49 protein-coding genes and 2 tRNA genes (1 of these 51 cut by a window edge) are annotated in these 57671 nt (G+C 71.3%); 35 read left to right on the top strand and 16 right to left on the bottom strand.

All coding sequences use genetic code 11. The features are described 5' to 3' along the window. The 8 genes from ACZ48Z_RS30525 to moeZ form a co-directional block, all read left to right on the top strand. Positions 1-22: the 3' portion of an ABC transporter permease gene (locus ACZ48Z_RS30525; RefSeq protein WP_468739103.1), read on the top strand. Its footprint begins 1022 nt before the window's first position; the window shows 22 of its 1044 coding nt (coding positions 1023-1044); the start codon falls outside the window, past its left edge; its stop codon occupies positions 20-22. Beyond that, positions 19-1017, top strand: a complete 999-nt coding sequence (locus tag ACZ48Z_RS30520) for an ABC transporter permease (RefSeq protein ID WP_468739102.1) — start codon at positions 19-21, stop codon at positions 1015-1017. Before ACZ48Z_RS30525 ends, ACZ48Z_RS30520 begins: the two co-directional genes overlap by 4 nt. Further along, positions 1014-2606 (top strand): dipeptide ABC transporter ATP-binding protein, encoded by a 1593-nt coding sequence (locus ACZ48Z_RS30515; protein ID WP_468739101.1) that lies wholly within the window; start codon positions 1014-1016, stop codon positions 2604-2606. Before ACZ48Z_RS30520 ends, ACZ48Z_RS30515 begins: the two co-directional genes overlap by 4 nt. A 190-nt stretch (positions 2607-2796) precedes the next feature. Further along, complete coding sequence (locus ACZ48Z_RS30510) at positions 2797-4503, top strand: DUF3492 domain-containing protein (RefSeq protein ID WP_468739100.1); 1707 nt, start codon at positions 2797-2799, stop codon at positions 4501-4503. After that, positions 4500-5975 carry a hypothetical protein gene (locus ACZ48Z_RS30505; protein WP_468739099.1) on the top strand — a complete coding sequence of 492 codons (1476 nt, stop codon included), beginning with the start codon at positions 4500-4502 and terminating at the stop codon, positions 5973-5975. Before ACZ48Z_RS30510 ends, ACZ48Z_RS30505 begins: the two co-directional genes overlap by 4 nt. Positions 5976-6251: 276 nt before the next feature. Then, positions 6252-7211 carry an NAD-dependent epimerase/dehydratase family protein gene (locus ACZ48Z_RS30500; RefSeq protein ID WP_468739098.1) on the top strand — a complete coding sequence of 320 codons (960 nt, stop codon included), beginning with the start codon at positions 6252-6254 and terminating at the stop codon, positions 7209-7211. Beyond that, positions 7199-7948, top strand: a complete 750-nt coding sequence (locus ACZ48Z_RS30495) for a spherulation-specific family 4 protein (protein ID WP_468739097.1) — start codon at positions 7199-7201, stop codon at positions 7946-7948. The genes ACZ48Z_RS30500 and ACZ48Z_RS30495 overlap by 13 nt, the downstream gene beginning before the upstream one ends. Before the next feature lie 63 nt (positions 7949-8011). Then, positions 8012-9190 carry an adenylyltransferase/sulfurtransferase MoeZ gene (gene moeZ / locus ACZ48Z_RS30490; protein WP_468739096.1) on the top strand — a complete coding sequence of 393 codons (1179 nt, stop codon included), beginning with the start codon at positions 8012-8014 and terminating at the stop codon, positions 9188-9190. A gap of 77 nt (positions 9191-9267) precedes the next feature. Here the strand turns inward: moeZ and ACZ48Z_RS30485 are convergent, their stop codons facing one another. The 3 genes from ACZ48Z_RS30485 to ACZ48Z_RS30475 form a co-directional block, all read right to left on the bottom strand. Continuing rightward, the gene (locus ACZ48Z_RS30485; protein ID WP_468739095.1) at positions 9268-10809 is read right to left on the bottom strand and encodes an alpha/beta hydrolase; all 1542 of its coding nucleotides are present in this window, start codon (positions 10807-10809) and stop codon (positions 9268-9270) included. 135 nt (positions 10810-10944) lie between these two features. Further along, entirely contained in the window at positions 10945-12489 is a 1545-nt protein-coding gene (locus ACZ48Z_RS30480; RefSeq protein WP_468739094.1) for an alpha/beta hydrolase, read from the bottom strand. Positions 12490-12593: 104 nt separating this feature from the next. Next, positions 12594-15302: a lysylphosphatidylglycerol synthase transmembrane domain-containing protein gene (locus tag ACZ48Z_RS30475; RefSeq protein WP_468739093.1), complete on the bottom strand. Its 2709-nt coding sequence runs from the start codon at positions 15300-15302 to the stop codon at positions 12594-12596. Between the two features lie 186 nt (positions 15303-15488). Between ACZ48Z_RS30475 and ACZ48Z_RS30470 the strand changes: the two genes are divergently transcribed. From ACZ48Z_RS30470 to ACZ48Z_RS30445, 6 genes are all read left to right on the top strand, one after another. Then, complete coding sequence (locus ACZ48Z_RS30470) at positions 15489-15875, top strand: MGMT family protein (protein ID WP_468739092.1); 387 nt, start codon at positions 15489-15491, stop codon at positions 15873-15875. Between the two features lie 275 nt (positions 15876-16150). After that, on the top strand, positions 16151-19585 hold the full coding sequence (locus ACZ48Z_RS30465; RefSeq protein WP_468739091.1) for an ATP-dependent helicase: 3435 nt from the start codon (positions 16151-16153) through the stop codon (positions 19583-19585). A 110-nt stretch (positions 19586-19695) separates the two neighbouring features. Continuing rightward, entirely contained in the window at positions 19696-23367 is a 3672-nt protein-coding gene (locus tag ACZ48Z_RS30460) for a UvrD-helicase domain-containing protein (protein ID WP_468739090.1), read from the top strand. Positions 23368-23371: 4 nt separating this feature from the next. Beyond that, positions 23372-24790 (top strand): dipeptidase, encoded by a 1419-nt coding sequence (locus tag ACZ48Z_RS30455; protein ID WP_468739089.1) that lies wholly within the window; start codon positions 23372-23374, stop codon positions 24788-24790. Between the two features lie 155 nt (positions 24791-24945). Next, the gene (gene nudC, locus ACZ48Z_RS30450) at positions 24946-25890 is read left to right on the top strand and encodes an NAD(+) diphosphatase (RefSeq protein WP_468739088.1); all 945 of its coding nucleotides are present in this window, start codon (positions 24946-24948) and stop codon (positions 25888-25890) included. Between the two features lie 14 nt (positions 25891-25904). Beyond that, positions 25905-26516: a class I SAM-dependent methyltransferase gene (locus tag ACZ48Z_RS30445; protein WP_468739087.1), complete on the top strand. Its 612-nt coding sequence runs from the start codon at positions 25905-25907 to the stop codon at positions 26514-26516. Positions 26517-26549: 33 nt separating this feature from the next. Here the strand turns inward: ACZ48Z_RS30445 and ACZ48Z_RS30440 are convergent, their stop codons facing one another. Next, on the bottom strand, positions 26550-26792 hold the full coding sequence (locus ACZ48Z_RS30440) for a mycoredoxin (RefSeq protein ID WP_468739086.1): 243 nt from the start codon (positions 26790-26792) through the stop codon (positions 26550-26552). A 54-nt stretch (positions 26793-26846) separates the two neighbouring features. Here ACZ48Z_RS30440 and ACZ48Z_RS30435 point away from each other — a divergent pair, with 54 nt between their 5' ends. From ACZ48Z_RS30435 to ACZ48Z_RS30410, 6 genes are all read left to right on the top strand, one after another. Further along, a complete protein-coding gene (locus tag ACZ48Z_RS30435) occupies positions 26847-29171 on the top strand; it encodes an ATP-dependent DNA helicase UvrD2 (protein ID WP_468739085.1) in 2325 nt (774 codons plus the stop codon). Positions 29172-29340: 169 nt separating this feature from the next. Then, positions 29341-29664 (top strand): hypothetical protein, encoded by a 324-nt coding sequence (locus tag ACZ48Z_RS30430; protein WP_468739084.1) that lies wholly within the window; start codon positions 29341-29343, stop codon positions 29662-29664. A gap of 174 nt (positions 29665-29838) precedes the next feature. After that, positions 29839-30207, top strand: a complete 369-nt coding sequence (locus ACZ48Z_RS30425; protein WP_328750368.1) for a WhiB family transcriptional regulator — start codon at positions 29839-29841, stop codon at positions 30205-30207. Further along, positions 30204-30527: a hypothetical protein gene (locus ACZ48Z_RS30420; protein ID WP_468739083.1), complete on the top strand. Its 324-nt coding sequence runs from the start codon at positions 30204-30206 to the stop codon at positions 30525-30527. Before ACZ48Z_RS30425 ends, ACZ48Z_RS30420 begins: the two co-directional genes overlap by 4 nt. 167 nt (positions 30528-30694) lie before the next feature. Beyond that, the gene (locus tag ACZ48Z_RS30415) at positions 30695-30904 is read left to right on the top strand and encodes a hypothetical protein (RefSeq protein ID WP_468739082.1); all 210 of its coding nucleotides are present in this window, start codon (positions 30695-30697) and stop codon (positions 30902-30904) included. A 19-nt stretch (positions 30905-30923) separates the two neighbouring features. After that, a complete protein-coding gene (locus ACZ48Z_RS30410) occupies positions 30924-31136 on the top strand; it encodes a hypothetical protein (RefSeq protein WP_468739081.1) in 213 nt (70 codons plus the stop codon). A gap of 10 nt (positions 31137-31146) precedes the next feature. Here ACZ48Z_RS30410 and ACZ48Z_RS30405 read toward each other — a convergent pair whose 3' ends face one another. Both ACZ48Z_RS30405 and ACZ48Z_RS30400 read right to left on the bottom strand, forming a co-directional pair. Beyond that, complete coding sequence (locus tag ACZ48Z_RS30405) at positions 31147-32517, bottom strand: ABC1 kinase family protein (RefSeq protein ID WP_468739080.1); 1371 nt, start codon at positions 32515-32517, stop codon at positions 31147-31149. Further along, positions 32510-33727 carry a TOMM precursor leader peptide-binding protein gene (locus ACZ48Z_RS30400; protein WP_468739176.1) on the bottom strand — a complete coding sequence of 406 codons (1218 nt, stop codon included), beginning with the start codon at positions 33725-33727 and terminating at the stop codon, positions 32510-32512. Before ACZ48Z_RS30400 ends, ACZ48Z_RS30405 begins: the two co-directional genes overlap by 8 nt. 260 nt (positions 33728-33987) lie before the next feature. On the opposite strand from ACZ48Z_RS30400, the gene ACZ48Z_RS30395 reads away from it, so the two are divergent. The 4 genes from ACZ48Z_RS30395 (at position 33988) to ACZ48Z_RS30380 (ending at position 37698) form a co-directional block, all read left to right on the top strand. After that, positions 33988-34584, top strand: coding sequence for a M48 metallopeptidase family protein (locus ACZ48Z_RS30395; protein WP_468739079.1), 597 nt, complete (start codon positions 33988-33990; stop codon positions 34582-34584). A 115-nt stretch (positions 34585-34699) separates the two neighbouring features. Next, the gene (locus tag ACZ48Z_RS30390; RefSeq protein ID WP_468739078.1) at positions 34700-36259 is read left to right on the top strand and encodes a TerD family protein; all 1560 of its coding nucleotides are present in this window, start codon (positions 34700-34702) and stop codon (positions 36257-36259) included. A gap of 4 nt (positions 36260-36263) precedes the next feature. Further along, positions 36264-36941: an AIM24 family protein gene (locus ACZ48Z_RS30385; protein ID WP_468739077.1), complete on the top strand. Its 678-nt coding sequence runs from the start codon at positions 36264-36266 to the stop codon at positions 36939-36941. Positions 36942-36960: 19 nt separating this feature from the next. After that, positions 36961-37698: an AIM24 family protein gene (locus ACZ48Z_RS30380; protein ID WP_468739076.1), complete on the top strand. Its 738-nt coding sequence runs from the start codon at positions 36961-36963 to the stop codon at positions 37696-37698. Positions 37699-37768: 70 nt separating this feature from the next. Here ACZ48Z_RS30380 and ACZ48Z_RS30375 read toward each other — a convergent pair whose 3' ends face one another. Together ACZ48Z_RS30375 and ACZ48Z_RS30370 are read right to left on the bottom strand one after the other, a co-directional pair. Then, positions 37769-38290, bottom strand: a complete 522-nt coding sequence (locus tag ACZ48Z_RS30375; RefSeq protein WP_468739075.1) for an NUDIX hydrolase — start codon at positions 38288-38290, stop codon at positions 37769-37771. Further along, complete coding sequence (locus ACZ48Z_RS30370) at positions 38287-39711, bottom strand: zinc-dependent metalloprotease (protein ID WP_468739074.1); 1425 nt, start codon at positions 39709-39711, stop codon at positions 38287-38289. Before ACZ48Z_RS30370 ends, ACZ48Z_RS30375 begins: the two co-directional genes overlap by 4 nt. Before the next feature lie 192 nt (positions 39712-39903). On the opposite strand from ACZ48Z_RS30370, the gene ACZ48Z_RS30365 reads away from it, so the two are divergent. The 4 genes from ACZ48Z_RS30365 to ACZ48Z_RS30350 all read left to right on the top strand — a co-directional run bounded on the left by ACZ48Z_RS30365 (position 39904) and on the right by ACZ48Z_RS30350 (position 43181). Further along, positions 39904-41019, top strand: a complete 1116-nt coding sequence (locus ACZ48Z_RS30365) for an SDR family oxidoreductase (RefSeq protein WP_468739073.1) — start codon at positions 39904-39906, stop codon at positions 41017-41019. A gap of 239 nt (positions 41020-41258) precedes the next feature. Then, on the top strand, positions 41259-41720 hold the full coding sequence (locus ACZ48Z_RS30360) for a molybdenum cofactor biosynthesis protein MoaE (RefSeq protein WP_468739072.1): 462 nt from the start codon (positions 41259-41261) through the stop codon (positions 41718-41720). Between the two features lie 123 nt (positions 41721-41843). Continuing rightward, on the top strand, positions 41844-42008 hold the full coding sequence (locus ACZ48Z_RS30355; protein ID WP_468739071.1) for a hypothetical protein: 165 nt from the start codon (positions 41844-41846) through the stop codon (positions 42006-42008). Between the two features lie 75 nt (positions 42009-42083). Then, positions 42084-43181 (top strand): YlbL family protein, encoded by a 1098-nt coding sequence (locus ACZ48Z_RS30350; protein ID WP_468739070.1) that lies wholly within the window; start codon positions 42084-42086, stop codon positions 43179-43181. A 99-nt stretch (positions 43182-43280) separates the two neighbouring features. Here ACZ48Z_RS30350 and ACZ48Z_RS30345 read toward each other — a convergent pair whose 3' ends face one another. Next, positions 43281-43823 (bottom strand): PPA1309 family protein, encoded by a 543-nt coding sequence (locus ACZ48Z_RS30345; protein ID WP_468739069.1) that lies wholly within the window; start codon positions 43821-43823, stop codon positions 43281-43283. A gap of 200 nt (positions 43824-44023) precedes the next feature. On the opposite strand from ACZ48Z_RS30345, the gene ACZ48Z_RS30340 reads away from it, so the two are divergent. The 4 genes from ACZ48Z_RS30340 (at position 44024) to ACZ48Z_RS30325 (ending at position 49322) form a co-directional block, all read left to right on the top strand. Beyond that, the gene (locus ACZ48Z_RS30340; RefSeq protein WP_468739068.1) at positions 44024-46945 is read left to right on the top strand and encodes a UPF0182 family membrane protein; all 2922 of its coding nucleotides are present in this window, start codon (positions 44024-44026) and stop codon (positions 46943-46945) included. 43 nt (positions 46946-46988) lie between these two features. After that, positions 46989-47062 (top strand) — tRNA-Met (locus ACZ48Z_RS30335). 206 nt (positions 47063-47268) lie between these two features. Beyond that, a complete protein-coding gene (locus ACZ48Z_RS30330; protein ID WP_468739067.1) occupies positions 47269-49101 on the top strand; it encodes a tetratricopeptide repeat protein in 1833 nt (610 codons plus the stop codon). Between the two features lie 147 nt (positions 49102-49248). Continuing rightward, a tRNA-Met gene (locus tag ACZ48Z_RS30325) sits at positions 49249-49322 on the top strand. A gap of 310 nt (positions 49323-49632) precedes the next feature. Here ACZ48Z_RS30325 and ACZ48Z_RS30320 read toward each other — a convergent pair. From ACZ48Z_RS30320 to hisN, 3 genes are all read right to left on the bottom strand, one after another. Further along, positions 49633-50049, bottom strand: coding sequence for a Fur family transcriptional regulator (locus ACZ48Z_RS30320; protein ID WP_389095494.1), 417 nt, complete (start codon positions 50047-50049; stop codon positions 49633-49635). Positions 50050-50129: 80 nt separating this feature from the next. After that, entirely contained in the window at positions 50130-50528 is a 399-nt protein-coding gene (locus ACZ48Z_RS30315; RefSeq protein ID WP_468739066.1) for a CBS domain-containing protein, read from the bottom strand. Positions 50529-50717: 189 nt separating this feature from the next. Next, positions 50718-51518, bottom strand: a complete 801-nt coding sequence (gene hisN, locus ACZ48Z_RS30310; RefSeq protein WP_468739065.1) for a histidinol-phosphatase — start codon at positions 51516-51518, stop codon at positions 50718-50720. 256 nt (positions 51519-51774) lie between these two features. On the opposite strand from hisN, the gene ACZ48Z_RS30305 reads away from it, so the two are divergent. Continuing rightward, complete coding sequence (locus ACZ48Z_RS30305) at positions 51775-52380, top strand: TetR/AcrR family transcriptional regulator (protein ID WP_468739064.1); 606 nt, start codon at positions 51775-51777, stop codon at positions 52378-52380. 30 nt (positions 52381-52410) lie between these two features. Here the strand turns inward: ACZ48Z_RS30305 and ACZ48Z_RS30300 are convergent, their stop codons facing one another. The 4 genes from ACZ48Z_RS30300 to ACZ48Z_RS30285 all read right to left on the bottom strand — a co-directional run bounded on the left by ACZ48Z_RS30300 (position 52411) and on the right by ACZ48Z_RS30285 (position 56044). Next, on the bottom strand, positions 52411-52734 hold the full coding sequence (locus ACZ48Z_RS30300; RefSeq protein WP_389095489.1) for a DMT family transporter: 324 nt from the start codon (positions 52732-52734) through the stop codon (positions 52411-52413). Positions 52735-52859: 125 nt separating this feature from the next. Beyond that, positions 52860-53870: a ribosome small subunit-dependent GTPase A gene (rsgA, locus tag ACZ48Z_RS30295; RefSeq protein WP_468739063.1), complete on the bottom strand. Its 1011-nt coding sequence runs from the start codon at positions 53868-53870 to the stop codon at positions 52860-52862. A 12-nt stretch (positions 53871-53882) separates the two neighbouring features. Beyond that, positions 53883-55208, bottom strand: coding sequence for a 3-phosphoshikimate 1-carboxyvinyltransferase (gene aroA / locus ACZ48Z_RS30290; protein WP_468739062.1), 1326 nt, complete (start codon positions 55206-55208; stop codon positions 53883-53885). A gap of 122 nt (positions 55209-55330) precedes the next feature. After that, positions 55331-56044 (bottom strand): M50 family metallopeptidase, encoded by a 714-nt coding sequence (locus ACZ48Z_RS30285; RefSeq protein WP_468739061.1) that lies wholly within the window; start codon positions 56042-56044, stop codon positions 55331-55333. A 50-nt stretch (positions 56045-56094) separates the two neighbouring features. On the opposite strand from ACZ48Z_RS30285, the gene ACZ48Z_RS30280 reads away from it, so the two are divergent. Next, positions 56095-56910 (top strand): SOS response-associated peptidase, encoded by an 816-nt coding sequence (locus ACZ48Z_RS30280; protein ID WP_468739060.1) that lies wholly within the window; start codon positions 56095-56097, stop codon positions 56908-56910. 24 nt (positions 56911-56934) lie between these two features. Next, a complete protein-coding gene (locus ACZ48Z_RS30275) occupies positions 56935-57564 on the top strand; it encodes an alpha/beta hydrolase family protein (protein WP_468739059.1) in 630 nt (209 codons plus the stop codon). The last annotated feature ends 107 nt before the right edge of the window (positions 57565-57671 follow it).

The raw sequence follows: 57671 nt of genomic DNA, 5'->3' as shown, positions 1-57671 counted from the left end.
AGGCCGGGAGGGTGCCTCATGAGCGGCTTCACGGGGTTCGCCCTGCGCCGGACCGTGAGTGCCGTACTCACGCTCCTGGCCCTCTCGGTCATCATCTACGTCGTCTTCTACGCCACCCCCGGCAACGTCGCCCAGATCACCTGCGGCCCGCGCTGCTCCCCGGAACAGGTGCACCAGGTCGCCCAGCAGCTCAGGCTCGACGATCCGCTGTACCTGCGCTACTGGCACTTCCTCCAGGGCATCGTCGTGGGCCACGACTACTCCACCGGCACGTCCGTCGAGCACTGCCCGGCGCCCTGCCTCGGGCTGTCGTACCAGAGCGACCAGCAGGTCACGCAGATCATCCTGAACAAGCTGCCCGTCAGCCTGTCGCTGGTGCTCGGCGGCATGGTCCTCTGGCTGCTCCTCGGCGTCGGCACCGGCGTGCTGTCCGCCTGGCGGCGCGGCCGGTTCACCGAGCGCGCGCTGACCGGCCTCACCCTCGCGGGGGTCGCCACGCCCGTCTTCGTCATCGGCCTCGTCCTGATGATCGTGGTCTGCGGACAGCTGGAACTGCTGCCCTTCCCGGAGTACGTCTCCTTCTCCGACGACCCCGAACAGTGGATGTGGGGCCTGCTGCTGCCATGGGTCACACTCGCCCTCGGCGAGGCGGCCTACTTCGCGCGGCTCACCCGGGCATCGATGCTGGAGACGCTCGCCGAGGACCACATCCGGACCTTCCGCGCGTACGGCGTCAGTGAGCGGTCGATCGTCGGCCGGCACGCCCTGCGCGGCGCCCTGGCGCCGATCATCGCCCTGAACGCCAACGACTTCGGCAGCGCCATGGGCGGGGCCGTCCTCGTCGAGTCGCTGTTCGGCCTCCCCGGCATCGGCCAGGAACTGGTCCACGCCGTCACCGTCGTCGACCTTCCGGTCGTCGTCGGCATGGTCCTGGTCATCGGCTTCTTCGTGGTTCTCGCCAACGCCCTCGCGGACGTTCTGTACGCGGTGGCCGACCGACGGGTGGTGCTCGCGTGAGTCTCGTCCACGTCACTGACCTGACCGTCGAGTTCGGCGACCTGCGCGCCGTCGACGGCCTCTCCTTCCGCCTGGAGCAGGGCGCCGCCCTCGCCCTGGTCGGCGAGTCCGGCTCCGGCAAGTCCACCGTCGCCTCGGCCCTGCTCGGGCTGCACCGCGGCACGGGCGCGCGCGTGGGAGGCTCGGTCGAGGTCGCCGCGGTGGACGTGCAGAGGGCGTCCGACGACGAACTGCGGCGGCTGCGGGGTGCCAGGGCCGCGATGGTCTTCCAGGACCCGCTGTCGTCCCTGGACCCGTACTACGCGATCGGCGACCAGATCGCCGAGGTGTACCGCGTGCACACGCGTGTGTCGCGACGAGCGGCACGCGTGCGTGCGGTGGAGGTGCTCGACCGGGTGGGAATTCCGGACGCCGTACGGCGATCCCGGTCCCGTCCCCACGAGTTCAGCGGCGGCATGCGCCAGCGCGCCCTCATCGCGATGGCGCTGGCCTGCGAGCCGGACCTGCTGATCGCCGACGAGCCGACGACCGCGCTCGACGTCACCGTCCAGGCCCAGATCCTCGACCTGCTGCACACGCTGCGCCAGGAGACCGGCATGGGCCTGCTGCTCGTCACCCACGACGTGGGCGTCGCCGCCGAGAGCGTCGACGACGTACTGGTCATGCGCCACGGAAAGGCCGTCGAGCACGGGCCGGTGGGCTCGGTGCTCGGGGCACCCGCGAAGGCGTACACGCGCGAACTGCTCGCCGCGGTCCCGCGCGTGGACGCGCCCAGGGCTCTCTCCCAGGCGTCCGGCGAGGTGGTCCTGGAGGCGAAGGGCCTCCGGCGCGAGTTCGGGCGCGGCAAGAGGGCCTTCGCCGCCGTGGACGGTGTCTCGCTGACCGTCCGCCGGGGCGAGACCCTCGGGGTCGTCGGCGAGAGCGGCAGCGGTAAGACGACCCTGGGACGGATGCTGGTCGGGCTGCTGGAGCCGACCACGGGAGAGGTCCGTCACGAGGGCCACACGCGTGTGGGGGTGAATCCGGCCGTGCAGATGGTCTTCCAGGACCCGGTCTCCTCCCTCAACCCCCGCCGCAGCGTGGGCGAGTCCATCGCCGACCCGCTCCGCGCGAGGGGGGAACAGGACGAGAAGCGGATCAGGGGGCGCGTACGGGAACTCCTGGAGCGCGTGGGGCTCGAAGACGCGCACTACGACCGCTACCCGCACGAGTTCAGCGGCGGCCAACGCCAGCGCGTGGGCATAGCGCGGGCACTCGCGGCCGACCCGCGCGTCATCGTCTGCGACGAACCCGTCTCCGCACTCGACGTCACCACCCAGGCCCAGGTGGTCGCCCTGCTCGGCGAGTTGCAGCGGGAGCTCGGACTCGCACTGGTCTTCGTCGCGCACGACCTCGCCGTCGTACGGCAGGTCAGTGACCGGGTCGCCGTGATGCGGCGCGGCAGGATCGTCGAACAGGGCCCGGCCGACGAGGTCTACGACAACCCCCAGGACCCGTACACCAAGCAGCTCCTGGCCGCCGTACCGGCGCTCGATCCCCGGATCGCGGCCCGGCGCAGGGCGGAACGCCGGGAAGTGGCCGTGACCTGACGGTCCGTATCCGAATGATCTCTTAGCGCGACCGAACGCGACCCGCACGGGAAAGTTACGACCGTTCACCCCTTCTGGTGGTGCGATGGACAACCGTCCATCGCACCACCGCCTTGTCCGCATACGTTCGTCCCGCTGCGAGCCGCCGGGCCAACGACGGCTCCTCATACGGGAGATCGGGGGTGCACTCGTGCGCATCGGACTGCTTACGGAGGGTGGCTATCCGTATGTGAGCGGTGACGCCAGGCTCTGGTGCGACCGGCTCGTGCGCGGGCTCGAGCAGCACGAGTTCGACATCTACGCCCTCAGCCGCGGCGAGCGCCAGGAGGACGAGGGCTGGGTCCAACTGCCGCCGCAGGTCGGCAGGGTCATCACCGCCCCGCTGTGGACCGCGGAGGACGACGGCGTGGTGTACGGGCGGCGTGCCCGCCGTAGGTTCGCCGAGTGCTACGGCGAGTTGGCGGCGGCGCTGTGCGAGGGAGCCGTGGCAGAGGGCTCCGGGGAGGCGTCCGGCACTGAGGCGGACCGTTTCGCCAACGCCCTGTACGGGCTCGCCGAACTCGCCCGCGACGAAGGCGGACTGGTGGGAGCGCTCCGATCCGAGACCGCCGTACGCGCCCTGGAGCGCGCCTGTCGCGCGCCCGGCGCCCGGCAGGCGGCGCGCGAGGCGCGCGTACCGGATCTGCTCGCCATGGCCGCGCACCTGGAGCGCGCCCTGCGCCCCCTCTCGCTCGACTGGTACGAGGACGACGGGCTCGGCGCGGTCGACCTGTGCCACGCGGCCTCCGGCGGCCCGGCCGCCCTGCCCGGACTTCTCACCCGCCACTTCTGCGGGGTGCCCCTGCTGGTGACCGAGTACGGCGTACGACTGCGCACGCACTACCTGGCCGACACCGGATCGTCGCCCGCCGTACGGACCCTGCTCGCCGCCTTCCACGGCCGGCTCGCCACCGAGACCTACCGGCAGGCCGCGGTCGTCACGCCCGGCAACACCCACACCCGCCGCTGGCAGGAGCGCTGCGGCGCCGACCGCGAGAAGCTGCGCACGGTCCACCCGGGCATGGACGCCACCCCCTTCGCGGAGGTGGGGGAGTCGGCGGAGTGCGCGGATCCGGACACGCTGGTGTGGGTCGGCCGGGTCGAACCCGCCAAGGACCTGATCTCCCTCCTCCACGCCTTCGCGGAGATCCGCAAGGAGGAGCCCAAGACGCGTCTGAGGATCGTCGGCGCGCCCTCCGGTCCCGAGGGGGCGGCCTATCTGGGGCACTGCAGGGCGCTGGCCGCGCAGCTCTTCCCCGACGAGGCGGACGGGCTGCACGCCGTCGGCGACAACCCCGTCTCCTTCGAGGAGATCGGCGGCCCCGAGGTGCCCACCCTCGCCGACGCGTACGCCTCGGGCGCCGTCACCGTCCTGTCCAGCGTCGTCGAGGGCTTCCCGATCAGCCTCGTCGAGGCCATGTTCTGCGGCCGGGCCACCGTGTCCACCGACGTCGGCGCGGTCGTGGAGGTCATCGGCGGCACGGGGCTCGTCGTCCCGCCGCGCAACCCGAAGGCGCTCGCGGAGGCGTGCGTCACGCTGCTGCGCGACCCCGAGCGCCGTCAGCGCCTGGGAGCCGCCGCGCGCGCCCGCGCACTCGAACTGTTCACCGTGGAACAGAACATCACGGCATTTCACAGCATTTACCTGGAGATCGTCTCGTGCACCCCGGTCCGCCGGGTCGTCCTGGACCGCACCGGCGAACCCCTGCCGTTCGCCGCACCCGCCGAGGCCCACGTCCCCGGCCGCTGGACCGAGCGCAGCACACGCGTCGTGGCCCGCGGCGGCCCCGGCTGGGCCGCGGGACCCCCGGTCCGCGCGACGCCGCCCCTCGCGGCCACGGAAGGAACCCCCGGATGAGCGACCTGGGACTCGACCGGCCCGGCGCCCCCGGCAGCCCCGGGGCCCGTCATACGGACCCGGAGGAGCGGCGCACGGGGGAGCCGCCCGTACCGGACGGGCGAGGGCCCGGTGGCCATGATCCGGGCGAAGAAGCGTCCGGCGTCGGGGCACCGAAGGCGCCGGAGGCCCCGGAGACCCGGGAGGCGTCGGAACCGCGAACAGCGGAAGCTTCCGCAGGCACCCACGTCACGGAATCTGCGGAAGCTTCCGCAGGCACCAACGGCACCGAACCTTCCGGGGGCGCAGAAGCGCACACCAGTGAGCCCTCTCTCTCGGCACCCACCCGCCGCGCCGCCGAGATCTCCACCGGCCGCAAGCCCACTCCCGGCCCCGCCCGGCGTTCCGCCGCGGACCCGGTGAAGGCTCTGATGCACCGTCATCGCGACCTGTGCGAACGGGCCGTCGACCCCCTGGAGATCGCGGCAGGCCTGGAGGCCCACGGCGTCACCGACCGCACCGCCGTCCGCTTCCGCCACCGGGACGTCTTCTCGCTGGCCGAGGAGATGTACGCCCGCGTCCCGAGGACCGGCGACACACCCCCGCCGCCCACAGCGGACAAGGCCCCCCGGGCCCGTGCCGACTGGGCCCTGCTCACCCTCCTTCCCGGCGCCCTGTGCGCCGCCACGGTGGCCGGCATCCGTCTCACCGACGGCCAGTCCCGCCTGGTCGCCGCCCTGGTGGGTGCCCTGGCCGTCTCCCTGGCCGTCCGCGCGGCCCTGTCCCGAGGCCCCCTCCGCACCCCCGACCGCGCCCCCACGACCGGCCCCTCCACCTGGACGTACTGGCTCCTCGCCTACGCCGCCCTCGGCGACGGCCTGCTCGCAGCGGCCGTGACCGGCGGTCCCGACGTCCTGCCCACCGGTGCCGCCGACGCCCCCTGGCCCGTGGCCACGGCCCCCCTCCTCGCCCTGACCCTGTCCTGCGCCCCGGCGGCCTGGTCCGCCCACCTCCTCACGGCCCGGGCCCGCCGCAAACTCACCGCCAGCCGCGGACTGGAGGACTTCGCCGCCTCCGTACGTCCCCTGCTGCTCGGCGCCTTCGCCCTGTACCTGTGCGCCCTGACGGCTCTCCTGGCCCTGTCCGGCACGGTCCTGGACGAGCCCGCCCCCTACACGCAGACCATCACCCTGGGCGCCCTCCTCTTCCTCGCCCGTCTCCTCACCGCGCACGGCTTCACCCACGCCCCCACAGTGGTCCTCGTCGCCGCCACGACAGCCCAGGCGACCGCCCTGGCCACGACCTTCGCGTCCCGCCTGCCGGGCTGCGCCTTCCTGGCCACCCCCGTGGACGCCCTCGTGGACCTCTGGGGCCCGGGCGGCGTCCAGACCCTTTCCTGCGGGATCGGCGCCCTGGCACTGCTGGTCCACGCGATCCGCAAGCTGACGCGGGCTTCGGCCCACGCACCCGCCCGGGTGGAGGCCCCGTGCTGACCCGCCCCTGTCCCACACACCCGCCGTAGGCGCGGCCACCTGCCGCAGTGCGCCCAGCCGCTGACCCTTCCGTCGGCCGCGAAGCCCCGCCCCGTCGTGGGCGCATGGGCGCAACGGCCCACCCGCCATGGGCGATCCGCTCGCTCCCCGCTCCATCCCGCACCGGCCGCCGCAGGCACCCCGGCCCACCGCCGGAGGCGACTCGCACGCCCCTCCCGAAGGAGAACCCGCAATGACCACCTCCCGACCCGCCCGCAAGGCCCCGGGAGCAGCCCGATGAGAGTTCTGCTGATCGGAGCCAACGGCTACCTCGGCCGATTCGTCGCCGACCGTCTGCTCGCCGACCCCGCCGTCCAGCTCACCGCCCTCGGCCGCGGCGACGACGCGGACGTCCGCTTCGACCTCGCGTCCGGCAGCCCCGGAGCCCTCACCCGGTTCCTCGACGCGGTCCATCCAGGTGTCGTCGTCAACTGCGCGGGCGCCACCCGCGGCGGCGCCCGCGAACTCACCCGCCACAACACGGTCGCCGTCGCCACCGTCTGCGAGGCCCTGCGCCGCAGCGGCTGCGGCGCCCGCCTGGTGCAGATCGGCTGCGGCGCGGAGTACGGCCCCAGCCAGCCCGGCTCCTCCACGGCCGAGGACGCCGTCCCCCGCCCCGGCGGCCCGTACGGCGTCAGCAAACTCGCCGCCACCGAACTGGTTCTGGGCTCCGGCCTGGACGCGGTCGTCCTGCGCGTCTTCTCGCCGGCCGGCCCCGGCACTCCCGCGGGCTCCCCGCTCGGCCGTCTCGCCGAGGCCATGCGCCGCGCCATGCAGTCCGGCGACGGCGAACTGAAGCTCGCCGGCCTGGGCGCCCAGCGCGACTTCATCGACGTCCGTGACGTGGCCCGCGCCGTGCACGCGGCCTCGCTCTCCGCCGCCCAGGGCGTCATCAACATCGGCTCGGGCCGTGCCGTCCGCCTCCGCGACGCCGCCGGCGTCCTGGCCCGGGTCGCCGGATACGGCGGCGCCCTCCACGAACTCGACGGCCCGCCCGGCCCGCTGAGGGCGTCCATCGGCCACCCCCGCTCCGAACCGGACCATGTGGCGCCGGCCGCGTACCCGTATCCCGACGGCTGCGGCAGCTGGCAGCAGGCCGACGTGCGTACCGCTCGCGACCGGCTCGGCTGGCGCCCCCGGATCAACCTGGAAGAGTCCCTCGCCGACATCTGGATGGAGGCGGCATGCCGCATCTGACCAGCACGAAGACAAGCACGTCGAGCACCGAACTGCGCACCGGCCTCGGGGTCCCCGGTTTCGCCCACCCTCTGGTCGCACCGGCCGAATGGGCCGAACTCACCCGTCCGGGCACCCCCCTGCACTGGAGTGTCCTCAACGTCGCCGACGGCCCCGGCGCCCGCCCCGACCCGCACTGCCTCGAAGCGGCCGGCCGGCTGCGCAACGCGGGCGTCCGCGTCCTCGGCCACCTCGACACCACCTACGGCGCCCGAACCTTCGGCGAGCTGATCTCCGAGGCGCACCGCTACCTCGACTGGTACCAGGTCGACGGCTTCCTCCTGGACCGCTGCCCGACCGAACGCGCCGCGCTCCCCGAGGTCCGCCGAACCGTCACGACCCTCCGCGCGATCCGTGACGACGCCCATATCGTCCTCGGCCACGGCACCCATCCGTACCCGGGATACGCGGAGAACGCGGACCAGTTGGTGACCTTCTCCGGCTCCTGGAGCGACTACCGCTGGTCGCAGGTGGCCGAGTGGACCGCCGACTACCCGCCCGACCGCTTCTGCCACCTCGTCCACGGACTGCCCGGCCCGCACCTCGACGAGGCTCTGCGCATCGCCCGCTGGCAGGGCGCCTCCACGATCTGGTTCACCGACCGCACCGAGCACCGCGGCCGCGTCGACCCCTGGGAGACCATGCCCGGCTACTGGGACGACATCGTCTCGCGGATCGGAACGGGTGTCTCGGAATGAAGAAGCCCATGGCAGTGTTACGGGGAGAACAACTGTAGTGATTGACCGACCAACGGAGTCCCCGTGTCGCTGCCACCCCTGGTCGAGCCGGCCGCCGAGCTCACCGTAGACGAGGTCCGCAGGTACTCCCGCCACCTGATCATCCCCGACGTCGGGATGGACGGGCAGAAGCGGCTGAAGAACGCCAAGGTGCTCTGTGTGGGCGCCGGCGGCCTGGGCTCGCCGGCGCTGATGTACCTGGCCGCGGCGGGCGTGGGCACGCTCGGCATCGTGGAGTTCGACGAGGTCGACGAGTCCAACCTCCAGCGCCAGATCATCCACAGCCAGGCGGACATCGGCCGTTCCAAGGCCGCCTCCGCCCGCGATTCCGTACTGGGCATCAACCCGTACGTGAACGTGGTCCTTCACGAAGAGCGGCTCGAGGCCGAGAACGTGATGGACATCTTCAGCCAGTACGACCTGATCGTCGACGGCACCGACAACTTCGCGACCCGCTACCTGGTCAACGACGCGTGCGTGCTGCTCAACAAGCCGTACGTCTGGGGCTCGATCTACCGCTTCGACGGCCAGGCATCCGTCTTCTGGTCCGAGCACGGGCCCTGCTACCGCTGCCTCTACCCGGAGCCCCCGCCCCCCGGCATGGTGCCTTCCTGCGCCGAGGGCGGCGTACTGGGCGTGCTGTGCGCGTCCATCGGCTCCATCCAGGTCAACGAGGCCATCAAGCTCCTCGCGGGCATCGGCGAGCCGCTCGTCGGCCGACTGATGATCTACGACGCCCTGGAGATGCAGTACCGCCAGGTCAAGGTCCGCAAGGACCCGGACTGCGCGGTCTGCGGCGAGAACCCGACCGTCACCGAGCTCATCGACTACGAGGCCTTCTGCGGCGTCGTCTCCGAGGAGGCCCAGGAGGCGGCCGCCGGCTCGACGATCACTCCCAAGCAGCTCAAGGAGTGGATCGACGACGGCGAGAACATCGAGATCATCGACGTCCGTGAGATCAACGAGTACGAGATCGTCTCCATCCCGGGCGCCAAGCTGATCCCCAAGAACGAGTTCCTCATGGGCACCGCACTCGAGGGCCTCCCGCAGGACAAGAAGATCGTCTTGCACTGCAAGACGGGTGTCCGCAGTGCGGAAGTCCTCGCGGTCCTGAAGTCCGCGGGCTTCTCCGACGCGGTCCATGTCGGCGGCGGCGTGATCGGCTGGGTCCACCAGATCGAGCCGGACAAGCCCGTCTACTAGGCCCACGCCTTCCCGGGAGGGGCTCGGCACCACGGGTGCCGGGCCCCTTTCCGCTGCCCCGACCGCGCACCCCGCGGCTACGAGGCGCAGACCTTGCCGTCCTTCGGCACCGTGCCCTTCAGCAGATACGCGTTCACCGTGGCGTCCACACAGTCGCTCCCGTTGCCGTACGCCGTGTGTCCCTGCCCCTTCCAGGTGAGCTCCACGCCCACTCCCTTGCCCAGCTCGTCCGCCATCCTCCTGGCACCTTCGTACGGCGTCGCCGGGTCGCCCGTGGTGCCGACCACCAGCACCGGTGCCGCACCGGGCGCGCTCACCTCCGGCGTCTCGGACTGTCCGGCCACCGGCCAGTCGTGGCACCAGCCGGCCGCGTCCCAGCCGAGGAAGGGGCCGAACACGGGCGAGATCCTCTCGAACTCGGGCAGCAGCTTCTTCGCCTCCGCGAGCGTGGGCCGCTGCTTGTCGTCCAAGCACGATATGACCCGTTGCGAGTGGGAGAGCGTGCCGTAGTGCCCCGAGGCGTCACGGTCGTTGTAGTCGTCGGCGAGCGCCAGGAGTTCGGAGCCGTCCCCCTGCTCGGCCGTCTGCAGGGCGCTGGTCAGTGAGGGCCAGCTGTCCTGGCCGTACAGCGGCAGGACGATGCCGGTGAACGCGAGCACCTGCGTCAGCTTCCGCCCGGAGAACGTGTTCAGCGGGTCGGCGTCGATCCGGTCCAGCAGGGCCGCGATCTTACGGGTGCCCTGCTCGCGGTCCTGGCCGGTGGACGCGAGGTAGTTGTCGAGCGCGCGCTGGAAGCCCCGGGCCTGGTTCTTCCGGTGGCCCACCAAGTCGGCGCTCGGGTCGACGGCCGCGTCGAGCACCAGTCGCCCGACCTTCTCCGGGAACAGGTGGGCGTAGACGCCGCCGAGCTGGGTGCCGTACGAGATACCGAAGTAGTGCATCCGGGCGTCGCCGAGGATCTGGCGCATCAGGTCCATGTCCCGCGCGGTGTCGGTGGTCGAGACGTGTCCCAGCAACCTGCCCGCGTCCTTCGCGCAGCCCTGGGCGAAGCCGGCGGCGTCCTGGAGGTACGCCTGCTCCTCGGCCGGGGTGTCCGGAGTGGGGTCCACCGCCTCGGCGGCCTGGATCTCCTTGTCACCGCGGCAGCGGACCCCCTCGCTGGCGCCGACCCCGCGCGGGTCCCAGCTCACCAGGTCGTACCGCTCGCGCAGGAGGGAGGCGGTGGCCGCGTACCCCGGCATCGTGCCCACCCCCGTCAGGCCGGGGCCGCCGAAGTTGAACAGGAGCGAACCGATGCGCTCGCCGCCGCGGGCCCTGCTGCGGATCAGCGCGAGGGCGATCGTCACCCCGTCCGGCTTCGACCAGTCCAGGGGCACCCTCAGTGTCGCGCACTGCCAGTCGTTGCCGGGCGCGGTGGAAGCCGCGGTGGCCTCGCACCGTCCCCAGCCGAGCTTCTGCGAGGTCAGTGCGGCGGGCAGCGCCTTCGCGTCCGTGGCCGTGGGCCGTGCGCTGCCGGACGGCTCGTGCACCGCACCCCCGCCGGACGAACCGCCGCTGCACCCCGCCGCCAGCAGAGCGGCTGCGGCAGCCGCAGCCACCCCCCGTACGAAACGCCCCATGACAGCCCCCGTCCCAAGCCGTCCGCGCCGATCCGCGAACGTCGGTCCGGCCATGGTAGGCCGATCACGAATCGCTCGCCGGGCCCTGTGGATAACCTTCTGACCAGCGACTTTCCAGGTTTCCTGGATGATGTTCTACGTGCAGACCGTCCCCGCCTTCGGTACTTTCCCGGTCAGGAGATAGCCGTTGACCGCCTCCTGGACACACTTGTTCTTGCTGTCGTAGGCCCCGTGCCCCTGCCCCTTGTACGTCAGCTCGACCCCTACGCCTGCACCGAGCGCCTCCACCATCTTCCGGGCGCCCTCGTACGGGGTGGCCGGGTCTCCGGTGTTGCCCACGACGAGGATCGGCGCGGAACCGGTGGCGCTCACGTCGGGATGGTCGGCGGCACCCGCCACGGCCCAGCCGGTGCAACTCACCATGGACCAGGCCAGGAAGTCGCCGAAGAGAGGGGACGCGGCCCGGAACGCGGGCAGCTTCCGCTCGACGTCGGCGGCGCTGTACCGGGGCTTGTCGTCGGCGCAGTTGATGGAGATGTTGGCCGCGGTGATGTTGCTGTACTCGCCGTTGTCGGCGCGCCCGTTCATCGAGTCCGACAGCAGCATCAGGATCCTGCCGTCGCCGGCGTACGCCTGCTCCAGACCCTCGACGAGGTACTCCCAGAAGTCCTTCGAGTACAGCGACTGCGCGATGCCGTTGGTCGCGGCGGTCTGGGTCAGCAGGCGCGCCCCGATACCGGGGATCGGCTTCTTGTCGAGGTCCGCGAGCAGCCTGGCGATACGGGTCTTGACGTCCTGTGCGGTGTCGCCGACGGGGCAGTCCTCGGTCTTGGAGGTGCAGTCCTCGGCGAAGTTGTCGAGCGCGAGCTGGAAGCCCTCGGCCTGTCCCAGCGAACCCTGCTCACTGTTCTGCGTCGGGTCGACGACTCCGTCGAAGACCGCGCGCCCCACCTTCTTCGGGAACAGATGGGCGTAGACGCCGCCGAGTTCGGTGCCGTAGGAGATGCCGAAGTAGTGCAGCCTGTCGTCGCCGAGGACCTGACGCATCAGGTCCATGTCGCGGGCCGCGTCGGTGGTGCGCACGTGCGGCAGCGTCGCCTTGGAGTTCTCCTCGCAGGCCGCGTTGAACTCCTTGGTGTTGTCCAGGAGGGCGGTCCGCTCGGCCGCGTCGTCGGGGGTCCCGTCCTGCTCGAAGTACACGTCGAGCTGGAGGTCGTTCAGGCATTCCACCGGGGCGCTGCGGCCCACTCCGCGGGGATCGAAGCTCACCAGGTCGTAGCGGGTGCGCAGGGTCGCGTAGTCCGTGCCGAAGGCGGGCAGGGTGGTGACGCCCGAGCCGCCGGGGCCGCCGAAGTTGAAGACGAGCGAGCCGATCCGCTTGTTCTCGGGGCCACTGGCCTTCGCCCGGATCAGTGCGAGGCCGATCGTGTCGCCCTTGGGCTTCGCCCAGTCGAGAGGGGCCTTGAGAGTGGCGCACTGCCATTCGTCGCCGCCGGCCAGCGGCGAGGGCGCGTCTCCGCCGCCCTCGGCCGGGGACGGGGCCGGGCAGTCCTTCCAGCTCAGCTTCTGGGCCGACAGGGCCTCGTCGTGGGAGCCGTCGCCGCAGCCTGCGAGTGCGGAGGAGAGCAGCAGTGCGGTGGCGGTCAGGGCGGCGGCGCGCACACGCGGGGGGTTCGGCATGGTCCCATCCTGCGGTCGCGCGCGCGGGCACGCTCGGGGCGCGAGGCGTACGAGGTACGCAGGGTACGTCGTGGAACGAGCCGTCGTGCGCGGGGCGGCAGCGGCTACAGCGCGCCCTTGCGGGACAGGTGGTTGAAGGCCAGCCAGCCCGGCAGCACGGGCAGCCACAGCGTCAGGAGCCGGTACAGCAGGACGGCCGGGGCGGCGACCTCCTTGGGCAGGCCCACGGCGATCAGGCCCACCGTCAGGGTGGCCTCCACGGCCCCCACGCCGCCCGGTGTCGGGGCCGCCGAGCCCAGCGCGTTGCCGGCGAGGAAGACGACGGCGACGCTGGCGATGCTGAGCGACGCGCCCTCCTGGCCGAAGGCACGGATCGAGGCGTCCAGGCACATCACGAAGCAGGCCGTCAGCAGCAGCATGCCGCCGATGCCGGTGATGAGCTTCTGCGGCCGCTGGAGCACGTCCAGCATGCGCGGCACGACTCCCGCGAAGAGCGACCTCACGCGCGTGACGACGAATTTCCTGAGGAACGGCACCGAGGTGACCACCAGCACCAGCACCGCCACCGTCAGCAGACCCGCGATGACCGTCCGGGACGGCGACAGCGACGGCGTCTTCTCGGTACCGGTCAGATAGCCGAAGGACAGCAGCATCAGGATGTGGCAGCCGAGACCGAACAACTGCGAGGCCCCGACGCTCGCCACCGCGAGCCCCGGCCGCACCCCCTGGCGCTGCAGGAAGCGCGTGTTGAGCGCCACGCCGCCCACCGCGGCCGGTGCGACGATCTTCACGAAGGACCCGGCGACCTGGGCCCCGACCGCCCGCAGGAACCCCACCCGCTCGGGCACGAAGCCCAACAGGGACATGGCCGCGGCGAAGTAGCTGGCCGCCGAGAACAGCACGGCCGCGGCGACCCAGCCCCACTCGGCGTTCTCGATGAGCGGCCCGAACTCGATGTGGGTGAGCTGCGTCAGCAGGAAGTACGCGCCGATGGCGCCCGCGATCAGGCTGATCAGCGTGCGCGGCTTGACCCGTTCCAGACGGGCCGGCTCGACCGGTGCCTGCGGCCTGATCAACAGCACCTCGTGGCGGATCTGCGTCAGCAGATCCTCCTCGCGCGCCTCTTCCAGAGCGTCGTCGATGGCTCGCTTCTCGGCCCGTGCCTCCGCGCGTACGGCCTTCTTGTCGGGCTTGTCCAGGACCGGTCTGGTGTCGTCCGGCGCCCCGTCCAGATGAGCCTGCTTGGCCTGCCGGGACGCCTCCAGGACCGCCTCGCGCTCGCGCTGGGCCCGCTCCCGGCCGAGTCTGCGCAGTGTCGCGCGCGTGGAGCGCGTCAGCGCGATGGGCTGGAGCATCGGCAGACAGTCGGCGACGGCGTCGGGGCCGAGGACACCGACCGCCGATGCCACCGCGCGCTCCGCGCCCACCAGCAGCCCCAGGGTCGTCACCAGTTGAGCGACGTCCATGCGCAGCAGCAGCGTGCTGGCGGCGATCTCGCCGCCGCGCAGATCGGTGAGGATGACCGCGCCGGAACGATCCACCAGGACCGCGTCACCCGCGAGCCTGCGATGCGCGATGCGCCGCGACTGGAGCGACTGCACCTGACGCCAGGTGTTGCGCAGCAGTTCGTCGGTGATCTCGTCCTCGGGCAGCGATTCGAGCGTGCGCCCGCCGGTGTGCTCGTAGACGAGTATCACGGCGTCGGGGCCGAGCTCGGAGGTGGCGATCAGCTTGGGCGCGTTGGCACCGGCCGCGATGGCCGCGTAGGCGAGCAGCGCTTCCTGCTCCAGCGCCTGACGCAGCGACTGGAGGCTGCTGCGGGTCGCGAAGCCGCGCAGTGTGAGGTTGCGCCACACCCGGTAGAAGAAGCCCTGAGCCTGCTGTTCCCGGTCGACCACCGTCACGTCCAGCGGCGGGCCGTCCTCCAGGGTGACGAAGTAGCGCCGGCCGCGGTCGCTGTTCTCCGCGGTCTCCGAGGCCTCCTCGCGGGCCGCGCTGACCGGGTGGAAGCCGACGGTCCTGAGGCCCGCCATGAGCGTCTGCCCGGTGGGCCGGACATTGGGTGAGCCGACCGCGTACAGCGTGCCGTAGGCGACCGTCCAGCCGATCAGCACCGTCAGGATGATCGAGAACGGTGTGGTGTAGCCGGTGACCAGCATCGAGAACGCGTCGAGCGTCAGCACGATCCACAGCACCGCACGCCAGCGCGGCCTGCGGGACATGCCGACGGCGGTCATGTAGGCGATGACGGGCGCCAGATAGCCGTGCACGGGGTCGGTGAGGGCGTGGACGTCGCCGGGGGAGGGCTGGGTGAGCGCCTCCTGGATCGAGCCCGGGGCGCCCTTGGCGACCCACAGGTCGGTGGCGAGGGTCACACCGTGGGCGAGGACCGCGGCGAGCACGCCGTCGGCGATCCGCAGTCCGTCGCGCTTGATCAGCCGTTCGATCGCGAACGCGACCGGCACCAGGAGGATCGCGATGCTGGAGGCCAGCCCGGCGATCTTGATGAGCAGGTCGGGTGCCTGACCGGTGCCCTTGTTGATGTCCTGTTCGAGCCCGGAGGTGGTGCCGTGCGCGAACGCGGCGATCGCGAGCAGGATGACAACGGCCAGCACGCCGACCAGCAGCCGCATCAGGTCGGACGGCCGGTGCACGCGCGCGGGGAGCAGCGGCTCGTCGCCCTCGACCTCGTCGACGGGCACCTCTTCGGCGTCGCTGCGTACCTCGTCGGTGTCGGCGTCGGCGGCGTCAGGACGCGACGAGGCGTCAGAGGTGCTCTCGGCGCCCTCCGGGTGCACACCCTGTGGCTTCATCGTCTCTTCTTGATCTCGTATCACCAGTCACCGCCCGCACGATGGTGGCATGCCCCACCGACACGCGGGGGTGTCAGGGTGCACATGCGGGGGCGCACAGTCTGCCCGAAGCGCCGTCCCTCGGCGAGGAATACGCACGGTCGCGAGCCCGTCACATTGTCGGTGGGGTGGGGCAGGATGGGTCGGATGAGCGAGCAGAGCCTTCCTCAGGACGCCCACCCGGAGTACGCGGACACGCTGCCGGAGTACGCCGAGCGGGTCCTCGACGTGGCCGAACGCATTCCGCCCGGGCGCGTCATGACGTACGGCGACGTCGCCGAGTGGCTGGAGGAGGGCGGCCCCCGCCAGGTCGGCCGGGCGATGGCCCTGTACGGCGGAGCCGTCCCCTGGTGGCGTGTCGTCCGCTCGGACGGCGTCCTGCTCCCCGGGCACGAACTGCGTGCTCTCGGCCACTATCGCGCCGAGGGCACGCCCCTGAAGGAGGCGAGCAGGGCCGCCGCGAGCCATCTCCCGCGCCTCGACATGAGACGGGCGCGCTGGGACGGCGGAGGTCCGGCGGAGGGTCACACCTGACAGCTTCGGCCATAGCGCGGGCCCAGGGGCACTCTGAGGCCCGTACGAGGGACACGGGGCACATCCGTGGCATGCCGTACGTTCGTGGGGTGAGAGACGTACGTGTCGGGAGCGCCGTGTGGGCCGCGTGGGCCGCCCGGGAAGAAGGGGAAGCCCTGCTTCCGCACTCGGTGTCGGCGTAGCGTCGGCTGCACTCGTCCCCCTCATCCCCCGTCCACCGCCCTCCACGCGCGGCGGGCCGCCCAACAGCACACCCACCAGGACCGGCGAACCACGTGAGCTCCTCTTCCTCCACCAGGCGTCTGTCGCACTCCCAGGTGCGGCAGGGGACCCGTGGCGCTTACCGACTGGTGCGTACCCAGCCGGCCCGTGTGGCTCCCCCTGATCTGGACGCCGCACAACGTGCCGTGGTTGAGCACGGAAGCGGCCCTCTGCTCGTTCTCGCAGGTCCGGGCACCGGGAAGACCACCACGCTCGTCGAGTCCGTGGCGTCGCGAATCGCCCGTGGAGGCGACCCCGCGCGTGTGCTCGTGCTGACGTTCAGTCGCAAGGCGGCCGTCGAACTGCGCGACCGCATGGCGCTGCGCATAGGAGCGGCGCGCTCCCCTCAGGCGACCACCTTCCACTCGTTCTGCTACGCCCTGGTCCGCGCCCACCAGGACAGCGAGCTGTTCGTGGAACCACTGCGGCTGCTGTCGGGACCCGAACAGGACGTTGCGGTACGGGAGCTGCTCGCCGGCCAGCCCGACCTGGAGCGGCTCGGCCTCGCGCATGTGCGCTGGCCGGACGAACTGCGCGCCTGCCTGACCACCCGCGGCTTCGCCGACGAGGTCCGCGCGGTCCTCGCCCGCAGCCGCGAACTGGGGCTCGGACCGGGAGCCCTGGACGCCTTCGCCCGTCGCATCGGCCGCCCCGACTGGCGGGCCGCGGCCGCCTTCCTCGCCGAGTACCTGGACGTCCTCGACCTCCAGGGAGTGCTCGACTACGCCGAACTCGTCCACCGCGCGGTGCTCCTCGCCCACCGCCCCGAGGTCGCCGAGCACCTCGCCGCGCAGTACGACGCCGTGTTCGTCGACGAGTACCAGGACACCGACCCGGCCCAGGTACGGCTGCTGCAGGCCCTCGCCGGCGGCGGCCGCAGCCTCGTCGCCTTCGGAGACCCCGACCAGTCGATCTACGCGTTCCGGGGCGCGGACGTGAACGGCATCCTCGACTTCCCGTACGCCTTCCCGCGCGTGGACGGCCGTACGGCCCCGGTCGAGGTCCTGCGCACCTCCCGCCGCTCCGGGGCCGGACTGCTGGCCGCGACCCGGCTGGTGACCCAGCGCATGCCGTTGACCAGGCTGCCCGCGGAGAAGGTCCGCGCCCACCGCGACCTCGCCCCGGTCCGGGACGGCGGCCGCGTCGAGGTCTTCACCTACCCGACCCCCGGTACGGAACTGGACAACATCGCGGACATCCTGCGCAGGGCACACCTGGAGGACGGTGTCCCGTGGGGTGAGATGGCCGTTCTGGTCCGCGCGGGCTCGCGCACGATCCCCACGGTGCGCCGCGCGCTCACCGCGGCCGGCGTGCCTCTGGACATCGACGGCGACGACCTGCCGCTGCGGCACGAGCCGGCGGTGGCACCCCTGCTGACAGCACTCCGGGCGGTGGCCGCGGCGGAGGCTGCGGGGGGTGTCGTACGTCGCGAAGAGGTACGACCGGAAGCCGCTCCGGAAGAACCGCTTTCGGATGAGGAAGCTGCCCGTGAGGGGCGGCCGTCGGACGGGCAAAGCGCTTCCGAGTCGCAGCCCGCGGATTCCGAGCCGCAGTCGTCGGCCCCCTCCTGGCTCGACACCGAGACCGCCCTCACCCTCCTCTCCTCGCCCCTCGCCGGCATGGACGCCGCCGACCTGCGCCGTCTCGGACGCGCCCTGCGCGACGAGGAGCGGGCCGCCGGGAACGCCCTGCCGCCCCCCTCGGACGAACTGCTCGCGCGGGCCCTGGCCGAGCCCGAACGGCTGGCCGTGCACGACCCCGTGTACGCGCGCGGCGCCCAGCGGCTCGGCGCGTTGCTCAAGAAGGCCCGTGAGCGCCTGGCAGACGGTGGCAGCGCCGAGGAGGCGCTGTGGGACCTGTGGGAGGGCACGCCGTGGCCCGGGCGCCTGGCGCGGTCCGCCCGGCGCGGCGGTGCGGCGGGGCGCAACGCGGACCGTGATCTCGACGCCGTGTGCGCGCTGTTCGCGACAGCCGCGCGCGCGGAGGAGCGCACCGGGGGCAGGGGCGCCCTGAACTTCCTGGAGGAGATCGACGCCGAGGACATCGCCGCCGACACCCTCACGCGGCGTGCCGTACGACCCGACGCCGTACGCCTGATGACCGCGCACCGTTCCAAGGGCCTGGAGTGGCGCCTGGTCGTCGTCGCGGGCGTCCAGGAGGGCCTGTGGCCGGACCTGCGCCGGCGTGGCTCTCTCCTGGAGGCCGACCGCATCGGCCGTGACGGGCTGGCCGAACCACTGACTCCAGGGGCACTTCTCGCCGAGGAGCGCCGTCTGTTCTACGTCGCCGCCACGCGCGCGCGTGAGCGCCTCGTCGTCACCGCGGTGAAGGCGCCCGCCGACGACGGCGACCAGCCTTCCCGGTTCCTGACCGAACTCGGCGTCGAACCCCAGGACGTCACCGGCCGCCCCCGCCGCCCCCTGTCGGTCGCCGCGCTGGTCGCCGAACTCCGCGCCACCACCGTCGACCCGCGTGTCTCCGACACCCTGAGGGAGGCCGCCGCCCGTCGGCTGGCCCGGCTCGCGGCGCTCGCCGACGAGGACGGCCGGCCTCTCGTCCCCTCGGCCCACCCCTACCGCTGGTGGGGCATGTTCGAGCCGACCGAGTCCAAGGTGCCGTTGCGCAACCGCGACCAGCCCGTCGTGCTCTCCGGCAGCGCCCTCGACCAGCTCGCCAACACCTGTGCCCTCCAGTGGTTCCTGGGCCGCGAGGTCAAGGCCGACGCACCCGCCACCGTCGCCCAGGGCTTCGGCAACGTCGTGCACGTCCTCGCCGACGAGGTCGCCTCCGGACACACCCCCGCCGACCTCGATGTCCTCATCGAGCGCCTCGACTCCGTGTGGAACGCCCTTGCCTTCGACGCGCCCTGGAAGTCGGCGCAGGAGAAGGAGAACGCGCGCGTGGCGCTCGAACGGTTCCTGAAGTGGCACGTCGACTCCGGTGGTGTCCGCGCCGGACGCACCCCGGTGGCCAGTGAGCACGACTTCGACGTCACCCTCGCGGCGGGCGACGTCGAGGTGCGCGTCCGCGGCCAGATGGACCGCGTCGAGACGGACGGAGAGGGCCGCGCGTACGTCGTCGACTTCAAGACCGGCAAGCAGCCGGTGAGTTCCGCCGAGGTGGAGCGCCACCCCCAGCTCGCCGTCTACCAGCTCGCGGTGCGCGAGGGCGCCGTCGACGAGGCCTTCGGCGGCGTACGACCGGAGACGGGCGGGGCCGAACTCGTCCAGCTGCGCCAGGGTGCCCCCAAGCGGGACGGCGGCGAGACGCTCCCCAAGGTGCAGGCGCAGGAACCGCTGGAGGGGGAGTGGGTCGGAGATCTGCTCGCCACGGCGGCCGGCAAGGTCCTCGACGAACGGTTCACGCCGAACGCGGGGCAGCACTGCACCCACTGCGCGTTCCGGGCGTCGTGCAGCGCGCGGCCGGAAGGACGGCATGTCGTGGAGTGAGGTGAGCACGCCGGTGTGATGGGTCGCACCATGCGTGCCGACCAGCGCTTCTTCTGGATCGCAGGACGATTCGTCACCGGTTGTCAGTGCGCGCCGCTAGCCTCTCCGACATGGCCGCCCGTATCACCGATCCCGATCAGCTCAAGGAGCTCCTCGGCATCCCGTTCACCCCGGAGCAGACGGCCTGCATCATCGCGCCGCCCGCCCCGCAGGTGATCGTGGCCGGAGCCGGCTCGGGCAAGACCACGGTGATGGCGGCCCGCGTGGTCTGGCTGGTCGGCACCGGCCAGGTCGCCCCCGAACAGGTCCTCGGCCTCACCTTCACCAACAAGGCCGCCGGTGAACTCGCCGAGCGCGTCCGCAAGGCGCTGATCCGGGCGGGCGTCACCGACCCCGACGTCATCGACCCGGACAACCCGCCGGGCGAGCCCGTGATCTCCACCTACCACGCCTTCGCCGGCCGACTGCTGACCGATCACGGCCTGCGTATCGGCCTGGAACCCACCTCCCGGCTGCTGGCCGACGCCACCCGCTACCAGCTCGCCGCGCGCGTGCTGCGCGAGGCTCCCGGCCCCTACCCGGCCCTGACCCGCTCCTTCGCCGACCTGGTCAGCGACCTCCTGACCCTCGACGGCGAGCTCGCCGAGCACCTCGTACGCCCCGAGGCGTTGCGGACGTACGACGCCGAACTGCTGCTCGCCCTGCAGGGCGCGAAGCTCACCAACGACGCCCTGCGCAAGGTCCCCGAGACGGCCGCCGCCCGCCGTGAACTCGCCGAGCTGGTCGTCCGCTACCGCGCCGCCAAACGCGAACGCGACCTTCTCGACTTCGGCGACCAGATCGCACTGTCCGCCCGGCTCGCAGGGATCCCGGAGGTGGGCCGCATCCTGCGCGAGGAGTTCCGGGTCGTGCTCCTCGACGAGTACCAGGACACCTCGGTCGCCCAGCGCGTCCTGCTGGCAGGCCTGTTCGGCGACGGCACCGGCCACCCCGTCACCGCCGTCGGCGACCCCTGCCAGGCCATCTACGGCTGGCGCGGCGCCTCCGTCGCCAACCTCGACGACTTCCCCGAGCACTTCGCCCACCCCGACGGCCGGCCGGCCGCCCGGCAGGCGCTCAGTGAGAACCGCCGCAGCGGCGGCCGCCTCCTCGACCTCGCCAACGGCCTCGCCGAGCCCCTGCGCGCCATGCACGCGGGCGTGGAGGCCCTTCGCCCCGCTCCCGGCGCCGAACGCGACGGCATGGTGCGCTGCGCCCTCCTGCCCACCCAGGCGGAGGAGATCGACTGGCTCGCGGACTCGATCGCCCATCTCGTACGCACCGGGAAGGAGCCGGGTGAGATCGCCGTCCTGTGCCGCACGGCGACCGATTTCGCCGAGATCCAGGGCGCCCTGGTGGAGCGGGACGTCCCGGTGGAGGTGGTCGGCCTCTCGGGCCTGCTGCACCTTCCCGAGGTAGCCGACCTGGTCGCCGTCTGCGAGGTCCTCCAGGACCCCGGGGCCAACGCCGCCCTGGTCCGTCTGCTGACCGGCCCGCGCTGGCGCATCGGCCCGCGCGACCTCGCACTCCTCGGACGCCGTGCCCGGCGTCTGGTGTCCTACGCGCGCGTGGGAGGTGACGACGACCCCGACCGCCGACTCGCCGAGGCCGTCGAGGGCGTCGACCCGGCCGAGGTGACATCGCTCGCGGACGCCCTGGAGACCTTCCTGGAGACGCCCCTCTACAGCGACGACGAGGACGACGACGGGCTGCCCTTCTCGCCGGACGCGCGTGTGCGGTTCGCGCGCCTGGCCGCCGAACTGCGCGATCTGCGCCGCTCGCTCGCCGACCCCCTGATGGACGTGCTGCACCGCGTTCTCGCCGTCACCGGCCTGGAGGTCGAACTGTCGGCGTCCCCGCACGCGCTGGCGGCCCGCCGCCGCGAGACCCTGTCGAACTTCCTCGACGTCGCCGCCGCGTTCGCCGCGGGCGACGGCGAGGCGAGCCTGCTCGCCTTCCTCGGCTTCCTGCGCACGGCCGCCCAGTACGAGAAGGGCCTCGACAACGCCCTGCCGGGCGGCGAGAACACCGTCAAAGTGCTCACCGCGCACAAGTCCAAGGGCCTGGAGTGGGACGTCGTCGCCGTTCCCGGCCTGGTCACCGGCACCTTCCCGAGCGCCAAGGGCCGCGAGAAGTGGACCTCCCAGGGCAAGGTGCTGCCGCACGCCCTGCGCGGCGACACCGACACCCTGCCCGACATCGCCTCCTGGGACGCGCGTGGCATCAAGGACTTCCACGAGGCGATGAAGGACCACCAGCACACCGAGGAACTCCGCCTCGGCTACGTCACCTTCACCCGGCCCCGCTCCCTCCTCCTCGGCTCCGGCCACTGGTGGGGGCCGACGCAGAAGAAGCCGCGAGGACCGTCCGACTTCCTCCAGGCCCTGTACGACCACTGCGCGGCCGGTCACGGCGAGATCGAGGCCTGGGCCGACGAGCCCGCCGAGGACGAGGAGAACCCGGCGCTCCACCAGCAGACCCTGGACCAGGTCTGGCCCCTGCCCCTCGACGACACCTCCCTCGCCCGTCGCCGGGCCGCCGCCGAGACGGTCCTGGCCCACCTGGAGACCCTCGCCTCCCACACCGACGGCCACCCTGCGGCCGCCCACGACCCTGACAGGTACGACGACCCGGACTGGCCTCCGCCGCCGGAGGACGAAGAACCGGACTTCGAGGACCGGGCCTTCGGAGAGCCGGACTTCGGGGACCTCGTGGACTCCGAGGATTTCGTGGACCCCGAGGACGAGCCCGTTCCGGAGGACTCGGCCGACTGGGACTCCTGGACGTCGGCCCGGCCGGCCGTCCCGCACCAGGCCACGGCCCCGGACACCGACGGGCACGGGCACGCCGATGCCGCGGAGGGACCGCGCGGCCACCCCGAGGAGCATGAGTCGCAGGGGCCACCCGCCCACGGTCCGGAGCGCCCGCCCTCGCGTACACACGCCCCGCAGCAGCATTCCGCGTCCGCACACGCGCGTGCCCCGCACCGCCGCATCACTCCGGAGGAAGCCCGCACCATCGCCTCCTGGGACCGCGACCTCGATGCCCTCACCGGGGAACTCCGGCGCGCGCGGCGATCCGTCACCGAGGTGCCGTTGCCCGCGTCGCTCACCGCGTCGCAGGTGCTCCGGCTGGCCGCCGACCCGGACGGGCTCGCGCAGGAACTCGCACGCCCCATGCCGCGCCCTCCGCAACCCGCCGCACGTCAGGGCACCCGGTTCCACGCCTGGGTCGAGGCCCGCTTCGAAGCACTGACCCTGCCCATGCTGGAGCCGGACGACCTGCCGGGCAGCGACGCCGAGATCGCCGACGAACGCGATCTGGAAGACCTCAAGGACGCCTTCGAGCGCACCGAGTACGCCCACCGCACCCCCCACCGCGTCGAGACGCCGTTCCAGCTCGCCATCGCGAACCGCGTGGTACGGGGCCGTATCGACGCCGTCTACCGGCAGACCGACGGGGACGCGACGACGTACGAGATCGTCGACTGGAAGACCAGCCGCACCCGCACCGCCGACCCCCTCCAGCTCGCCCTGTACCGGCTCGCCTGGGCCGAGCAGCAGGGCGTTCCTGTGGAATCGGTCACGGCCACGTTCCTCTACGTCCGCACCGGCGAAGTCGTACGCCCCAAGAACCTGCCGGACCGGGCCGCTCTGGAACGGCTGCTCACACAGGACCCGGACCCTTCCGCGCAGGCGGACTGTGAGCAACCGCCCACCGAGGATGTCGGTGCGGGCCGATAGGCTCATGACCATGAGCCATCCCGTTGACAGTGCCGTCAGCGCCGTCCGCACGTACATCGAGCAGCACCGCGCAGCATTCCTCGACGACCTCGCCGAATGGCTGCGCATCCCGTCCGTCTCGGCCCAGCCCGACCACGGCCCCGATGTACGCCGCAGCGCCGACTGGCTTGCCGCCAGGCTCAAGGAGACCGGTTTCCCCACGGCCGAGGTCTGGGAGACCCCGGGCGCGCCCGCCGTCTACGCCGAGTGGCCCGCCGAGGACCCCGCGGCGCCCACGATCCTCGTCTACGGCCATCACGACGTACAGCCCGCCGCCCGTGAGGACGGCTGGGACAGCGACCCCTTCGAGCCGGTCGTCCGCGAGAACCGGCTCTACGCGCGCGGGGCGGCCGACGACAAGGGCCAGGTGTTCTTCCACACCCTCGGCGTCCGCGCCCATCTCGCCGCCACCGGCCGCACCGCCCCCGCGGTGCACCTGAAGCTGCTGATCGAGGGCGAGGAGGAGTCCGGCTCCCCGCACTTCCGCGCCCTGGTCGAGGAGCGTGCGCAGCGGCTCGCCGCCGACGCTGTGATCGTTTCCGACACCGGTATGTGGGCCGAGGACACCCCTACCGTGTGCACCGGCATGCGTGGCCTCGCGGAGTGCGAGATCCGGCTGTACGGCCCCGACCAGGACATCCACTCCGGCTCCTTCGGCGGCGCCGTCCCCAACCCGGCCACGGCCGCCGCCCGCCTCGTCGCCGCCCTGCACGACGAGCACGCACGCGTGGCCGTCCCCGGCTTCTACGACGGCATCGTCGAACTGACCGACCGTGAGCGGGAACTCTTCGCCGAACTGCCCTTCGACGAGGAGCAGTGGCTGCGCACCGCCAAGTCGCACGCCGTCCACGGCGAGGCCGGGCACTCCACCCTGGAGCGGATCTGGGCCCGCCCCACCGCCGAGGTCAACGGTATCGGCGGCGGCTACCAGGGCCCCGGCAGCAAGACGGTCGTCCCGTCGTCGGCCATGGTGAAGCTGTCGTTCCGGCTGGTCGCGGGACAGGACCCGAGCCACGTCGAGAAGGCCGTTCGTGCCTGGGCCGCCGACCGGGTGCCCGCCGGGATCCGGCAGGAGATCACCTTCGGCGCGGCCACGCGCCCGTGCCTGACCCCGCTCGACCACCCCGCTCTCGAGTCGGTCGTACGAGCCATGAGCCGTGCCTTCGACAAGCCGGTCCGCTTCACCCGCGAGGGCGGATCGGGCCCTGCCGCCGACCTCCAGGAAGTCCTCCGCGCGCCCGTGCTCTTCCTCGGCATCTCCGTTCCCTCCGACGGCTGGCACGCGCCCAACGAGAAGGTCGAGATCGATCTCCTCCTCAAGGGCGTCGAGACCTCCGCGTACCTGTGGGGTGATCTCGCCGAGCACTGGAGTCATGCGCCCTGACCGGCCCGCGCCGTCCGGACCGGCAGCGCGCGGGGCACAGCACACGGACCGCCCCGCATCGCGAAGCCACTGCTGGATCCGGTCGCCCTCCGCCGTACGTCCCGCCGAACCGCCCGCCGAACCAATCCGCTGTACCGGGGGAGTTGGAAGCACCCGTGACCACCTGGACCGACCACACCGCCGACCGTCCCGTCTCGCTCACCGCTCCGAGCGGCATCGACCGCGCCGCGCACCACCGGCTCGACGAGGCCTGGCTCGCGGCGGCATGGAGCCACCCCACGACCCGCTGCTTCGTGGTCTCCGGCGGCCAGGTCCTCATCGACGAGACGACGGACGGCCGTACCGAACTCGTCATGACCCCGGCCTTCGAAGCCCCGCTCACCGAGGCACACCGCTACTTCCTCGGCATCGACGAGGAAGGCGTCCGCTACTTCGCGCTCCAGAAGGACGCCCTGCCCGGCCGCATCGACCAGTCCGCGCGCCCGGCCGGCCTGCGCGAGGCAGGCCTGCTGCTGTCCGCGCGCGAGACGGGCCTGATGGTGCACGCGGTCGGCCTGGAGAACTGGCAGCGCACCCACCGCTTCTGCTCCCGCTGCGGCGAGCGCACGGTCATCGCCGCGGCCGGTCACATCCGCCGCTGCCAGGCCTGCGGCGCCGAGCACTACCCGCGCACCGACCCGGCCGTCATCATGGCCGTCACCGACGAGGAGGACCGCATCCTGCTCGGCCGTCAGGTGCACTGGCCGGAGGGCCGCTTCTCCACCCTCGCCGGCTTCGTCGAACCGGGCGAGTCCATCGAGCAGACGGTGCGCCGCGAGGTCTTCGAGGAGGCCGGCATCACCGTCGGTCACGTCGAGTACGTCGCCAGCCAGCCCTGGCCGTTCCCCTCCAGCCTCATGCTCGGCTTCATGGCCCGCGCCACCTCGACGGACATCGACGTCGACGGGGACGAGATCCACGAGGCCCGCTGGTTCTCCCGCGACGAACTCCAGGCAGCCTTCGAGTCCGGCGAGGTCCTTCCGCCGTACGGCATCTCGATCGCGGCCCGTCTGATCGAGCTCTGGTACGGAAAGCCGCTGCCGACGAGGAGCTTCGTCTGATCGGAGAGGACGGCATGCCCGACCCGTACTGGAACCACAACGTCCACTACCACTCGGTGGTACTCCGCGCCGTGCCCGAAGGGTGCGGCGAGGCCCTGGACGTGGGGTGCGGGGACGGGCTGCTGGCCCGCAAGCTGGCGGCCCGGGCCGCGTCCGTGACGGGCGTGGACCGCTCACCGGAGATGATCCGGCAGGCCCGCGCGGCCGCCCCCGCGAACATCACGTTCATTGAAGCGGACTACCTCGACCGGACGGCCCTGCCCGAGGGCAAGTACGACTTCGTCAGCGCGGTCGCGGTGGTGCACCACGCGCGCTTCGAGGACGCGGTGGGGGGCCTGGTCCGGCTGCTGGCTCCGGGCGGGCGCCTGGTCATCGTCGGCATGGCGCACAACAAGACCCGCCTGGACTGGGTGCTCAGCGGCTGCGGCCTGATCGCGAGCCTGCTCCTCAGGCGGTTGAGAGGCGGCAGACGGGGCCCGGCCGGCATGCCCGTCGAGGACTCGGCCATGCACTGGGGCGAGGCACGGCGTGCCGCCCGACGCCTCCTGCCCGGCTGCCGCTGTCGGCGCCGACTGCTGTGGCGCTACACCGTGGTCTGGGACAAGCAAGCAGAAGGCGGTCCCTGAGCTGCCTCAGGAACCGCCCGCACCCGGCAGCGCCTACGCGCCGACCTTCTGCTTCACCTGCGCCAGCGACGGGTTCGTCAGCGTCGAACCGTCTGCGAAGAGCACGGTCGGAACGGTCTGGTTCCCGCCGTTCGCCTTCTCCACGAACGCCGCTGAAGCCGGGTCCTGCTCGATGTTGATCTCGGTGTACGCGATGCCCTCGCGGTCCATCTGCTTCTTCAGCCGCTGGCAGTAACCGCACCAGGTGGTGCTGTACATCGTCACAGTGCCCTGCATGTCTCGCGCGCTCCTTCGGTGGCTCGGGGAAGAGCTCGTCCAGAGAGGGAACGTATGCGACCGGGGCGACATTCCCCACCCAGGGGCACCCGCACGCTGACGCCTGCCGCATTAGTACGACTGCGCCTACCTCCCTGTGGACAACCGGCTCACCCGTCTCCACCGACCTGGCAGCATGGCCGTGTGACAGCAGCAACGCATTCCACGCTCTTCCCGCAGACACCGGACTCCGCCGACGCGGTGCTCGAAGGGCTCGACCCCGAGCAGCGCGAGGTGGCCACCGCCCTGCACGGGCCGGTGTGCGTGCTGGCGGGCGCCGGCACCGGAAAGACCAGGGCCATCACCCACCGCATCGCCTACGGGGTGCGGGCCGGAATCCTCCAGCCCTCCAGCGTGCTCGCCGTCACCTTCACCAACCGCGCGGCCGGGGAGATGCGCGGGCGACTGCGCCAGCTCGGTGCGGCGGGCGTCCAGGCACGTACGTTCCACTCGGCCGCCCTGCGCCAGCTGCAGTACTTCTGGCCGAAAGCCGTCGGCGGATCCATGCCAAGGCTCGTCGACCGCAAGATCCAGCTCGTCGCCGACGCGGCCGCCGCCTGCCGTATCCGCCTCGACCGGGGCGAGCTGAGGGACGTCACAGGCGAGATCGAGTGGTCCAAGGTGACCCAGACCGTGCCCGCCGAATACGCCCTCGCAGCTGCGAAGGTCGGCCGTGACACCCCGCGCGCGGCGGCCGAGATCGCCCAGCTCTACGCCGCCTACGAAGACCTCAAGCGGGACCGTGCCGTCATCGACTTCGAGGACGTGCTGCTGCTGACCGTCGCCATCCTCCAGGACCGGCACGACATCGCCGAACAGGTCCGTTCCCAGTACCAGCACTTCGTCGTCGACGAGTACCAGGACGTCAGCCCCCTCCAGCAGCGCCTGCTGGAACTGTGGCTCGGACCCCGCGACAACCTGTGCGTCGTGGGAGACGCCAGCCAGACGATCTACTCGTTCACTGGTGCAACTCCCGACCATCTGCTCGACTTCCGCACCCGCCACCCCGGTGCCACCGTCGTCAAGCTGGTCCGCGACTACCGCTCCACCCCGCAGGTTGTCCACCTCGCCAACGGCCTGCTCGCCCAGGCCCGCGGCCGCGCCGCCGACCACCGGCTGGAACTGATCTCCCAGCGCCGACCGGGCCCCGAACCCGTCTACACCGAATACACCGACGAGCCCGCCGAGGCCGAGGGCGCCGCCCACCGCATCCGCGACCTCATGAGCGCGGGCGTCCGGGCCAGCGAGATCGCCATTCTGTTCCGCACCAACTCCCAGTCCGAGACCTACGAACAGGCCCTCGCCGACGCCGGAGTCCCCTACCAGCTGCGCGGCGCCGAGCGGTTCTTCGACCGGCCCGAGGTCCGCAGAGCCATCGTCAACCTCCGGGGCGCGGCCCGATTCGGCGCCAACGACTCCCGGCTGGACGATGCCGTCGACCTGCCCTCCCAGGTGCGTGCCGTGCTGTCGGGCGAGGGCTGGACCAGCGTGCCCCCGGCCGGCTCCGGTGCCGTCCGAGAGCGCTGGGAGTCGCTGGCCGCCCTGGTGAACCTCGCGCAGGACTTCGCCGCCGCGCGATCCGGCGCCACCCTGAACGACCTCGTGGCCGAACTCGACGAGCGGGCCGGTGCCCAGCACGCCCCGACCGTCGAGGGCGTCACCCTCGCCTCCCTGCACTCCGCCAAGGGTCTGGAGTGGGACGCCGTCTTCCTGGTCGGTGTCGCCGAGGGCATGATGCCGATCAGCTACGCGAAGACCGACGAGCAGATCGAGGAGGAGCGCCGGCTCCTCTACGTCGGCGTCACCCGCGCCCGAGAGCGCCTCCATGTCTCCTGGTCGCTCTCCCGCTCGCCCGGAGGCCGCCCCAACCGCCGCCCCAGCCGTTTCCTCGACGGGTTGCGGCCCGGGTCCACGGCCACCGCGGGACGGCCCGCCGCGGCCGGTCCCGGAGGTGTCGAGCGCGGCTTCGCGAGTCCCGTGGGCGCCGCTCCGAGACGCATCCAGCGCACCCCGGCGCGCTGCCGGGTCTGCGGGCGCACGCTCACCGACGCGGGCGAGATGAAGCTCATGCGGTGCGAGGACTGTCCCTCCGACATGGACGAGGGGCTCTACGAGCGGCTGCGCGACTGGCGTGCGGTGCAGGCGCAGCGCAGCGGACAGCCCGCCTTCTGCGTCTTCACCGACAAGACCCTGATGGCGATCGCCGAAGGAGTCCCCGACGACGACCACGAGCTGGCGCGGATCCCGGGCGTCGGCATCCGCAAGCTCAACCGCTACGGAGCCGATGTCCTGGCCATCTGCGCAGGCCAGGACGTTTCGGAGGAAGAAGACGAGGACTGATTCCAACTCGTCGGAAAAATAGTTTGCGCATGCCCCGGCAATCCCCATAGGTTCTTGTCCACGGGGACGGAGGCCTTCTCGAAGGCCCCGATTCCGTGCTCTACTTGCATATCCGTCGGACTGCGGCTCACGCCGTGGCCCCCCGAGACGCCGAGAGGAGGCGATTCCAGTGATCAGCATCAACACCAGCTTCATCAGCCCGGCCAAAATGACCGATCGCTCGGTCGTCTCCGCATGCATGCTCGGCGTTTCCAACCTGGGCACCGGTCTGTCCGGCATTCGTGCCGTGCGTCCGGCGTCCTCCTCCGTCTCTCTCGCGGTCCTTCCCGTCCGTGAGCGCAATGAGCGACCGACGAAGGCACTGGAAGCAGTAGTGGCACAGGCGCACGCCTATGCCTTTGCGGCGGCCGGTGCCGGACTCCGGAAGCAGACGACGCAGCACCACCAGATGTGGGCCTTCCGTGGGCCAGAACCCTGGAGTGAACCAGCCTGATCGACTCAGGCCGGCGCCTTCAGGGCCGCGGAACCCCATCCGGGATCCGCGGCCCTTCTGTTTTCCCCGAACGGGGAGAGCGGAGCGAAGGGGCCTCGGGACAAGAAAAGAACCCGGTACCAAGCCGACAACCGGTCCCACAGGGCCGGAACGACCAGACGAGGAAAACCAGCCGTGCAACTCGAAGCGCACGCCCCGTCCGTACCGCCTTCCGAAACACTCCCCCCGCCCGGTCTCACGGAGGACTCCACCTTGATCCCGCTCACTGCGCTCACCGCGCTCGACGACGCCATCGAGAACCTCGGCGTACCCGTCCCCTGCCGTTCCTACGACCCGGAGGTCTTCTTCGCCGAGTCGCCGGCCGACGTCGAGTACGCCAAGTCCCTCTGCCGCACCTGCCCGCTGATGGAGGCCTGCCTCGCCGGCGCCAAGGTGCGGCGTGAGCCCTGGGGTGTCTGGGGTGGCGAGCTGTTCGTCCAGGGTGTCGTCGTCGCCCGGAAGCGGCCGCGTGGCCGTCCGCGCAAGAACCCGGTCACAGCATGAACATCACAGGAACAATCGACCGCCCCCTCACGAACGACCCCAAGAAGCAGGCCCCGATGAAGCCGTCCACCACCGAGCCCGCGGGCTCCGCGACCCCAGACTTCACCACCACCGGCGCGACCGAGTCGCGTCAGAACAGGACCCGAGAGATGCAACTCATTCCAGAAGCCCTGGCTCGTGCGCATATGCACGACCGGCTGCATGAGGCCGAGCAGGAACGCCGGGCATCGCGCCTGGCGACCGCTCGCCGGATGCAGCGCCGTGCCGAGCGCGCCTCGCTGCGTGCCCGCCGCGCGCTCGCCCTGGCCGTCATGCAGTAGTCCGACCACACCTGAAGCGGTGGCCTCCCGAACCGAGCCGGATCGAGCAGAACCCAGCCGGGCCGGGAGGCAGTAGCTCTCTGCGAGGGGGCCGGTCCGTCCGAACGGACCGGCCCCCTCGGTGCGTTGTGCGGCACTCCACCGGGTGCGGCGCTATCGTCCCCAGGGTGACGAGTCATCCCGGCGACAGTGACGGCGGCGATTTTGAGGCGCAGCCGGGGCTCCTCGTGTGCGCCCGCTGCGGCACCACTGCCGAGGGCCCACGGCCCACCTGGGTCTGTTCCGTGGAGAACGGCGACCGCCAGTACTTCTGCGACGCGTGCTCCCGGGAGAACCTCAGGGCGATCGAGGGGCGGCTGGACTCGGCCTGGTGGTAGGCCGCCCTACGATCTGCCCATGACGAGCACCTCACAGCACTGGTCCCTGCAGTACTTCTCCCAGGCCAACCCCGAAGGGCCGGGCTGCGACAGCGTGCCGGCGCTGCTGCGGCGGCTGGCGGACTCCATCGACGAGCTGGGGCCGGTCGAGATCCAGGACGTCGTCATCGCGTCGGAGGTCACCGAGCACGGTCCGTGGCGGTCGGGGACCGTGTACTTCCACGAGAACTGACGAAGCAGGGTCACGCCTGCGCGGCCGGTACCTCCCCGTCGAGCTCGTCCTCCGGCAGGAACCCCGGTAGCCACTCCTCCAGTTCCTCGCGCAGCCGGACCGTCGCGCCCAGCTGGCACAGCACACCGATGGTGCTCAGGGTCACCCGGTGTATCAGCAGGTACGCCGGGGGCAGGTTGAGTTGCTTGCCCAGTTGGTGAGCGGGGGAGCGGGGGTCCGCGATCCGGGCGGCCTGGCTGCGCATCCAGCCGCGGCTGAAGGTGAACTCGTCGACCTCGGCCGGTTCGATGATCGGCAGGAGGTAGTCGAGGACGGCGTCCGGGTCCAGCTCTATGGACTCCTTCACGAAGCCCTCCGCGCGCAGGAGGTCGTAGACCGCCTCCGCATCGCCGTCCAGCGTCATGCGCAGGGAGGCGCCGATGGGGGCGGGCAGCCCGCCCGGGAGCCGGTCGACCGTGCCGAAGTCCAGCACGCCCAGGCGCCAGTCCTCCTCGCCGCCGGGACCGCCGGGCAGAAGACGGAAGTTGCCGGGGTGCGGGTCGGCGTGCAGAAGTCCGGTGCGAGCGGGGCCGGAGAAGAGGAAGCGGGCCAGGAGCTGGCCGGCGCGGTCGCGCTGCTCCTGAGTGCCGTCGGAGATCACCTCCGACAGGGGGACGCCCTCGATCCACTCCGTGATCAGGACCTGGTCGCTCTGGTGGACCACGGCAGGCACCACGACGTCCGGATCGTCCGCGAACTCCTCGGCATGAGTCTGCTGGGCCTGCGCCTCCAGGCCGTAGTCGAGCTCCTCCGAGACCCGGTCGCGCAGTTCGGCGATCAGGGGCTTGATGTCGATGCCGGGGACGAGTGGTCCCAACAGGCGGGCGAAGCGGCCCAGTTGGGTCAGGTCGGACAGCAGGGCCTCGCCGGCTCCCGGGTACTGGACCTTGACCGCCACCTCGCGCCCGTCGTGCCATACGGCCCGGTGCACCTGGCCGATCGACGCCGCGGCGGAGGGCTTGTCGTCGAACTCGGCGAACAGCTCCTGCCAGTCCTCGCCCAGGCGCTCCTCCAGCACTGTGTGCACGGTGCGGGTCGGCATCGGAGGCGCCGCCTCCTGGAGTTTCGTCAGGGCCGCGCGGTAGGGACCGGCGACCTCCTCGGGAAGCGCCGACTCGAAGACGGACAGGGCCTGCCCGAACTTCATGGCGCCGCCCTTGAGCTCCCCGAGCACCTTGAACAGCTGGTCAGCGGTGCGCTGTTGCAGCTCGCGGCCGACGATCTCCGCGGACTCGCCCACGATCCGCTTGCCGAGTCCCCAGGTGGCGCGCCCGGCGAAGCCGAGCGGGAGCGCGGCGAGCTTGGCGGTACGGGTGACCGCCTTCCGGGGAAGATCAGACATGCGCCCTCCTGGTCCCAGCCGGCCGCGGCGCGGTTGCCTTATGGCACAACTCCTCCGACGACCCTTGCTCCTTCATTGTCTCGTGCGCATCCTCCTCCTTGGAGGTGTGTTCTCCCTTACCTTTCTCCGCGGCCCCGCACGGGCATGCGGGATGTGGCCAGACCGGTCGCGGATGCCAGTTCAGGCCGGGCAGCGAGACCTCCCAGCGGGCGCCCGCGCTCGACGGCACCCGGCCGTCCAGGAAGGCGAGCGCGTGGGCGGCCGCCAGCCCGGCGACCGTCGTGGCCAGCGCCAGGTCACAGGGAAGCGCCGGACGGGGCCCGCTGCCCGAACGCCACTGGGCGACCAGCCGGGGCCAGGCCTGGTCCCGGTCGGTCCGTGTCTCGTGCAGACAGCCCGCGCAGCCCGTCTCGCCCGGCAGGACGAGCGGGCCGACCACCCCTGTCGCCTCGACCACGCCCGCGTACAGATGAGGCGTCCCGGACCGCACCAGGGGCTCGCCGGTGGCCGGGGCGGGGGCGTGCACGTCGACGTCGTCCCGCGGAGCGAGGATCACCAGGGCGAACCCGGGATCGTCCGCCCCGGCCGAGGCCCGGGAGCCATGGCGCGGTGGGCGGCCTGGAGCCGCCACCGAGACCGCCCGGCGGGCGGCCGCGTCCCTGCGGTCGCCGACGGAGGCCGCGGGCAGTCCGCCCGGGGCCACGTCCCCCGGCTCCACCCGGCCGCAGTCCCGCACGTCGACCTCCCCGACCCCGGCACCCGAGAGCAGGGCGGCCAGTACCACGCCCACCCGGCCCGCGCCCCTGACCTGCACGCGCAGTGAGCGGCGCGCGGCCAGGAGCGCCATCGCCTCACCCGGTTCGGACGTGGTCAGGGAGAGGGACGCCAGATCGGGTGCGAGCCTGTCGAGGAGCTCCCTCTTCCCGCGCAGGGCGTCCGCGGCCGGCCCGCCGCCGTTGACGTCGTCGACGAGCCCGGCCCGCGCGAGCCGGTCCACCAGCGTGTCGACATGCCCCTCGGGCAGATCCATACGGTGTCCCTCCTCCCGCAGCAGCGGGAGACCGCGCGTGCCGTTGAGCAGGTCGAGGAAGCTGCCCGTCGCCGTGTCCATGGGACCCAGCGTCATCGCGTGTGCCGGGGTCATCCCGAACTGGACGGTGTTGAGATCGCGCCAGCCGCGCCGGAGCGCGGGCTTCACCCGCGGAACCAAGGTGTGCGCGAGCGGAACCACTGCTTGCATGACAGGCCCCCGTAGCCCTCGTAGAACGTCCCCGTACGCCGCCGGAGCCGGGCGATGCCCGGTCGCGGTTCCGGCGGCGATGCCAGCATGCCCGGACGCGGCCCGAGCGTGCCGAAAGTTGTCCACAGGTGGGGGGTATTCGTCGTACAAATCAAGCGCATGGCGGGCGATCGGCACCGAACCGTCCCGGAGTCGGGACTTCCCATGTGTGCAGAGGGTAACGTCAGGGCGTGCCCGCCGACCCACTGCACAGCGCCGGAACGCCACAGCGCAGCACGACGAGCCAGCCGCCGAGCGGCTCGGGGGCGAGCGCGATCGAGGTACGCAGGAGCAGCCGTCGCCGCCGGACGGTCTCCGCGTACCGCGAGGGCGATCGCACCGTCGTGCTCATCCCTGCCCGGATGTCCGAGGCCGAGGAGCAGCGCTGGGTGAGCGTCATGCTCGCCAAGCTGGCAGCCCAGGAGAGCAAACGGGTCCTCGGTGACGCCGAGCTCTTCGAACGCGCCCGGCGGCTGTCGGACCAGTACTTCGACGGCCGGGCGCGGCCCACCACGGTCCGCTGGGTCACCAACCAGAACACGCGCTGGGGTTCGTGCACCCCGTCCGAGGGAAGCATCCGGCTGTCGCACCGGCTGCAGGGCATGCCGGAGTACGTCGTCGACTACGTCCTGGTCCACGAGCTCGCGCATCTGCTCGTCCCGGGGCACGGGCCCCGTTTCTGGCGGCTGCTGGAGGCCTATCCGCGCACCGAACGGGCCAAGGGTTACCTGGAAGGCGTAGTCGCCGCGGACCGGTTGCCGCATCCACCGGGCGCCCGCGGAGAGTGACCGCGGACTCGAACAGGTTTTTGTACCGGATCTGTACCGACCTCCCTCGGTGTCCGAGTTTGCCGTTAGCCTGTCGCGACGCACTTGCATTCGGGATGGGGGACGGTCGTTACGCATGGCCAGGGAATTCCAGCGCGGCCACAAGGCCAAGATCAGTGACCTGACCGCGGGCACGGACCTGTACGTGGGCGTACAGATCTCCGGCCCCGGACTGACCTTCGACATCAGCTGCTTCGGGCTCGACGCCGACGAGCAGCTCTCGGACGACCGGTACTTCATCTTCTTCAACCAGCCGAAGTCTCCTGAGGACTCCATTCAGCTCCTGGGGGCGCAGGCGGGCGACACGGAGTCGTTCCGGGTCACGCTCGACCGGATCCCGTCGCAGATCCAGAAGCTTTCGTTCACGGCGACGATCGACGGCGACGGCCAGATGTCGCAGATCGCCCCCGGGTGTCTCCGTATCGTCGCCGGCGGCGAGGAAGTGGCCCGGTACCCGTTCGACGGCAGTGAGTTCTCCACCGAGCGCGCCGTGATGGTGGGCGACCTGTACCTGAAGGACGTCTGGCGGTTCGCCGCCGTCGGCCAGGGCTTCGACGGCGGCCTGGACGCGCTGCTGAAGAACTTCGGCGGCGAGGTCGCCGAGGAGGAGCCGGAGTCGGCACCCCAGCCCGCCGTACCGGCCCAGTCCCAACCGCCGGCCTTCGCCCCGCCCGCGCAGGCCGCCGTGCCGGCTCCGTCGTTCGGTGCACCGCCCGCTCCGGCGCCGTCCGTCCACACCGCGCCGACGCTCGCCGGGACCGCCGCGCCCGCGCCCGCCGCGCCGACGAGCCCGCAGACGTTCACGCCGCCCGGCACACCTCCGCCCGGTCAGTACGCACCTCCCGGGGCGCCCGCGGGTCAGTTCACGCCACCGGGTGCCGTCGCGGGTCAGTTCGCGCCTCCCGGTGCCCCCGGGGCCTTCCCCGGCCAGGCGCAGCCCTTCGGCGGCGGCACGCAGCTCGCTCCCGTGCCGCCGGAGGCGAACGTCCGTGTCGTCCTGACGAAGTACGCGGAAGCCCCGGTCGGTGACCGCTGGACCGAGCAGAACGCGAACCTGGTGCGGGCCACCCTCACCAAGGACACCCCCATCCTCGCCAAGCAGGGCAGCATGGTCGCCTACCAGGGCGACGTCGACTTCGCCCACAAGGGCTCGGGACTCCTCGGCAAGCTCACCGGGGCACTCACCGGCCAGGGCATGTCCCTGATGCGCTGCACCGGCAACGGCGAGGTGTTCCTCGCCGACGAGGCCAGCCGGGTCTTCGTGATCCGGCTGCAGGGCGAGCAGCTCTACACCAGCGCCCAGGGCGTCCTCGCCTTCGACGAGTCCCTGGAGACAGAGGTCCGCCGCATCGAGGGCGAGGGACTGCCCGGCGGGGGCTTCTTCAGCATGCTCTTCTCGGGCACCGGAGCGGTCGTCGTCAAGACACGCGGCGTGCCCGTCGTCATCCCCGTGGGCCCGGCCACCTACGTCGACGGCAACGCCGTGATCGCCTGGTCCGCCGGTGCTCAGGCGGTCACCACGACCTCGCTCAGGCTGCGTCGCTCCGGGTACGCCCAGCGGACCACCGAGGCCGTGAACCTCCAGTTCCGCGGCGCCCCCGGCAACTTCGTCGTCGTACAGCCCTTCGAGGTGTGAGGCCATGGACTCCCAGACTCTGAGTGCGCACCGCGCCGCCCCGACCGGCGTCCGCATGAGTGTGCACAGCTCCAAGACGCTCAAGGTCACGATGGTCAGCGGGCAGGACCTGATCGCCAAGGCCGGCTCGATGATCGCGTACGACGGCTATGTGCAGTTCGACGGGGCGCCCGCGAGCCTGCGCCGTTCGGCGGAGGCGATGGTCACCGGCGAGGGCGGCCGGCTGATGCTGGCGCGCGGCGACGGAGACCTCTACCTGGCCGACTACGGCGGCGACATCCTCGTCCTGCACCTCAACGGCGAGGCGCTGTCGGTCAACGGGGCCACGCTGCTGGCCTGCGACGCCTCACTGGAACTGGCCATCGAACCGGTCAAGGGACTCGCCAAGCTGTCCGGCTCGGGCCTCACCAACCTCGTCGTCAAGGGCACCGGCTGGGTCGCCCTGGTCAGCCGCGGCATCCCGATGGCCCTGGACTGCGCCGAACGCGAGACCTACGTCGACCCGGACGCGCTCGTCGCCTGGACGACCGGGATGGAGATGAAGGCCCGCCGCACCATCAAGGCGAGCGCCCTCATCGGCCGCGGCAGCGGCGAGGCCTTCCAGATCGGCTTCAAGGGGCAGGGCTTCGTCGTCGTCCAGCCGAGCGAGGACACCGGCGACCGATTCAAGATCCGGGGCTGAGGGGAGCACCAGGCACATCATGCACAGCACACTCTTCGCACACGTCCCGGTCGAGTCGACCGGGCGCTACACCCTGCAGAACCCGCAGCTCCTGAAGACCGACGTCACCCAGGGCAGCAGCCCGATCCTGGCCCGGCAGGGCGCCATGGTGGCCTTCGAGGGCCAGGTCGAGTTCGACAGCCAGTACCGCAACCGCAGCTGGCGCAACGTCGAGCGGATGACCGGCGAACGCCTCGAACTCATGCGCTGCAAGGGCAACGGCGTCGTCTACCTGGCCAACCTCGCCCAGCACCTGCACGTCATGGAGGTCGGCAGCGGGATCACCGTCGACAGCTCCTACGTCCTGGCCTTCGACGGCTCCCTCGGCGTCGGCATCGTCGCGGTGGACAGCGCCGTCGAGGTGGCCGCCGCGGGCGCCTACAACCTGGAGCTGTCCGGCTCCGGGCAGGTCGTCCTGATGACCTCGGGCGAGCCGCTGGTGCTGGAGGTCGGACCGGACAAGAACGTCTGTGTCGACTCCGACGCCGTCATCGCCTGGTCCACGTCCCTGCGCACCCAGCTCCAGGCGCCCACCTCCACCTCCGGCGTGTGGCGCCGCAGAGGCACCACCGGCGAGGGCTGGGAGATGCACTTCGGCGGCACGGGCCACGTCCTGGTCCAGCCCAGCGAACTCCTGCCGCCGCAGGGCATGCGCAACGGCGGGGTGCTCGGCCAGTTCGGCATGCGAGGCAACTCTCTCGGCGGCAGCAACAGCTGACCGCCGGACGGCACAGGTAAGGGGCGACCGCCATGGGCGGGCGCCCCTTACGCATGAGCAGAGAAGAAGCTCACAGCCTCGCGCGCGTCGCGTCCAGCAGTCGTACGACCGACTCGTCGGCGACACCCGCCACCTCGTCGTAGGCGAACCACCGCACGTCGAGCGACTCGTCGCTGATCGTCTCCACGGCGCCGTGCGGGGCGAGTGCCGCGTACTGGACGTCGAAGTGCCAGTGGCAGGGCGCAGGGATGGGATGCCGGTCCAGCCGGACCGGGCCGCCGGGCAGCAGGGTCAGCCCCGCGACGCCCGACTCCTCCGTCGCCTCACGCAAGGCCGCCGCGGCCACGGAGACGTCCTGAGGCTCGCAGTGGCCACCCATCTGGAGCCACATGCGCAGCTTCTTGTGGAGGGTGAGCAGGACCTGCCCGCGCGACGGGTCGATCACCAGCGCGCTCGCCGTGATGTGCCCCGCATGACAGGCCTTCCACATGCCGTCCGGGTGGGCCGACAAGTGATCCAGATAGGCCTGGCGCAGCTCCTCCTGGTCCTCGTAGCCCTTCAGTACGAGGACCGCGTCGTCGTGCAGGCTCACTCGGTGTCGTCGCCCTCGGAGTCGTCCTTCTTCTTCAGGTCGGGCTTCTCCGCGGCCTCGCCGAGCATCTTGTCCAGCTCGGAGAAGTCCAGCTGCTCGCGGTGCACGAAGCCGTCCGGGTCGTCCAGGTCGGAGGCGGTCGGCAACATGTCCGGGTGGGCCCACAGGCCGTCCCGGCCGTCGACACCGCGCGCGTCCGTGAGCGAGGCCCACAGGCGGGAGGCGTCGCGCAGACGGCGCGGGCGCAGTTCCAGACCGATCAGCGTGGCGAACGTCTGCTCGGCCGGCCCGCCCGAGGCGCGACGGCGGCGCAGGGTCTCGCGCAGCGCGTCGGCGGACGTCAGGCGCGGCTTCGCGGCCGCGTGGACAACCGCGTCCACCCAGCCCTCCACCAGCGCCAGAGCCGTCTCCAGACGGGCCAGGGCCGCCTTCTGCTCCGGGGTGTCCTCCGGCTGGAACATGCCCTGCTGGAGGGCGTCCTGAAGCTGCTCGGGGTTCTGCGGGTCGAACTGGCCGACCACGTCCTCCAGCTTGGCGGTGTCGACCTTGATCCCGCGCGCGTAGCCGTCGACCGCGCCGAACAGGTGCGAGCGCAGCCACGGCACGTGCGTGAACAGGCGCTGGTGGGCGGCCTCGCGCAGGGCGAGATACAGCCGCACCTCCTCCTTGGGCACGCCCAGGTCCTTGCCGAACGCCTCGATGTTCACCGGCAGCAGCGCCGCCTTGCCGGCCGGGCTCAGCGGCAGGCCGATGTCGGTGGAGCCGACGACCTCGCCCGCGAGCACGCCGACGGCCTGTCCGATCTGGGTGCCGAACATGGCACCGCCCATCGAGCGCATCATGCCGATCAGCGGGCCCGCCATGGCCTGCATCTCCTCCGGCAGGACATCGCCCATGGCGGTGCCGACCCGCTCGGCCACCGGGTCCACGAGCTCCTTCCACGCGGGCAGGGTCGCCTCGACCCACTCCGCGCGGGACCACGCCACGGCGGAGCCCGCGCCGGACGGCAGGGACGTCGCGTCGTCGAGCCACAGGTCGGCGAGCCGGACGGCCTCCTCGACCGCGGTGCGCTCGGCGGGGCCGACGCTCGCGTCCTTGGTGCCGTCGGCGGTGCCCTGGGAGACGGTCTGGCGGGCGATCTGCTTGGCCATGTCCCAGTTCACCGGGCCGCCCTCGTAGGAGAGCATCTGGCCCAGCTGCTGGAAGGCGGCGCCCAGGTCGGTGGGGTTCAGCGAACCGAACATGGCTGCGAGCGGATTGTCGGCACCAGGGCCAAAGCCTCCGGCGCCGGGCAGCCCGCCAAAACCGAACGGGTTGGCCGGGCCCTGACCACCACCGCTCTGCTGGTCCTTCTTCTTGCCCTCGTCGCCGTCGTCCGGCTCCTCCGGCGGAAGGCCGAATCCGAATGGGGTGTCACTCACGGGATTCCTCGGCTGGTAAGGCCACCGGTTGCCTCCGGCGGCGCGGCTGCCCGATAACACCACCCAGCGTAGACACCGCCGGCGGTTCGGGCCTCGGTGCTCCGCCGACTCGCGGCCTGCGGCAGGATGGATGCCACCTGGTACGTACGCGTCACTCGCGTTCCTACTGAAGACAACCGCTGGAGACGCCCGGTGAGTTCCCCTGATCCGCAGGTTCGCGCAGCGCGAAACCAGTCAACCAATCCCGCCGCGCGCGGGCCAGTCGTCGCGGTCACCGGTGCCGCGTCCGGCGTCGGAGCCATGCTCACCGAGCGGCTCGCCGCCTCGGAGGAGATCAAGCAGGTCATCGCGCTGGACGAGCGGCGCGGCGAGTGCGAGGCGGCGCAATGGCACATCCTCGATGTGCGTGACCCGGCCATCGCGGAGAAGCTGCGGGGCGCCGACGTCGTGGTGCATCTGGCGCTCGATCTCGATCTGGAGACCGATCCTGCCGCCCGTACGGCGTACAACGTCCGGGGGACCCAGACCGTCCTGACCGCCGCGGCGGCCGCCGGCGTCCACCGGGTCGTGCTGTGCACCTCCGCGATGGTCTACGGGGCCCTCCCCGACAACGAGCTGCCGCTGTCCGAGGACGCCGAACTGCGGGCCACGGCGGAGGCGACCGGGGTCGGCGACCTCCTGGAGATCGAGCGGCTCGCGCGGCGGGCGCCACGGGCGCACCCCGGACTCAACGTCACCGTCGTACGGCCCGCCGTGCTGGTGGGCGGAGGGACCGACACCGCGCTGACCCGGTACTTCGAGTCGCCGCGGCTGCTGGTCGTCGCCGGGTCCCGGCCCGCCTGGCAGTTCTGCCACATCGAGGACCTGTGCAGTGCTCTGGAGTACGCCGTCCTTGAGAAGGTCGACGGGGAGCTCGCCGTCGGTTGCGACGGGTGGCTGGAGCAGGAGGAGATCGAGGAGCTCAGCGGGATCCGGCGGATGGAACTGCCCTCGGCGGTGGCTCTGGGAGCGGCGGCTCGGCTGCACCGGATCGGGCTGACGCCGTCTCCTGCGGGGGACCTGGCCTACACGATGTATCCGTGGGTGGTGAGCGGCAGCCGGCTGCACGACGCCGGATGGCGGCCCCGGTGGAGCAACGAAGAAGTGCTCGCGGAGCTGCTGGAGGAGGTCGCCGGGCGGCACACGGTGGCCGGGCGGCGGCTGGGGCGCAAGGACGCGACGGCGGCGGGGGCGGCTGGAGCGACGGTCGCTTTGCTTGGCGCGGCGGCTGTCGTGCGGCGGGCTCGGAAGGCTCGGCGTCGGATCTGAGCTGGTGCTGGGGCGGCGTCGGGTTTTCTCGCCCCCGCCGCCCCTACCCGTCCCGTCCTTCAGGGGGCTCCGCCCCCTGGACCCCCGCTCCTCAAACGCCGGAGGGGCTGAGTGCGGCGGAGGGGCTGAGTGGCTGCGGGGAGTGGCTGAGCGGCTGTAGGACGCTCCAAAGGCGTACACGCGTGTGCCGGGTGATCACGCTATTTCCCGTGCTCTGCAGTGTGCGGCACGATGGACGTATGGCACCCACCAACGACCATCCCGGCGAGCAGGCCGGGCACGATCCCGTCAAGCTGATCGCGATCCGTGAGACCCCGCTCTCCCTCGACGAGGTCTTCCGCGCCGTCGGGGACGAAGCCGCCGGGGGTACCGCCCTGTTCGTGGGGACCGTGCGCAATCACGACGGCGGAGCCGACGTCGATCAGCTCGGCTATTCGTGCCACCCCAGTGCCGAGGCCGAGATGCGGCGGATCGCCGAGAAGGTGGTCGCCGAGTATCCGGTGCGGGCGCTGGCGGCGGTGCACCGGGTCGGGGACCTCGCGGTCGGGGATCTCGCCGTCGTCGTCGCCGTTTCCTGTCCTCATCGGGGGGAGGCCTTCGAGGCCTGCCGGAAACTGATCGACGATCTCAAGCACGAGGTGCCGATCTGGAAGCACCAGACGTTTTCTGACGGTACGGAGGAATGGGTCGGCGCCTGCTGAACCCTTCCTTCACCCTTCCGGTTGCGTAACCGCACCCCTGGCGTGAGCGTTGTCAGTGCGGACGGTTAATCTGCTGATCTGTCAGTTTTTCGCGGTTGCTCACAGTGGGGTCGGGAGGTCGGCATGGGGGCGCTCGTCTGGTTGTTGATTCCGTTCGTGGCAGCGGTTGCCGCCGGGCTCTGGGGGAGTTGGGCCAACCGCACCCGCAGGGTGCGCAGCGACGGCCCCGAGCTCGACGGATACGCCCGGTTCCGTGCCGCCATGGAGAAGTCGCACTCCGGCACCTGACCGTCCGGTGACAGCCTGCCCCCGGCTGCGGCGCCCTGACGATGGTCCGACAGGAGCGTCCCGTACTGTCGTGCCATGCCACGCCGCACCGCGACGATGCTCGCCTCCACCCTGATGCTGATCGCGCTCCTGTGCGCGGGATTCCTCATCAAAGTGCCGTATGCCGAGATGTCACCCGGCCCCACGGTGAACACCCTCGGGGACCACGGCGGCGAGCCGGTGCTCCAGATCGCGGGGCGCAAGACGTATCCGACGACCGGTCACCTGAACATGACGACCGTCCGGGTCACCAGCGCCGACTTCAGGATGAGTCTCGTCGAGGCCGTCTACGGCTGGCTCGCGCACGACAGCAAGGTCGTGCCGCACGACACCCTCTACCCGGACGGCAAGACCGAGGAGCAGTCGACCCAGGAGAACGCCGAGGAGTTCAGCCAGTCCCAGGAGAGCGCCAAGGTCGCCGCCCTCAAGGAGCTGCACGTCCCGGTTCGGTCCTGGGTGATCGTCTCGACCGTCGTCAAGGACTCCCCGGCCGAGGGCAAGCTGCACGCCGGTGACGTGATCAAGGCCGTCGACGGTACGACGGTGAAGGCGCCGGACGACGTCGCGAAGCTGGTGACGAAGCACAAGCCCGGCGAGAAGGTCGTCTTCACGGTCGTGCCCGCCAAGGAGCAGGCCGCCGCCGAGAAGAAGAACAAGACGGCGACCAGGACCGAGAAGGTCACGATCACGACGAGGACCTCCGACGACGACGGCGAGAAGCGGGCCATCGTCGGGATCGCCGCCGGGACCGACCACACCTTCCCGTTCACCATCGACATCAAGCTCGCCGACGTCGGCGGCCCCAGCGCCGGTCTGATGTTCGCGCTCGGCATCTACGACAAGCTCACCCCGGGCAGCCTGACCGGCGGAAAGTTCGTCGCCGGCACCGGGACGATCGACGACGACGGCAAGGTCGGCCCGATCGGCGGCATCGAGATGAAGACGGTCGGCGCGCGCGACAAGGGCGCCCAGTACTTCCTGACGCCCGCCGACAACTGCGCGGCCGCCGCCAAGGACACCCCCGGCGGGCTCACCCTGGTCAAGGTGAGCACCATCGACGACGCCCTGGGCGCGCTCAAGGACCTTCGTGAGGGCAAGACGTCCGACCTGCCGAAGTGCACGACCAAGGGCTGACCACGCACGCGTGCACACGACCGGGGGCGCCCTTCGCACAGAAGGCCGCCCCCGTCGTCGTATCGGCGAACCCGGGAGCCGCGACCGCCGCGGCCGGGCTCAGTCCTCGAACGTCGCCGACAGTGCCTCCGCGAGGCCCGGGACCAGCGCGCCGCCCGTGAGGACCTCCGTCGGGGAGTCCTTCTCGCGCAGGCGAAGGGCCGAGTCGCGGGTGCCGTTGCGCAGGACCCCGACCGTCATGCGGACCTCCTGGCGGTCCGGGTGCTCGGCGACCCACTTCGCCAACCGGGCCTCGCTCAGCCCCTGCGGGACGGACGTCTCGGCGGACGGCGGCAGCATCAGGCGCTCCACGGTGAGCGCGCAGCCGACCACCGCGTCGGGCCAGGCGATGGTGCCGAGGAACTCGTCGAGCGGCTTGCCGGCGGGAATCTCGTCCTGCTCGACCGGGGTCAGAGCCAAGGACTCCTGCACTTCCTCCAGACCGAGCTGGCTCGCGAGAGCGGGTTCCTGGGTACGCAGCCGGGCGGTGTCTACGAGGGCGAAGAGACGGGCTGGCTGGTCCCAGCCGAGGCCGGAGACGTACTCGTCGATCTCGAGTACGGCCCGGGTGAGCGGGCTCGCCGCCATGGGAGTGTTGGACATGGTCACAATCCTGCCTCGTTAGTCACCGGAATCGGGAACCGAGTAAACGGTGAGTAAGTTGCATAGGTGTGGGCCCGCGATCACGGGGGGCCACCCCGGGCCCGCGAACACGAGGGTCTGACGGATCGACAGCGAACTTCGAGGTGCGCACCTTGGCTTTCCAGATGCCGGACCGCGGCGGAGGCCCCACGGGGCCGCGGATGAGAGTGGGCCGCCCGTCCCGGCGCGTCCGGACCCTGCTCATGACGCTGGGCGTGCTTGCCGTACTCGGCATGGCGTTCACCATGTTCGCGGGTTTCTGGACGGACTGGCTCTGGTACCGCTCGGTGAACTACTCGTCCGTGTTCACCACCACCCTGTGGACGAAGATCGGGTTGTTCTTCGTCTTCGGTCTGCTGATGGCCCTCGCGGTCGGCTTCAACATCTGGCTGGCCCACCGTCTGCGCCCGCCGTTGAGCGCCATGTCGATGGAGCAGCAGAACCTCGACCGCTACCGGATGGGCATCGCGCCGTACAAGAGGTGGCTGCTGCTCGGGATCACCGCCCTGGTGGGCCTGATCGCGGGTGCCTCGGCGTCCAGCCAGTGGCGGACCTGGCTGATGTGGGTCAACGGCGTGTCGTTCGGGCAGAAGGACCCGCAGTTCCACCTCGACATCTCCTTCTACACCTTCGACCTGCCCTGGTACCGGTTCCTGCTGGGCTTCGGCTTCGCCGCCGCGATCCTCTCGGTGATCGCCGCCGCGCTCACCCACTACCTGTACGGCGGCCTCAGGGTCACCTCGCCGGGCGCGCGCGCCACCGCCGCCGCGACCGGACACCTCTCGGTGCTGCTCGGTGTCTTCGTCGCCCTGAAGGCGGTCGCCTACTGGCTCGACCGGTACGGCCTCGCCGTGAAGTCCAGCGACTTCAAGGCGACCGACAGCTGGACCGGCCTCAGGTACGTCGACGCGAACGCCTATCTGCCGGCCAAGACGATCCTGTTCTGCATCGCCGTCATCTGCGCGCTGCTGTTCTTCGCCACCCTGTGGCGGCGCACCTGGCAGCTGCCCGTGATCGGCTTCGGCCTGATGGTGCTCTCGGCGATCCTCATCGGCGGGCTCTACCCGGCGATCGTCCAGAAGTTCCAGGTCCAGCCGAACGAGCAGGCCAAGGAAGCGCCGTACGTCGAGAAGAACCTCAAGGCGACGCGTGCGGCCTACGGCATCGACGACGCCTCGGTGACGGAGTACTCCGGCAAGGCCACCACCACGGACAAGACCAAGCTGCGCGACGACGTCGACGCCACGGCGAGCATCCGGGTCGTGGACCCCAACGTCGTCTCCCCGACGTTCCAGCAGCTCCAGCAGATGCGGAACTACTACGCGTTCCCGACCAACCTGGACGTCGACCGTTACGGCAAGGACGACAAGAACGCCGGGGGCCAGGACACGGTCATCGGTCTGCGCGAGCTGAACCTCGCCGGCATTCCGAAGAACAACTGGATCAACGACCACTTCCGCTACACCCACGGATACGGTGTCGTCGCCGCGAAGGGCACCGAGGCCGACTCCGAGGGCCGCCCGGTCTTCACCGAGTCCAACCTGCCCTCGCAGGGCGACCTCGGGACGTACCAGCAGCGGGTGTACTACGGCGAGAAGACCACCGAGTACTCGATCGTCGGCGGTCCCCAGAAGGAGATCGACTACTCCGACGACGACGGTGAGAAGACCTACAGCTACAAGGCCAAGAGCGGGGTCAACCTCTCCAACCCGGTCAACCGGGCCGCGTACGCGGTGGCGTTCAACGAGCCGCAGATCCTCTACTCGGGAGCGATCGGCGAGGGCTCGCGCATCCTGTACAACCGCACGCCCAAGCAGCGCGTCGAGGCGGTCGCACCCTGGCTGACCATCGACGGCGACGCCTACCCGGCGGTGGTGCAGGGCAAGATCCAGTGGATCGTCGACGCGTACACGACGACCAACGGCTACCCGTACTCCTCCCGTACGACCCTCGGTGACACGACGGCCGACTCGCTGACCGCGACCAACAACTCGCGCGCGGTGGTGGCCCAGCAGAACCAGGTCAACTACATCCGCAACTCGGTGAAGGCGACCGTCGACGCGTACACCGGACAGGTCAAGCTCTACCAGTGGGACACCAAGGACCCGGTCCTCAAGACCTGGATGAAGGCGTTCCCGGGCACGGTGGAGCCCAAGAAGGACATCTCCAGCGACCTCATGGACCATCTGCGGTACCCGCAGGACCTGTTCAAGGTCCAGCGTGAACTGCTGGCGCGCTACCACGTGGAGGACGCGGACACCTTCCTCAGTGGCAGCGAGGTGTGGCAGGTGCCGGACGACCCGACCAACAAGTCGGGCGACGCGGTGCCGCCGTACTACCTGAGCATGAAGATGCCCGACCAGTCGGCGCAGGCGTTCTCGCTCACGACGACGTTCACGCCCAACGGCCGGGACAGCCTCAGCGCGTTCATGACGGTCGACGCCGAGGCGGGCACCACCGACTACGGCAAGATCAGAATCCTGAAACTGCCGACCAACACCACGGTCAACGGGCCCAAACAGGTGCAGAGCCAGTTCAACTCCGAACAGGACATCGCCGAGACCATCAGCCTCCTCAACAGAGGCGATTCCAACGTGGAGTACGGCAATCTCCTGACGGTGCCGCTCGACGGAGGACTGCTCTACGTGGAGCCGGTCTACGTGCGCGGTGGTGGGCTCAAGTACCCGCTGCTGCGGAAGGTGTTGGTGACCTACGGAGGCAACACCGCCTTCGAGGACACCCTCGACGAGGCCCTCGACAAGGTCTTCGGAGCGGACGGTTCGACCACCCCGCCACCGGAGGACGACGGCGGGGGGACCACCACTCCGCCGCCGACATCCAGCAACCCGACGGTCCAACAGGCGCTGGTCGACGCCCAGAAGGCCTTCGACGCCGGCCAGGAGGCACTGAAGAAGGGTGACTGGGAGGCCTACGGCCGGGCCCAGGACGATCTGCAGGACGCGCTCCAGCGGGCCGAGGACGCGCAGGCCGCGGCGGACAAGAGCGGCGGCAGCAGCGCGAAGCCCAGCAGCAGCGCGAAACCCAGCAGCAGTCCGAGTCCGAGCAGCAGCCCCAGCGGCTGATCAAGAGCCCACCTCGCGCCGTGATACGGTTGGAACACAACGGCGCGGGGTGGAGCAGCTCGGTAGCTCGCTGGGCTCATAACCCAGAGGTCGCAGGTTCAAATCCTGTCCCCGCTACTGAAAACGAAGGCCCGGATCCTCTAGAGGATCCGGGCCTTCGTGATGTGCGAACGCATGTACCGACCTGCGCAACGGCCGTGCCGCCCCGTGGGAGTTGGCGAACGGTGTTTGACTTGTCTCTCTGTGGGCATGTCGACAAAACGCTGAAGTGACCTTCCTGGCTGCGGTATACCAGGTGTACCCAGGTTGCAGGGGGTGCGACGATGGACGTTATGGGGGACAAGGCAACTCTGTTGGAGACAGGGCGTTTTGTGCAGCCTGCCGATTTTTCGGAGTCGACGGGCGACTTGTCGCAGCCCATGGACCGGGACGAAACCGGTGAGGCTGCCGAGGAGGCACGCCATCGCCTCGCTGCGGCGAGCGGTGACGCCGAGGCGATGAGCGTCCTCGGCGCCCTGCTGCTGCGCCGCGGCGACCTCGACGGAGCCGAGCCGCATCTGCGTGCCGCCACCGCCGCCGGCGACCGTGCCGCCGCAAACAACCTCGGCGTGCTGCTGCACCAGCGTGGCTACGCCGACGAGGCCGCGGGCTGGTGGCGGATCGCCGCCGTCGCCGGATCCGCCGCGGCCGCGCACGCACTGGGGCGCCACCACCGTGAGCGGGGCGACGAGCCCGCCGCCGAGTACTGGCTGCGCCAGTCCGCCGAGCAGGGGCACGCGCTGGGCGCCTACGCGCTCGCCGACCTGCTGGAGCACCGGGGGGACGCGGGCGCCGCACCGTGGATGCGGACCGCGGCCGAGCGGGGGCACCGGGAGGCGGCCTACCGGCTGGCCCGTTCGCTCGATCGCCGGCTGGCGCCCGAGGACGACATCGGGGATGACAGCGGTGCCGGCGACGAGGCCGAGCAGTGGTACCGCCAGGCCGCCGCGCGCGGGCACCGGAGGGCCGCGCTGCACCTCGGGGCGATCCTGGAGAGGCGCGGTCAGCTCAGGGAGGCCGGGCGCTGGTATCTGACGTCCGCCAAGGACGGCGAGGCGCGGGCCGCCTGCGCCCTCGGCTTCCTGCTGCGGGACGCGGGGGACACCGAGAGTGCCGCCGTGTGGTGGCTGCGGGCCGCCCAGGACGGGGACGGCAACGCGGCCAACGCCCTGGGCGCGCTGCACGCCGAGCGCGGGGAGCAGCAGACCGCCGAGCGCTGGTACCGGGCGGCGATGGACGCCGGCGACGACAACGGCGCGTACAACCTCGCGCTCCTCTGTGTCGAACAGGGCCGGACCGCACAGGCCGAGCAGTGGTACCGGCGTGCGGCGTACGCGGGGCACCGGGAGGCGGCCAACGCGCTCGCCATCCTGCTGTTGCAGGGCGGGGACACGGCGGGCGCGGAGCCCTGGTTCTCCAAGGCCGCCGAGGCCGGGAGCGTGGACGCCGCGTTCAACCTGGGCATCCTGTTCGCCGGGCGGGGCGAGGAGGCCGTCGCGCTGCGGTGGTACGAGCGTGCCGCCGCCGCGGGCCACACCGAGGCGGCGCTCCAGGTGGGCATCGCCCGGCTGCGGGACGGCGACGAGCCCGCCGCCGAGCGGCATCTGCGGTGTGCTGCCGGGGGTGGCAGCGCGGAGGCCGCGTACCGGCTGGCGACCGTGCTCGACGCGCGGCGGCCGCCGGTGCCCGCACACTCGCTCGGCGAGTCCGTGCACGAGAAGAGCGAGTGCGAGGAGTGGTACGAGCGGGCGGCCTCCCAGGGGCACCGGCGGGCCCAGGTGCGGGTGGGCATGCTCGCTGCCGCCCGGGGCGATGTCGTGGAGGCGGCTCGGTGGTACCGGGAGGCCGCCGAGGCCGGTTCCCGAAACGGGGCGTTCAACCTGGGGCTGCTGCTGGCCCGGGAGGGGAGTGAGCCGGAGGCCGCCGTGTGGTGGGCTCGGGCGGCCGATGCGGGGCACGGGCGGGCGGCGTTGCGCCTCGCCCTCGTCTACGCGCGTCGGGGTGAGCTGGCCGAGGGGCAGCGGTGGGCCGACCGGGCGGTGGCGCTGGGGCCGGCGGAGGTCTCCGAGCGGGCTGCCCGGCTGCGGGACGCGCTGCGGGAGGAACTGTCCGCGTAGCGCTCCGCGGAGGCCGTGGCAGGGCGTGTGGCGGCTGCGGGCCGGTCGCGCCCGCACATTGACACAGTCCCGCGCCCCTTCGGGGCTCGGGGGCAGCTGAGCGATTTGCCTCTGGCCTCACCCTTCACGTAACGTTGCATTCATCGCCGCGGGGTGGAGCAGCTCGGTAGCTCGCTGGGCTCATAACCCAGAGGTCGCAGGTTCAAATCCTGTCCCCGCTACTGAAGGCCGAGGGCCGGAATCCGATCAAGGATTCCGGCCCTCGGTGTTTTCACGACCGGTGACCGACCGCCTCCGCGTACAGCGCGCGGGTCAGGCCGGTGGCGTGGAGTGTGGCGTGGGGATGTTCCGCGCTGGGTTCGGGGTGCGGATCTCTCACGGTTGCTCCTTGCGGAGTGCGGTACGGAGAGGGGTGGCCGCACGACGATGTGACGGGCCGTCAGATGCAGGGAGCCCGCGGACCGCACGAATGCCTGTACGCAGCACGAAGCCCCGGCACCTGTGCGGTGCCGGGGCTTCGGACGTCGGAGCTTACGCCGCCGAGCAGTTCGGGCAGACGCCCCGGTACGTCACCTCGACGCCCGAGACGGCGAAGCCGAAACGCTCCGAGTCGGGGAGGTCGGCCAGCGGGTTGCCGATGGGGTGGACGTCCCGGATGGCGCCGCACTGGGCGCAGACCAGGTGGTGGTGCGGCCGGTGGGCGTTCGGGTCGTACCTCTTGGCACGCTTGTCGGTCGCGACCTCGAGGACCTCACCGAGCGTCACCAGCTCGCCCAGCGTGTTGTAGACGGTCGCCCGGGAGATCTCGGGCAGCTTGGCCACGGCACGCGCGTGGACCTCGTCGGCCGTCAGGTGGACGTGTTCGCCGTCGAGGACCTCGGCCACGACGCGCCGCTGCGCGGTCATCCGCCAGCCGCGGCCGCGCAGTCGTTCCAGAAGGTCGCTCATGCGTCCCAGCCTAACAGCTGGTGACCAGAATCCGAATGGGTGTGAGTTTGGACTGCTGATCGAACTGGATTGAGTCCAGATTAGGAGCGGGCCGGTACGCGCTGCCCTTCCGGTGCCCAGCAGCGGATGATGTCGCGCACCGAGACGATGCCCGCGGGCTCGCCCTGGTCGAGGACGATGAGGTGCCGGAAGCCGCCGTGCGTCATCGCCTGCGCGGCCTCCTCCAGGGTCCACGCCGGGGTGGCGAAGACGACGTCGGTGGTGGTGTGGGCGTGGGCGTACTCCGTGTCCGGACTCTGGCCCAGGCCGACGGAGTTGAGGATGTCGCGCTCGGTCAGAATGCCGATGCCGATGCCGTCGGGATCGAGGACGACTGCCGCGCCGACCCGGCGGGCGGACATCAGGGCGGCGGCTTGGCGCAGGGTGTGGGCGGGGCCGATGGTGAGGACCACCGTGCTCATGGCGTCGAGGACGAGCATGGTTTCTCGGTCACCTCCTGGGAGCCAATGAAGTAATTCATTGGTTCACAAGTTCACAAATGGGGGTCCCCTCAGAGTCGCAGGTAAAGCGAGGGTCAACAAGAGGGCGCGCGACGCCGATTGAGGGCGTGCGCGCTCATCTGGGCTCCCCGGGTCCGGCACCTCCGGTCCGACTCCGCGGGGCCGGCGCTAGTGACGCTCGTTGAGATAGCCCAGGAACTCGTCGTGCAGGATGCCGTTGGAGGCGGCCGCGTTGCCGCTGTGCGGGCCGGGGCGGCCGTCGAGGCCGGTGAAGGTGCCGCCGGCCTCCGTCACGACGATCGCGTTCGCGGCCATGTCCCAGAGGGAGAGCTCCGGTTCGGCGCAGATGTCGATCGAGCCCTCGGCGACCATCATGTACGGCCAGAAGTCGCCGTACGCGCGCGTGCGCCAGACCTCGCGGGTCAGGTCCAGGAAGCCGTTCAGGCGCCCCCGGTCCTCCCAGCCGGTGAGGGAGGAGTACGCGAAGGAGGCGTCCGTGAGCTTGCCGACCTGGGAGACGCGCAGGCGGGAGGCGGTGGAGAGGCTGCGGCCTGTGTAGGCGCCGTACCCCTTCGCGGCCCACCAGCGACGGCCGAGGGCGGGGGCGGAGACGACGCCGACGACGGGCTGGTAGCCGCCCTCCGACGCCTCCGTCAGGGAGATCAGGGTGGCCCAGACGGGCACGCCGCGTACGTAGTTCTTGGTGCCGTCGATGGGGTCGATGACCCAGCGGCGGGGACCGGTGCCCTGGACGCCGTACTCCTCGCCGAGGATCGCGTCGCGGGGACGGGCGCGCTGGAGGTGGCCGCGGATGAGTTCCTCGGCGTCCTTGTCGGCTTCGCTGACCGGTGTCATGTCCGGTTTCGTCTCGACCTTGAGGTCCAGCGCCTTGAAGCGGTCCATGGTGAGTGCGTCGGCCGCGTCCGCGAGGACGTGGGCGAGGCGGAGGTCGTCGAGGTAGTCCGGCATGTGGCGAACGGTATCTGTCGTTGTCCGTACGGTGCTATAGGGGCCGGAGTGTGGACGCTGACGCTGGGTGCCGGGTCGGGGTGTCGGCTGGGGTGCCGGCTTGTGCGGTCCGGTGGCCGCGGGTTCGTCGTGGTCGGCGCCGCCGGGCCGCCCGTGAATGACCGACGCGCGCCCCCGATGCCCTCGCGGACCCTTGACAGTGCCCTCGTGCGCGTCAAATCTGTGCGCAGAGCTGCTTGCTCCCTGGGAGGCGACGATGCCTGCTGCGCGGGAATCCCTGTTGGACGCTGCCTATGCGGCGTTGGCGCGTCGGCCGTGGTCCGCCGTGCGGATGGTGGATGTCGCGGCGGCGGCCGGAGTGTCCCGGCAGACGCTGTACAACGAGTTCGGGAGCAAGGAGGGCCTGGCCCGCGCTCTCGTCAGGAGAGAGGCCGACGGGTATCTCGTCGGAGTCGAACGGGCGCTGACCACGCACGGGGACGCGCGGGAGAGGCTGACCGCGACCGCCGAGTGGACCGCGTCCTCGGCCCGGGAGAACGCGCTCGTGCGGGCCATGCTCACCGGCTGCTGGAGCGAGCGGCTTCCGACGCCGACGCTGTCCGCCGTGCCCTCCTCCTCCGCGGTACCGGCACAGCGCCGGGCCGACGGGCCGCTGCCGTCGCCCGGCGACTTCGTGGCGCTGGTCCGCGACCGCGCGGTGACGGTTCTCGCCGGGCCCCATGTGCAGAAGTCGGACGTCGTCGACCTCGCCCGCTCCTGCGAACTGGCCGTCCGGCTCGCCCTGTCCTGCGTCGCGGCCCCACCGGGCGAGGGAGGGGTCGTGGACCTGGTCCGCAGTGTGCTGCACCGGCAGCCGGTGTGAGACCCGGCCGGGCCGGGACCCGCGGCGTGCCTAGTGCTGCGAGCCCGACAGCTGGAGACCGATCACGCCGATGATCACCAGGCTGATCGAGACGATCTTCAGGGTCGAGACCAGGTCGTCGAAGAAGATCATTCCGTAGATCGCGGTTCCCGCCGCGCCGATACCGGTCCACACGGCGTACGCGGGACCCACGTCCAGCTTCTTCAGCGACAGGGTCAGCAGACCGAAGCTGCCGAGCGCGAAGATGCAGAACGCGACCGTCGGCCACAGCCGGGTGAAACCGTGAGAGAGCTTCAGGCACACGGCGAAACCGGTCTCCAGCAACCCGGCCACCACCACCAGCAGCCACGCCATGTGCTGTCCTCCCGTATGTCCGGCTCGGTGCGATTATGCACTTACCGAACTCGACTGCAGCCAAACAACGCGGAGGTCAGTCCTCCTGCCCCCGCAGTCCCCCTCCCCCGCAGTCCCCCTCCCCCTCAGTCCCCCTCCGTCCGCTCCCGTGTCGAGAGCAGCCGCCGCAGGGAGTAGAGCCGGGCCGGGTCGGCGTGGCCCGCCGCCACCCAGGCGTCCAGCGCGCAGTCCGGCTCGTCATGACTGCACGCGCGCGGACAGCCCTCGGTTCCCGGTTCCAGGTCCGGGAACGCCTGGATCACCCGGGACGGATCCACGTGGTGCAGTCCGAACGACCGCAGGCCCGGGGTGTCGATCACCCACCCGTCGTCGCCCGCAAGGGGCAGCGCGAGTGCCGACGTCGTGGTGTGGCGGCCGCGGCCGGTCACCGCGTTGACATGACCCGTCACCCGGCGACGGTCCTCGGGCACCAGCGCGTTCACGAGAGTCGTCTTGCCCACGCCCGAGTGGCCGACGAACGCCGTGATCCTGCCGTCGAGTTCCTCGCGCACCCGGTTCACCGCCTCGCCGTTCTCCAGCTCCTCGCGGCTGGTGACGACGTAGGGGATGTCCAGGTGGCCGTACAGCTCCAGCAGCTTGTCGGGCTGGGCCAGGTCAGACTTGGTCAGGACCAGGAGGGGGGTCAGGCCGCCGTCGAACGCCGCGACCAGGCAGCGGTCGATGAGCCTGGGGCGGGGTTCCGGGTCGGCGAGGGCCGTGACGATGGCGAGCTGGTCGGCGTTGGCGACCACCACGCGCTCGTAGGGATCGTCGTCGTCGGCCGTACGGCGCAGGACCGACGTCCGCTCCTTGATGCGGACGATCCGCGCGAGGGTGTCCTTCTGGCCGGAGAGGTCGCCGACGATCGCCACCCGGTCGCCGACCACGGCGGCCTTGCGGCCCAGTTCGCGGGCCTTCATCGCCATCACGATCCGGTCGTCGACCAGACAGGTCAGGCGGCCCCGGTCGACGGTGAGGACCATGCCCCAGGTCGCGTCCTCGTGCTTGGGACGGATATGGGTGCGCGGCCGGTTGCCCTTGCGGTTCGGGCGGCTGCGGATGTCGTCCTCGTCGGTGTTCTTGCCGTAACGGCGCATCTCCCTGTGCCCCTACGCCTTTTCGCTCCCGAGCATCCCGGTCCACATGTCCGGGAAGTCCGGCAGGGTCTTGGCCGTCGTCGCGACGTTCTCGATCCGCACGCCCTCGACCGCGAGACCGATGATCGCGCCGGCCGTGGCCATGCGGTGGTCCTCGTAGGTGTGGAAGATCCCGCCGTGCAACGGGCGCGGGCGGATGTGCAGACCGTCGGCGGTCTCGGTGACGTCACCGCCGAGTTCGTTGATCTCCTTGGTCAGCGCGGCCAGTCGGTCCGTCTCGTGCAGGCGCAGATGGGCCACCCCGCGCAGGGTGGAGGGGGAGTCGGCGAGAGCCGCGACCGCCGCGATGCCGGGGGTCAGCTCGCCCACCTCGCCCAGGTCGACATCGATGCCGTGGATCGCACCCGAACCGGTGAACACCAGGCCGTACTCGGCGAGTTCGCAGGAACCACCCATCTCGGTGAAGATCTCGCGCAGCCGGTCACCGGGCTGGGTGGTCCGGTCCGGCCAGTCCGGGATCACGACCTTGCCGCCGGTCACCAGCGCCGCCGCCAGGAACGGCTGCGCGTTGGAGAGGTCGGGCTCCACGGTGAGGTCCCGGCCCAGCAGGGCGCCCGGCGTGACCCGCCAGACGTTCGGCTCGCCGCCCGACTCCGGGGTGTCCACCTGGGCGCCGACCGCGCGCAGCATGTCCACCGTCATGCGGATGTGCGGGAGGGAGGGCAGCGAACCGCCGACGTGACGGACCTCGACACCCTGGTTGAAGCGCGGGCCGGACAGCAGCAGCGCGCTCACGAACTGGGACGACGAGGACGCGTCGATCTCCACCGGGCCGCCGTCCAGGGCGCCCCCGCCGTGCACCGTGAGCGGCAGCGCGCCGCGGCCGTCGTCGTCGATGCGGGCGCCGAGGGCACGCAGGGCGTCGATCACGCCGGTCAGGGGGCGTTCGTACGACCTCGGGTCGCCGTCGAAGCGGATCTCGCCGTCGGCGAGGGCGGCGACGGGGGGCAGGAAGCGCATCACGGTGCCGGCGTTGCCGACGTCCACCGTGGCGGGTCCGCGGAGGCCTGCCGGCAGGACGCGCCAGGTCTCGCCGGTGCCGTCGGGGCCGACACCTTCCTCGATGCCCACGCCCATCTCGCGGAGGGCGGCCGCCATGAGGAGGGTGTCCCGGGAGCGGAGGGGGCGGCGGAGCCAGCCCGGTTCGCTCGCGAGGGATGCCAGGACGAGAGCGCGGTTGGTGACCGACTTTGACCCCGGGACGTGGACCGTGGCGTCGACGGCTCCACTCGCGTGGGGGGCGGGCCAGAGGGCGGTTTCTGAGGGGTTCAAAGCCATGGGGTCCACTTTAGTGGGGGGTGGTCTTTCGGGTGCGGCGCCGTCGTGGCTGGTCGCGCCACGGGCGGAGCCGCCGATGTCACAGCCCCGCGCCCCTGGTGACGTCGCCCCTCGGGGGCTTGTCACACCTCCAGTAGCCACCTCCCCCCGCCTATCAGTGAGCACAGGCTCACCGCGTGGAACAGGAACAGCCACAGCCCCGCCGGGACGTGGGTCAGGCGGGACAGCTGGTCGGCGTCCGAGTCGCCCGCCCCGCCCCGTGTCCGCTTCGCCTGCAGCTCGAAAGCGGGACGCACTCCGCCCAGCAGCAGGAACCACACCGCCGCGTACGCGAACGCCGCCTGGACCTGGGGCCCGGCGAGCCAGGACACCACCACGAACGTGCCGCCGGTCACCACCACCGTCAGCGCCCCGTACGCGTTGCGGATCATCACCAGCAGTGCCACCAGCAGAGCCGTCGCCACCCACAGCAGCAGGGTGATGCGGCCGGCGGCCAGCAGGGCGGCGCCGCCCAGGCCGAGCAGCGGGGGAGCGGTGTAGCCGGCCGCCGCGGTGAGGATCATCCCGATGCCGTGCGGCTTGCCCCGGCTGACCGTGAGGCCGCTGGTGTCGGAGTGCAGCCGGATACCGGTGAGCTGACGGCCGGTGCACAGGGCGACCAGGCCGTGGCCGCCCTCGTGGGCGATCGTGATGGCGTTGCGCGAGACCCGCCACAGGGGGTGCGGGACCACTATGGCGAGCGCCGCCACCATGGTGGCCAGCACCACCCACAGATCGGGGTCGGGCTGGGTGCCGATGACCTCGTCCCAGAGAGAGGTCGCTGTGCTGGTGTCCATGTTTCCGGGTGGCTCCCTCTCCGAGTACGGAATCTGGCAGTGTGGCACGTATGTGCGGACGGTATGCAGCCAGTCGTGGGCCCGAGGATCTCGCAGGAATCTTTGAGATCGAGAAGTGGGAGCCCGAGGAGACCCTGGAGCCCGACTACAACGTGGCCCCGACCAAGGGGGTCTACGCCGTTCTCGACCGCCCTCTCAAGGACGTGGACGAGCCGCGGCCGGTTCGCCAGCTGCGGAAGCTGAAGTGGGGGCTGGTGCCGAGCTGGTCGAAGACGCCCGAGGGCGCGGCCCGGATGATCAACGCCCGCGCGGAGACCGTGCACGAGAAGCCGTCGTACAAGCGGGCCTTCGCCACCCGCCGCTGCATCGTCCCGGCCGACGGCTACTACGAGTGGGTCACCGGGACGCAGGAGCGGGACCTGGAGGTCGAGGGGAAGAAGAAGCGGCCGCGCAAGCAGCCCTACTTCGTGCTGCCCGCCGACGGTTCGGTGTTCGCGATGGCCGGGCTCTACGAGTTCTGGCGCGACAAGACCCTGCCCGACGACCATCCGCAGGCCTGGTGGGCGACCTGCTCCGTGATCACGACCGAGGCGGAGACGGGCCCGCTCGCCGTGTCCCCGGCCGACGGCCCGCGCTCCCTCGCCGACATCCACCCCCGGATGCCGCTCATGCTCACCCCGGACCGCTGGGACGCCTGGCTCGACCCGTCCCGCACGGACGTGGAGGAGCTGCGCCCCCTGCTCGCGCCCCCGCCCGAGGGGCTCATGCGGGCCTACCCGGTCTCCACCGCCGTCAGCAACGTCCGCAACAACGGCCCGGAGCTGCTGAAGGAGCTGGACGGCCCCGAAGAGGGCACGCTCTTCTAGCCTTCGGATGTGAAGCCTTCAGACGTGACGACCGAGATCATCAGCACCGAGGCCGGAGACGCCCGCATCACCTGGCACCCGGCGCGCACGGCACGGCTCGTGCTGGCCGTCAGTCATGGTGCCGGCGGCGGTATCGAGGCGCGGGACCTCCAGGCCCTCGCCGCGACCCTCCCGCGGCACGGGGTGAGCGTCGCTCTCGTCGAGCAGCCCTGGCGGGTGGCCGGCAAGAAGGTCGCGCCCGCCCCGAAGACGCTGGACGTGGGATGGCGGGGTATCTGGCCCGCTCTCGTGAAGCCCGGCCTGCCGGTGATCTCCGGCGGGCGCAGCGCCGGGGCCCGCGTCGCCTGCCGTACGGCCGTGGAGCTGGGCGCGGCCGCCGTCCTCGCCCTCAGCTTCCCGCTGCACCCGCCGGGCCGGCCGGAGAAGTCGCGGGCGGCGGAACTGCTCGGATCCGGGGTGCCCACCCTGGTCGTACAGGGCGGCAACGACCCGTTCGGGAAGCCGGAGGAGTTCCCCGAGGGCTCCTTCGCGCTGGTCGAGGTGGCGTACGGCGATCATGGCTTCGCGGTGCCGAAACGGGCCGCGATCACCCAGGAGGAGGCCGTGACAGTCATCACGGACGCGGTCGGGAAGTGGGCCGGGTCACTGGGGTGAAGGCCCGGGAATGTTGAGCCGTGGACCTCTGTTGAGGCGGACAGAAGTGCTGAAGAACCGGCACCGACCGTCGTAGAGAGGAAGTCCGCCGCATGGGTTCGACCTAC

The organism is Streptomyces sp. NPDC031225 (assembly GCF_055570355.1).
This window is presented reverse-complemented; position numbering and strand designations above follow the sequence as displayed.

Coding starts and splice junctions, on each gene's coding strand:
- ACZ48Z_RS30520 (WP_468739102.1), top strand. CDS start 19: ATGAGCGGCTTCACGGGGTTCGCCCTGCGCCGGACCGTGAGTGCCGTA.
- ACZ48Z_RS30505 (WP_468739099.1), top strand. CDS start 4,500: ATGAGCGACCTGGGACTCGACCGGCCCGGCGCCCCCGGCAGCCCCGGG.
- ACZ48Z_RS30500 (WP_468739098.1), top strand. CDS start 6,252: ATGAGAGTTCTGCTGATCGGAGCCAACGGCTACCTCGGCCGATTCGTC.
- ACZ48Z_RS30495 (WP_468739097.1), top strand. CDS start 7,199: ATGCCGCATCTGACCAGCACGAAGACAAGCACGTCGAGCACCGAACTG.
- ACZ48Z_RS30485 (WP_468739095.1), bottom strand. CDS start 10,809: ATGGGGCGTTTCGTACGGGGGGTGGCTGCGGCTGCCGCAGCCGCTCTG.
- ACZ48Z_RS30480 (WP_468739094.1), bottom strand. CDS start 12,489: ATGCCGAACCCCCCGCGTGTGCGCGCCGCCGCCCTGACCGCCACCGCA.
- ACZ48Z_RS30475 (WP_468739093.1), bottom strand. CDS start 15,302: ATGAAGCCACAGGGTGTGCACCCGGAGGGCGCCGAGAGCACCTCTGAC.
- ACZ48Z_RS30470 (WP_468739092.1), top strand. CDS start 15,489: ATGAGCGAGCAGAGCCTTCCTCAGGACGCCCACCCGGAGTACGCGGAC.
- ACZ48Z_RS30460 (WP_468739090.1), top strand. CDS start 19,696: ATGGCCGCCCGTATCACCGATCCCGATCAGCTCAAGGAGCTCCTCGGC.
- ACZ48Z_RS30455 (WP_468739089.1), top strand. CDS start 23,372: ATGACCATGAGCCATCCCGTTGACAGTGCCGTCAGCGCCGTCCGCACG.
- ACZ48Z_RS30445 (WP_468739087.1), top strand. CDS start 25,905: ATGCCCGACCCGTACTGGAACCACAACGTCCACTACCACTCGGTGGTA.
- ACZ48Z_RS30440 (WP_468739086.1), bottom strand. CDS start 26,792: ATGCAGGGCACTGTGACGATGTACAGCACCACCTGGTGCGGTTACTGC.
- ACZ48Z_RS30435 (WP_468739085.1), top strand. CDS start 26,847: ATGCGACCGGGGCGACATTCCCCACCCAGGGGCACCCGCACGCTGACG.
- ACZ48Z_RS30420 (WP_468739083.1), top strand. CDS start 30,204: ATGAACATCACAGGAACAATCGACCGCCCCCTCACGAACGACCCCAAG.
- ACZ48Z_RS30410 (WP_468739081.1), top strand. CDS start 30,924: ATGACGAGCACCTCACAGCACTGGTCCCTGCAGTACTTCTCCCAGGCC.
- ACZ48Z_RS30405 (WP_468739080.1), bottom strand. CDS start 32,517: ATGTCTGATCTTCCCCGGAAGGCGGTCACCCGTACCGCCAAGCTCGCC.
- ACZ48Z_RS30390 (WP_468739078.1), top strand. CDS start 34,700: ATGGCCAGGGAATTCCAGCGCGGCCACAAGGCCAAGATCAGTGACCTG.
- ACZ48Z_RS30385 (WP_468739077.1), top strand. CDS start 36,264: ATGGACTCCCAGACTCTGAGTGCGCACCGCGCCGCCCCGACCGGCGTC.
- ACZ48Z_RS30380 (WP_468739076.1), top strand. CDS start 36,961: ATGCACAGCACACTCTTCGCACACGTCCCGGTCGAGTCGACCGGGCGC.
- ACZ48Z_RS30360 (WP_468739072.1), top strand. CDS start 41,259: ATGGCACCCACCAACGACCATCCCGGCGAGCAGGCCGGGCACGATCCC.
- ACZ48Z_RS30355 (WP_468739071.1), top strand. CDS start 41,844: ATGGGGGCGCTCGTCTGGTTGTTGATTCCGTTCGTGGCAGCGGTTGCC.
- ACZ48Z_RS30350 (WP_468739070.1), top strand. CDS start 42,084: ATGCCACGCCGCACCGCGACGATGCTCGCCTCCACCCTGATGCTGATC.
- ACZ48Z_RS30345 (WP_468739069.1), bottom strand. CDS start 43,823: ATGTCCAACACTCCCATGGCGGCGAGCCCGCTCACCCGGGCCGTACTC.
- ACZ48Z_RS30340 (WP_468739068.1), top strand. CDS start 44,024: ATGAGAGTGGGCCGCCCGTCCCGGCGCGTCCGGACCCTGCTCATGACG.
- ACZ48Z_RS30330 (WP_468739067.1), top strand. CDS start 47,269: ATGGACGTTATGGGGGACAAGGCAACTCTGTTGGAGACAGGGCGTTTT.
- ACZ48Z_RS30320 (WP_389095494.1), bottom strand. CDS start 50,049: ATGAGCGACCTTCTGGAACGACTGCGCGGCCGCGGCTGGCGGATGACC.
- ACZ48Z_RS30315 (WP_468739066.1), bottom strand. CDS start 50,528: ATGCTCGTCCTCGACGCCATGAGCACGGTGGTCCTCACCATCGGCCCC.
- hisN (WP_468739065.1), bottom strand. CDS start 51,518: ATGCCGGACTACCTCGACGACCTCCGCCTCGCCCACGTCCTCGCGGAC.
- ACZ48Z_RS30305 (WP_468739064.1), top strand. CDS start 51,775: ATGCCTGCTGCGCGGGAATCCCTGTTGGACGCTGCCTATGCGGCGTTG.
- ACZ48Z_RS30300 (WP_389095489.1), bottom strand. CDS start 52,734: ATGGCGTGGCTGCTGGTGGTGGTGGCCGGGTTGCTGGAGACCGGTTTC.
- rsgA (WP_468739063.1), bottom strand. CDS start 53,870: ATGCGCCGTTACGGCAAGAACACCGACGAGGACGACATCCGCAGCCGC.
- aroA (WP_468739062.1), bottom strand. CDS start 55,208: ATGGCTTTGAACCCCTCAGAAACCGCCCTCTGGCCCGCCCCCCACGCG.
- ACZ48Z_RS30285 (WP_468739061.1), bottom strand. CDS start 56,044: ATGGACACCAGCACAGCGACCTCTCTCTGGGACGAGGTCATCGGCACC.
- ACZ48Z_RS30280 (WP_468739060.1), top strand. CDS start 56,095: ATGTGCGGACGGTATGCAGCCAGTCGTGGGCCCGAGGATCTCGCAGGA.